The following is a 57,671-nucleotide window of genomic DNA, read 5'->3' as shown; positions in this document are numbered from 1 at the left end:
GAATTAATTCTTCGCATAAGTAAATGATTCCTTGTGCTAACGGACGAAAGGTTTGTAAGAAATATGCTTTTGCACTGCTATATGTTTGTCCTTGTAGAACAGTATCCAATGCAAAAGCGTCAATCGAATGAATGATTTGTTCCATACCTTGAATAGTAGCGGTACAGAAAGAGTTCATACTTTCTGTTTGAGCTTGTACTTCACCGAGATACATATTTAAAGACATGAACTTTCCCTCCTCTTACAAGAAAATAATACCAATTTAAGGGAGTTGTTGTAAATGGAATATTCTAATAATTTCACGATTAAAGAGGTACTTGTTCATTAAGTTTGTTAATCTCATTCAGATGCTCTGGTGATGAAGAGGTTTTTAAGGTTGAATGAAAATAGAAAAAGGGAAGATATAGATAAATACGTTGTAAAAATAATGTTAACAAAAGGAGAGTACAGCAAAGAAAAATGAGTTATGGGATAGAATGTAGTGTTTTTAAGTGTTAGAAGAAGGGGGGGATTAATGTGGATTGCTGGAATGTCGATTCCTAAATATTTCCCTTCGTTCTCATCGAAAACGGACCAATTTTCATCGTCTAGAAATTCAGGATCAGTACTTTCAAAGTCAAAAGTACTGTCTTCATCTACCATTTTACGGAAATATTCCTGAAATGGTTTACTATTATCATTTAAATGTATTGTTTCATACATCCAGGGTGTTTCTACAAAAACGTCTCTGATTTCACCTATTTCAGTATCTTTAAAGTATAATTTCATATTTGCGCCTTCGTATTCATGGATTTTGAAATAGTCTTTTGGTATCTCACCTTTTATCAAATACTCATTATCTCTTTTTATTCAGCTTCGAAGCGTAAGTGATTAAAACTCCTAATGTAAGTTCAGCAATTACAACTTATGTGCAAGCAATGTAAATATTACATTTTTGATGTCTAATTACATAGACCGATAAAAAAAGAAGAACGTTTACCCTCACTACAAGGCGTTCTTCTTGTTTCTTTTATTCTGCTACATTTCCCCTTCTTTGTGGGGGTTATGTATATATTGGAAACCATATCCAGCTTTCATAACTATTTCCTCAGTTTTTTCAAAAAACTCTTCACCATACTCAGTGCAACGATATTTTCCGTGTATACTAATAACAAATTGTCGTCCCTTAGCATCAGGATATATTTCATAAATCGTCCCACTTTCAATAAATCCCAAGTAAGCATAAATCTTTTCTATCAATAACGAGACGTGTTCTTCTTCGTCTGACCAATCCTCTTCGTCAGCAATAATAAGATGGACATATCCTGTTTCTTTTTCGATAGCTAATAAGTCTATTTGTTCTAATTCTTTTAAAGACATATGGTAGCCTCCTTTTTATTGTTTACGTATGACTTCTACTTTAGTAGGCGGTATTTCCGTACCACCATCAAACGGTGGTTTTCCTTTACCTTTTACGATAGCTCCAAACTCTTCAATTTCAGGAAAAGCCAACTTCTGATTTTTTGTTAAAGGTGCGCTTAAAGAAGCTTTTGCTTCGTATAGATTAATTTTACTGTTTTCTTTACCGAGTGCGACTAAATCAACTCTAGTTTTTATTCCGCTAGGCGTTTCCAGTGTTAATTGCTTAACTACTGTTTCAAACTCGCCAGTACTTTCTAAGCTAGTCTTCAATTCAGCTTCAAACTTATCTCCTGATGTTCGATTAATTGCAGCTTGTTTCTGTCTTCTAGCTTTCAATAATGCCGCGGCTTCCTGCATTTCCTTTTTAGCTGTATCAGCCTTATCTATGGCTTTTCCGACTTTACCAATTTTAGCAACTTTTCCGATTGGTGTAAGACCAGCTACAGCCATTCCTCCAGCGAAAAACCTTTCCAAAGTGGAAAGTTTTTCGCCAGTAGATGGATCAATACCATCCCAAGCACGTCGAATATCATATTCTCCACTTAGTTCACCAGCTATATCTCTTGCTAGTTTTTTACCATCAAAATCTTTTTCTTCTGATTCCGATGAAGGTCTATCCTCAATCGTTCCTTCTTCAATTGGACTATCATTTAAAAGATTGTCAGCCTGACGATTCCTAGCCTCTGTAATCGCTTGAATAGAAGTCACCCATTCCATATTCAACCCTTGTGTACTAAATGTACCACTTGCAGGACTAAAACCTTTTCCACTTTGGACTTCTGCAAGACCTGTTGCAATACTAGCAGCTAATTGAATTGCTGTACTGTAGTTATTGCTAGATGTTTGGTTGAACTGATACAAATGATCTAACTTTTCTTGAAGTTTGTGCCTCATGGCAATAAAAAGATTTGCCATAGCATCTAGACCTGGGATTGGCATAGCTTGACTGATAGCTTCCATACTTGCCTTCATTCGATCAATTTCTCGAATTTGTTCTAATATTTCTTGTTCGATTACATCTGTCGAAGCAACCTGTGATTGAAATTGATTTGGAAAGGCATCATTCTGACGAATTAGTTCTTCACACAAATAAATAATTCCTTGTGCTAAAGGACGAAAAGTTTCTGCAAAGAATGCCTTTGCACTGTCATATGTTTGTCCTTGTAGAATAGTATCACTGGTGAAAGCATCAATCGACTGAATAGCTTGTTCCATACCTTGAATAGTAGTGGTACAGAAAGCATTCATACTTTGTGTTTGAGCCTGTACTTCCCCTAAATACATATTTAAACTCAAAAATCTCCCTCCTTTAATAAGTAAATTATACCGATTTAAGGAGATAACTGTAAATGTTACATTGCAATGAGTTTATTAGAGATATTAATATACCTAAAAGCGAATTTATCCATATTCCAACTGAAAGGATGATTCGATGATAATTAGAGAAGGTATTGAGGTAACAAAGGTAAGTATAGATGGTTATGATTTTCCAATCCCGGAAGGGCTTTCTGAGTTCTTACTTAGAACTGGATATTGGAGGTATGGTGAAGAAGAATCGTCAAATGATGTCGAAATCCTAGTGAATTATGATAGAAAAACTTTTTTTGAAAGATGGAGTTTTGTTTAAAACATTCACTTACAAGGAAAATAAAAAGAAAAGATGTAAAAAATCATGAATGAAAGGGAGGATCTTATAGAAAGAAAAGAACGAACTATATTAGATAATCCACCAAGTGAGTAAACTGCATTGAAAATGGCAGAGTTTTTTATGAAAATATCAGTACCTCGTATATTGGCTGCTCGTAAAGCTGAAGAGGAAGTTAAAAAGAAAATAGGTGAATTGGATGGAGAAATGATTTACATCCAAGTATGAGCATTATGTTTAGAGGTAAAGAGTATGGCATAACTCGAATTTATGACTTTGAAGGTGATAAACAAGATTTAGTTATCTATGCTTATGTAATTAAATAGGAGGGAGGACTGTCCAAAGTTGGACTTACCTTTTTCAGTGGGGGTATGCTCAAAGTTGAGCTGTCCCCGTTTTTGGCTAAGTGGGTTTGAACCACCGGGTTATTAGTAATAGAACAAGAACAGTAATAAGAAAAAAAGGGCTATCTTCCTGGTGGGAAGTCGCCCTTTATTTAAAACACAACAATTGGCGTATTTTATCAAGAATCTACAGTTGTTTTTAATATTTCGAATTTCCCTTGTTCATCCACGGTAAACATGACATTATTATTACGACGATCATCCATTTCTTCCTCTGTTTCATTAGGGCTGGAATAGATGGTCTTAACTGCTATGTTATAAATACCCTCTGTTAACACGTGGCTCTTTTCGAAATCACCCATAATATTTTGAGCATTTTGAATAGTTTCGCTATTTTTGTAGGTATTGTAATAGTAACTAAAATTGATGACTCCTATATAATTGGCATGATCTCTAGGTGTACTATCTTTTAACGTTTTCATTATGTTGTCAGTGTTTATTTTTTGATCACGTTTGAAATTTTCAACTAATTCCTTTTCTTGTTGTTTATCTATATTTATATGTAAATAGTAATAGAAATTTTGTTTCCCTTTGCCATATTCGGTAGGAGATTCACTTAATAAGTTATACTTTTTTATCATCTTATCGGATTGTTTCAAAACATCAGGATGCTGTTCAACATAAGCCCCTTTGAATATTTCTAGAAAAACATCATCGCTTTCATTTTTAACTACTTCATAATGGGAGTCACTGTTTACAATAAAATAAGCAACAGTGTGGTATGGTTTTTTTATTTCCACGTAAGTGTTATGATCAGAAACTCCAAGCGCACTATCAGCAGAAAGAATTTTAAATTCCCCATTCTTTATCCCGTAGTTTTCGGACAAATAATCTCCTATTGGTTTTTCAAATAGTTTTGTGTCTGTAAAGCAACCATTTAATAGGAATAGTGGTATGCTCAGTAATAAGATAAAAACAGTTATTTTTAGTTTCCTCATTCTTCCCCCTCCTAAAACTACATTTTACCATTTTTTAAAACAATAGGTTGCACTAACATAAAGAAACAAGGAGCTCTCTATCTATTATGAGAGGTTTCTACTTATTTAAATCACAACAATTGTTGTGTTAACATCAAATGGATGCGGGTATGTGTTTGACAGCGATTTTAATATTTAAAAGTATAGGGGGAATTGCTCTTATGGAAAGAAAAGAATAAGCTGTGGTGGATAATTCATCAAGTAAAAAAGTGAACGCATAAGGAAAATATTCGTTCACTTTTATTTTACTCTTTATAAATGTAGCTCATAATTTCCGTCAGTACTATCGGGCTTTCTAAAAATTTCCTCGAATGGACCAACCTTTTTTGAGAAACCATTTTTTAATGCAAAGTTATAACCTTCTTCGGTTATAACTTCTTGTAATATTAATCGTTCGAATCCTTTTTCTTTAGCGAATGTTTTAAACCATTCAAGAACAATACTTCCCTTACCTTGATTACTTGGGGTAATGCTTATGGCAGTAATTACCAGGTGTGGATCTAGGAAAAACTCACTTCTAAGGTTAATGGTGACCTTATGTTCTTTAGAAGAAATATTTAAAGAATACTTAGAAAGACCTTCAATGAATATTACTTCATCTTGTACTAATTCTTCTAATAGCATTTTAAATTTTTGAAAGTCTTGTACATGAAGAGGGATCTCGTTGAATTTTTCTTTCAAAACAATTAACTCCTTTTATAATTTGTTTTTTGCACTTATCCATTTCTATACACACGCCAGCCTTTTTTATTTTTTGGTCCCAAACTAGCCCCACTTAGCCCCAAGTGCATTCGTTTTTATGCCTTATTTTGCCATTATCAATAACAAATAAAAAAAGCCCAGGCCCCTTGATAAACAAGGTTCCTAAGGCTTTTAATACTACTCTTTTTAGAGTACCGAGATTAACGAGAGTAGAACTCTACGATTAATGCTTCGTTGATTTCAGCTGCTAACTCAGAACGCTCAGCGTGACGAGTGTAAGTAGCTTCTAATTTATCAGCATCGAAAGTTAAGTATTCTGGTACGAAGTTGTTAACTTCGATCGCTTCTTTAACAACAACAAGGCTGTTAGATTTTTCGCGAACGCTGATTGTTTGACCAGGTTTTACACGGTAAGATGGGATATCTACGCGAGATCCATCAACTGTGATGTGACCGTGGTTTACTAATTGGCGAGCTGCACGACGAGTGCGAGCTAAGCCCATACGGTAAACTAAGTTGTCAAGACGAGCTTCAAGAAGGATCATGAAGTTTTCGCCGTGCTTACCAGGCATTTTACCTGCTTGGTCAAATGTGCGACGGAATTGACGCTCAGTCATGCCGTACATGTGACGAAGTTTTTGTTTCTCTTGTAATTGTAAACCGTATTCTGAAAGTTTCTTACGTTGGTTAGGACCGTGAGGACCTGGTGCGTAAGGGCGTTTTTCTAATTCTTTTCCTGTGCCGCTTAGAGAGATTCCAAGACGACGAGACAGTTTCCAAGCTGGACCTGTATAACGAGCCATAGTTGACTCCTCCTTTAAAAATGTTTTTATTTACGTAAAATAAAAACAGACGTAATCGATATTTACGGGCATTTTGTTTTCATGTACCTTCGCTCCAGCAGCAGGGAGTTACGAGATACACCTCCGTAGAGGAACAAAATACAAACGATAAACTCACATTACAAGGCTGCCTTTTTATTTTACACAAACGCTATTATATCTTTTACCCAGAGTTTCGTCAAGCGAGTACATTTTTGTTTTATGCATATAAATTTTGGAAATTAGCAAGAAGGAATTTAAAACGATATAAAAGAAGTGATAGAAACACAAATAAAACGCTTACATAAAATGAAGTAAAACGTTCATCAAATTTTTGTTGATGAATATGCGGGATAAAGTGAAACTTTAACCAGTGGTGGGGACGTCCCCCACCACTGGTTATTAGTTGAACGAATCGGGCTTTTATGGGCAGTTAATCCCCAAAACTAACTTTTTTGCTTTCGCTGAATTTTGATGTTGGGGTCTTACTGCCCGTTAAAGCGGGATAAAAACATAAAGGGGATGTTTTTATGAAAAAGAAACATATGGAGACAGCGTTAATTCATCACGGGTATACATCTGAGGAACATAAAGGAAGTTTAACACCACCGTTATTTCAAACGTCTACATTTACATTTGAGACTGCGCAGCAAGGAGAGGCGAGTTTTGCGGGAGTAGATCCGTCTTATATTTACTCAAGACTTGGAAATCCAACTGTAAAATTATTTGAAGAACGTATGGCGGTGTTAGAAGGAGGAGAAGAAGCACTTGCTTTCGGATCCGGTATGGCAGCTATTTCCGCAACTTTAATTGGTTTTTTAAAGGCTGGAGATCATATTATTTGTTCAAATGGATTATACGGATGCACGTACGGTTTTTTAGAAGTGTTAGAAGAAAAATTTATGATTACGCATTCGTTTTGTGATATGGAGACAGAGGATGATATTGAAAATGAAATCCGCCCAAATACAAAGCTTATTTTCGTTGAAACACCGATTAATCCGACAATGAAATTAATTGATTTAAAACAAGTGATTCGGGTTGCGAAGCGAAATGGCTTACTTGTTATTGTTGATAATACGTTTTGTTCACCTTATTTACAAAGACCACTTGAAATGGGCTGTGACGCGGTCGTTCATAGTGCGACAAAATATATTGGTGGTCACGGTGATGTTGTGGCAGGTGTAACGATTTGTAAAACGAAAGCGTTAGCAGAACAAATTCGCCCGATGCGAAAAGATATCGGCGGTATTATGGCGCCGTTTGATGCATGGTTATTGTTACGCGGATTAAAGACGTTAGCGGTAAGAATGGACCGCCATTGTGATAATGCCGAAAAAATTGTATCGTTCCTCAAAAATCATGATGCGGTAGAAGGTGTTTGGTATCCAGAAGGGGAGTTAGCATCTCGCCAAATGAAACGGGGCGGTGGTGTGATTTCTTTTTCAGTAAAAGGCGGAAAAGAAGAGACGCAAGCGTTTATCAATGACCTTCACTTTATTACAATTGCCGTAAGTTTAGGGGATACAGAAACGTTAATTCAGCATCCGGCAACGATGACGCACGCTGCGATTCCAGCTAAGCTAAGACAAGAAATGGGTATTTACGATAATTTAATACGTTTATCTGTCGGTTTAGAATCATGGGAGGATATCGTTTTTGATTTAGAACAGGCACTAAAGAAAATATCTACTGTTAGTAATCAATAAAAAAGAGTGAGCTATCGGTTTCGTACGTGATGTACGCAATCGATAACTCGCTCTTTTCTTTTTTAAATATGTTTTAGGAGTGTTTCCACAAACTTTTCTAAATAGCGCTGATCTACTTCATCAAAACGATTTTTTTCAGGGCTATCAATATCAAGTACTCCAACGACAGTTCCTTCTTTCACGATCGGTACAACGATTTCTGAATTCGAAGCACTGTCGCAAGCGATATGTCCTGGGAATTGGTGAACGTCTGCTACAAGCTGCGTTGTTTTTGTTTCAGCTGCAACGCCGCAAACGCCTCGTCCAAATGGAATGCGCACGCAAGCAGGCATTCCTTGGAAAGGTCCAAGAACAAGCTGATTTCCTTCTGTTACATAAAAGCCAACCCAATTCACACGATCTAAAAATTGATTTAATAATGCGGACGCATTTGATAAGTTTGCGACTACGTTCGGTTCGCCAGTTAATAATGCATCCAGTTGTTTAATTACTGTCTCGTATTGTTCTTCACGAGAACCTGCATAACTTTCTTTTGTAAACATGGAAACAACTCCCTTTTTATCGAGATGTGTAAAATATTAGCAAAATACGATGTATTTCACATGACTTTGTCGATAGAAAATTAAAGGAATTTGTCTTAAAAGTCAAGAAATTTAAATTATAGCTGTTCAGTGAGAGGAAGTGAGCGCATGAAACAGACGAAACAAAAAGTAATTGATGCGGCAATATCGTTGTTTAACACGAAAGGTTATGATGGAACGTCGGTGCGAGAAATTGCAAAGCGAGCGGATGTGAATGTAGCGAATATTTCATATTATTTTGCTGGAAAGCAAGGTTTATTAGAACAGCTTATTACTGACTTTTTAGAAGGATATATTCATGTGATTGAAATGTCGTTCGAACAGAGGGAGTATTTGTCGGCTAAAGATGTGATGGTACAAATGGTGCGCGGAATTTTACGATATCAATTTGAAAATAGGGAGCTGACACGTTTCTTCTACCGAGAGCTTTCACTTGATACGACATTAATTCGCGAAGTGATGACCATTTACTTTTCTAAAGAAAGATATTATATAGAGCAAATGATTAGACAGGGACAAATAAAGCAGGAATTTAAAAAGGTATCTTTTACAATGTTTATGACGCAATTAAAAGGCATGATGAATATGCCTTTTTTATATCCGCAATATATATCAGAAGTGCTGCATTCTTTTCCGTCTGAGACATTTTTCATAGAAATGTACACGAAAGAAATTGAGCAATGGATGGAGCAAACATTATGTATAACGAATATGTACTATGAATTGCCAAGAGCTGTTCATATGTGAAAAATCCCCACCTAACGAAATGAGGTGGGGATTTTTGTGCTTTCTTTCCTTTGCCATACATTGTTGCATAAGAGCGCGATAATTGTTAGTGAGGCTCCGGCAATTTCAATTTTGTCGACTGTATAACCTCGAAAGATGGAACCGATAAGTGCAAGTACAGGAACTAAATTCATAAATAATATGCCGTTAATAGATGAAATATAGCGATTTCCTGTGTTCCAGCAAAATACAGCGATAACACCTGCAACAATCGACATATACAAGAGTTCAAAACGAACGCTCATAATGGTACGAAGTGACGGCATAGTAACGATGTTTGTGTAAGTGAAGAAAGTGACGATAACGATGAGTGAAACTGAGCCGAATAAACAAGTTAACGTCGTATACCTGAGTGGTGACCAAGATTGAAAACGAGCACCACCGTTCGTATAAATGACCCAGCAAGTAACGCCGCATAGCATAAGTATATTTGTTGAGAGGTGACTGGCAGCTCCAAATAATAAGTGAATATTTCCTTTTGAAATGACAAGCATAACACCGAGCAATGCAACGAACATACAAAGGAATGTGTAGTTTTGTGGGCGTTTGTTTTTTGTTATCCACTGCAATAATAAAGCGATGAGCGGCATAAGAGATTGAATCATCGCAGCATGGATGGCCCCAGAAGGCCCGGCAAGTTGTTGACCGTAAAAAATGAGAAAACCATATCCAGCGAAACCGACTGTTCCGTAAAAGAATAACGAAAGTGTTCTTTTTTCTAAGTGGAGTGAAGTTTTTCCTTCAGTAATGAATAGCAAAATAAGAAAAATAATAGCTGCTGATCCGTATCGGATAGTTGTGAAGAAGAACGGATCGATAAACTGCAGAGCATTTGCCATGACAGGAAACATAAATCCCCAAGCCGTTACGGCAAGTAAGCATAGGAGGGATCCGAGTAGCATTTGTTTTTTGTCCAAGAGTATCTTTCCCCTTTACATTTCGTTATAGTAAGTTGATGAAATAAGTATAGAGAGTAATTGTTTATAGAAGGAAATATCGATTTTTTATAACAGTTATAACTTTTTGTTAGAGGTGTGTACGATGGATTTGGAGGCAGTACGATCGTTTATTGAAGTGAAGAATACGCGCAGTTTATCAAAGGCGAGTAAGCTTTTACATATTTCTCAACCGGCGCTTAGTAAGCAAATTCAAAGGTTAGAAGCGGATTTAGAGGTTACTTTACTCAAGCGTTCCGCGCAAGGAGTGGAATTAACAGAAGCTGGAGAGTTATTTATAACAAGGATGTTACCGATTTTGGAACACATATATGAAGTGAAAGCTGAAATGAAGACTTTTCAGGAGAAGCGGAAAATTTCTATAGGCATATTGCCAAGTTTAGCAGCTCATTACATATCAAAATGTAAAGATGTATTAGGTGAAGGATTCGAAGTAGAATGGAAAATTGAGCATACGAAAGTACTAATGGGACTCTTTAAAGAACGGAAGATTGAAGCGATGTTCGTCGATTCAATAGTAGAAGGCGCTACGTGTATAAAAGAAATGCGAGAAGAAAAAATTGTTTGTGTCGTTTCAAATGATCATCTTTATAAAGAGAAAACAGTGATCCGAATGGAAGATTTGCAAAATGAAAAGTTAATCGTATACCCAGAAATCTGTGATGTAAGGAAAATGATTACGAATATGTTTCAGGGGATAGGTGCGAAACCAATCATTGCATTTGAAACTTCTTATGCAGAACCGATGCTTGCGATGGTCGGAGCTGGACTTGGTATTACGTTACTTCCAGAAATGTCAGTAAAGCAAGCGGTAAAGCAAGGGAATGTGCATGCGATTTCTATTGAACCACCACTTGCACGCAAAATTCATTTCGTATCCCATATGGAAGAGAACCCGTTATTGCAATCATTTGATGATGGAAGCTAATCGAAACAGAAGATTGAGAAAGATTACAATTGCATTGAAAGAAACATGAAATTTTAAAAAAAACTAGGTCAAAAACAAACCATTACATGGTATGATTAGTACATTGTTAGTTGTTAAATATAGGGGAATTCCCTTTTTATACATAATGCCTTCCATTTCATAAACGGAACGGACAAAAAAAGAGATATAACTAGGAGGCTTTTTTGCATGGATTCTATCCTGACGATCGTTATCATTGTAGTAAGCTCTATTCTAGTGCTGCTCATGATAGAGCTTGTGATAAGAAATCGTTCATATAAAGATATTGAAGCACTGGAGCAGTGGAAACAAGAGATAAAAGATAAACCTGTGGCAGATGAACTAAAACGGGTGAAAGATTTAAATATGACGGGTCAAACAGAAGAACTGTTTGGTAAATGGCGTGAAGAATGGGATGAGATTGTATCAACAACCCTTCCGAAAGCAGACAAAGATTTAGCGCAAGCGCGAAAATTCGCCTCGCAATTCTCCTTCCGAAAAGCAAAGCATGCGATGAATGAATCCATAAGTGGTTTAGATGACGCTGATAATCGTATTACAGACATTTTAAATGAATTACAGCAATTGTTAGAAAGCCATGAAAAAAATAGCTCGGAAATTGAAGAGTTACGTGATACATATCGTAGTATGAAGAAGAGTGTTCTTGCTCATAGACATATGTATGGAGCAGCAGAGCAGAAAATTGAAGAGATGCTAGATGCTGAATCTAATAAGTTTAAAAGCTTTGAAGAGGCAACAGATAATGGCGACTATTTAAAAGCGAGAGAAATTGTTATTAGTTTAGAAGAAGGTTTGGCAAGCTTAGAAATCATTATTCACCAAATTCCAGATTTATTGGTAGAGTGTCAAGCGACGTTACCAGTTCAGCTGGAAGATTTATTACACGGACATAATGATATGGTAAGACAAGGTTATGTATTAGAGTATTTGGAAGTCCCTAAAGAAGTTCGTGATATGACGACACAACTACACACATGTTTAATGGATATACAGGAGCTTCATATAACAGAAGCTGCTGAAAAAGTAGAAAACTTAAAAACGCGTTTAGATGGCTTCTATGATCAACTGGAACAAGAAGTACATGCGAGACATTATGTGGAGCAAAAAACACTTTCTGTTTATGAAGACTTAGAAGAAATTCGCGCTGAAACGATTGAAACAAAAGTAGAAACACAGCTTGTGAAACAGAGTTATCAGTTACAAGATAAGGACATTGAGTCTCAGAAAGTAATTGAAAAGCAAATGCATATTTTAACGAAACGTTTTGAAATGCTGCAATTACGCGTTGCGGAACAAGATATTGCCTTCTCTATTATTCGTGAAGAACTAGAAGAGGTTTATGAGCAATGTGAAACGTTAAAAGTACTTCATGCAGAATATAAAGAAATGCTGCAAACGATGCGTAAAGAGGAATTTGAAGCGCGTGAGAAGTTGCAAGAAATGCGAAATATCATTTTTGAAACGAAACGTTTTATGCAAAAGTCGAATTTGCCAGGTCTTCCAGAAAGCATTATGGAAGATTTAAAAAGAGGACAAATGGCAATGCAAGCTGTATATGAACAGTTAGAAGTGAAGCCGTTAAATATGAACGCTGTAAATAGCAGTTTAGAAGAAGCATACACAACTGTTAATGGTGTAGCTGAAATGACAGAAGAGTTAATTGGACAAGCGTATTTAGTTGAAAAATTAATTCAATATGGTAATCGTTACCGCAGTCATGATGAGAACCTTGCAGAGAGCTTAAATTATGCGGAGAAATTATTCCGTGAATATCAATACGATGCAGCTTTAGAACAAGCGGCTTCTGTACTAGAGCAACTTGAACCTGGCGTTGTTCAAAAAATAGCTGAATATGTAGACAATGAACAAACCCTTTCATAAGGGTTTGTTTTTTTGTGTAATTTTGGGGACGATGTTGCTATAATGAATAGCGGAATACAGTAAGGTTATTCGTTTTAAAATATAGTGAAACTGTAGTCAGTAGGGTCATCCTAGCTAATTATCGGCCTTCACAATCGGGATAAAATGGAACCTTTGAGTAGTCTTAGCGTAATTACACGTATTTGTGATATGATTATATGATGTGATAGCGCTGAAAGGGGAAGAACGATGATCTATTTTGATAATAGTGCGACGACGAAGCCATATCCAGAAGCCCTTCAATCGTACGTAACGGTTGCTGGAAAATATTTTGGAAACCCTTCTTCTATTCATTCGCTTGGAGGAGAGGCAGAGCGTCTATTAACACAATCAAGAACGATTGCAGCGCAGCTTCTTCATGTTAAACCTTCTGAGATTATTTTCACATCAGGTGGAACCGAAGGGAATAACCTTGCGATTAAAGGAATAGCGATGAGGAATCGTTCGCGCGGTAAACATATCATTACAACAAATATTGAACACGCGTCTGTGTTTGAAGCATATAAACAATTAGAAGATCTCGGTTTTGATGTAACATATTTACCGGTTAATGAGCATGGTGTTGTATCGGTAGAGGATGTAAAACGAGCACTTCGTGAAGATACGATTCTTGTGTCAATTATTCATGTGAACAACGAGACTGGAGCAATTCAGCCTGTTGCTGAAATTGGAACGTTATTATCGAACTATCCGAAAATAAGATTCCATGTGGACCATGTACAAGGGATAGGAAAAGTACCGCTTGATTTATATGCTTCTCATATTGATCTTTGCTCAATATCTGGACATAAATTCCACAGTGTAAAGGGAACGGGTCTTCTTTATGTACGTGATGGCGTAAGGTTAGATCCAATTTTATCAGGTGGTCAACAAGAGCTTAAGTATCGCTCCGGTACAGAGAACTTACCTGGCATTGTAGCGATGGTGAAAGCACTTCGCATGACAATGGAACAAGTGAAAGAAAAGGTAGCTCATTTGCAAAATTTACAAACAGAGCTTGTCCGTTTCTTTAAAGAGATGGAAGATGTAACGATTAATACGTCGCTTGCATATGCAGCACCGCACATTTTAAATGTATCATTTGTTGGTTTAAAACCAGAAGTGGTCGTTCATGCTTTAGAAGAGCACGGTGTATATGTATCGACGAAGTCTGCTTGTTCTTCAAAAGCAAATGAAGTGAGCAGAGTGTTAGTGGCAATGGGAGTACCGCATGCCGCTGCTGCAAGTGCTATTCGCATTAGTTTGGCACCAGAAAACACGATGGAAGAAGTAAAACAATTTGAAGGTATTGTGAAAGAGACGATGCCAAAATTATATGAAGTGATGAGGTAAAGAAATATGATGACATATGAATATATTTTAGTTCGTTATGGAGAGATGACGACTAAAGGTAAGAACCGTTCTAAATTTGTAAGCACATTAAAAGATAACGTAAAGTTTAAACTGAAAAAGTTCCCAAATATTAAAATCGATGCAACACATGATCGTATGTACATCCAATTAAATGGCGAAGACCATGAAGCAATTTCTGAAAGATTGAAAGATGTATTTGGTATTCATAAATTTAACTTAGCGATGAAAGTACCATCAGAATTAGAAGATATTAAAAAAGGTGCATTGGCAGCTTTCTTGCAAGTAAAAGATGATGTGAAAACATTTAAAATTACAGTGCACCGTTCTGATAAGCGCTTCCCAATGAAGACGATGGAGTTACTTCCAGAAATCGGTGGGCACATTTTAGAAAATACAGAGGATATCACAGTAGATGTTCATAATCCAGATGTGAATGTACGTATAGAAATTCGCAGTGGTTACAGCTATATTATGTGTGGTGAGCATATGGGCGCTGGTGGTTTACCAGTTGGCGTTGGCGGAAAAGTAATGGTACTTCTTTCTGGTGGTATCGATAGCCCAGTAGCAGCGTACTTAACGATGAAACGCGGCGTGTCTGTGGAAGCAGTTCACTTCCATAGCCCACCTTTCACAAGTGAGCGTGCAAAACAAAAAGTAATCGATTTAGCACAAGAGTTAACGAAGTACTGTAAACGTGTAACGCTTCACCTTGTTCCATTTACAGAAGTGCAAAAAACGATTAATAAAGAAATTCCATCTAGCTATTCAATGACAGTTATGCGCCGTATGATGATGCATATTACAGAGCGTATCGCAGAGGAGCGTAATGCACTTGCAATCACGACTGGTGAAAGTCTTGGACAAGTAGCAAGCCAAACATTAGATAGTATGCATACGATCAACGAAGTAACAAACTATCCGGTTATTCGTCCACTTATTACGATGGATAAATTAGAAATTATTAAAATCGCTGAAGAAATTGGCACATATGATATTTCAATTCGTCCGTACGAAGATTGCTGTACAGTATTCACACCAGCAAGCCCAGCGACGAAGCCAAAGCGTGAAAAAGCGAATCGTTTTGAAGCAAAATACGATTTCGCACCATTAATTGACGAAGCTGTAGCGAATAAAGAAACAATGGTATTACAAACGGTAGAAGTAGTGGCGGAAGAAGAAAAATTCGAAGAACTTTTCTAAAACCATAAATTACCATATCTAAAATATGTATGAAGTCATGTTGTTTATCACACTCTATACTCACAAGGAGGTGATACAACATGGCAAGCAACAATAAATTAGCAGTATCTGGTGCTCAAGCAGCATTAGATCAAATGAAATACGAAATCGCTCAAGAGTTTGGTGTTCAACTTGGAGCTGATGCAACATCTCGCGCTAACGGTTCTGTTGGTGGCGAAATCACTAAACGTCTAGTTTCACTAGCTGAGCAACAATTAGGCGGTTTCCAAAAATAATCCCATATACGATGGCTTAGAAAGAGCGGGTTCTCCCGCTCTTTCTTTTTGTTGTTTGCATCGTTATACATTCATTTCGACATAGACATAAAAAATTTGTCAAAAGAAGAGGGTTCAAAATTAACTGAAAATTCTTTATTATATAAGGGAGGCATAGAAACGAAGGAGGATATTTTATGAAGAGAGAAGAATTGTTGGCGCCACCGTCTTATAATTTAGTTTCCGAAATAGAGAAATATACAGGTGATAAAGAGAAGCTTGCTTTAATTTGGCAAGATGATAAAGGGAATAGACGAGAAGTTACATACGCTGAGTTAATGCAAGGTGCGAATAGAATTGGAAACGCTTTTATAAAGAGTGGTCTGCAAAAAGGGGACAAGCTTCTTATCATGATGCCGCGTTTAATTGAAGCATACATGACGTATATCGCTGCGATTAAAGCAGGATTTGTCGTAATTCCGAGTTCGGAAATGTTGCGCAAAAAGGATATCGAATATCGCATTGGACACGGAGAAGTAAAAGCAATCGTAAGTTATGAGCCGTACATTGGGCAGTTTGATGATATAGAAGCGATGGAATCTCTTCAAAAATTCGTTCTGAGCGAGCAGTCAGTAGGTGGATGGATTAATTTAAAAACAGCGTTAGAAACAGAAAGTGACCTGTTAGAAATGGCGAAGACAGATAAAGAAGATATGGTCTTTTTATCTTACACGTCAGGGACGACAGGAAATCCAAAAGGTGTTGTTCATACGCATGCATGGGCATACGCTCATTTACGTACGAGCGCTCCAAATTGGCTCGGAATTGAAGAGAATGATGTTGTATGGGCGACAGCTAGTCCAGGCTGGCAAAAGTGGATTTGGAGTCCATTTTTAGCAACTCTAGGATCAGGGGCAACAGGATTTGTATACAACGGTAAATTTGAACCGAAAACATATTTAAATTTATTAGATGAGAATAAGGTGAATGTACTTTGTTGTACGCCGACTGAGTATAGATTAATGGCAAAAGTAGAAGACTTAAGTGAGTACAATTTAGAAGCTTTACATAGCGCTGTATCCGCAGGCGAGCCGTTAAATAGAGAAGTCATTGGAACGTTCCAAAAGCACTTTGATATTACAGTAAGAGACGGCTATGGGCAAACGGAAAATACATTACTTGTTGGTGTAATGAAAGGGATGGATATTAGACCAGGATCAATGGGAAAACCGACGCCAGGTAACCACGTTGATATTGTAGATGAGGAAGGTATTCCGGTAAAGATAGGAGAAGTTGGTGATATTGCAGTTCACATTGAAACACCAGCCCTCTTTAAACAGTATTATAAAGACGATGAGCGCACAGCGATGCAATTCCGCGGTGATTATTATATTACCGGTGATAAAGCGAAGAAAGATGAAGACGGCTATTTCTGGTTTGAAGGACGCGGAGATGATATTATTATTAGTTCTGGCTATACAATCGGACCGTTTGAAGTAGAAGATGCACTTGTAAAACATCCTTACGTAAGAGAGTGTGCGGTTGTCGCAAGCCCTGATGAAATTCGCGGAAGTGTCGTGAAGGCATTTATCGTATTAAGAGAGAATATAGAAAAGAACGAAGAAACATTAATTCCAATACTCCAACAACACGTCAAAGAACTTACTGCACCATATAAATACCCTCGCAAAATTGAATTTGTAGATGAACTACCAAAAACGATTTCTGGAAAAATTCGCCGTATTGAACTTAGAAAACAAGAGATGGAGATTCCTTCAAAATAATTTCGAAAATAGTTGAATGAACTACAAACCATATGATATTATAAAAACGAACACAAGTTCGATTTTATAAATTTAAAAAAGAGGTGTCCGTATGATTTTAGGTATTAATCCGTACTTAGTTTTAGATGGTAGTGGGCAAGAAGCTGTACAGTTTTATAAAGAGGCGTTAGATGCAAAAGTAGAAGTCATGCAAACTTTTGGTGACATGCCTGAAAATCCAGAATACCCGATTCCAGCTGAAGCAAAAGAGCGCGTTTTACACGCTACTTTAAAAGTTGGTAATACGGAACTTATGATTTCTGATACATTCCCAGGTCAAGGGCATGCAATCGGATCTCAAGTAACAATCGCAATTCAAATTAGTAACGCGGAAAAGGCGAAAGAAGTATTCGATAAGTTACAAGAAGGTGGAGAGGTTATCATGCCACTTCAAGAAACGTTCTGGAGCCCAGCATACGGACAAGTAAAAGATAAATTTAATATTGAATGGCAAGTTACAACGTCTACTACTGAACAAAAGTAATTTTTAGAAAAGCACCATGTTTTGAAATGGTGCTTTTTTTTATACAATAAAACAAAGGAGATGAGATATATGGGAGAAATTTGGTATGGCGGCACCATTTACACGATGAGAGAAGAAAACGAAAAAGTGGACGCTGTTTACGTTGAAAATGGCAGGATTGTGGATATCGGGACTAAAGAAGAGTTAGAAAACCGATATGTTGCGGTGAAGTTGTACGATTTAGAGGGGAAAACAATGATTCCAGGTCTCGTTGATAGTCATATGCATCTGATTGGGCATGGAGAGAGATTACTTCGTTTGGATCTATCAAATTGTACATCGTATAGCGAAGTGCTAACTCTCGTTCAGAAACGAGTAGAAGAAGCGCCAAAAGGTTCTTGGATTATTGGAGAAGGCTGGAATGAAAATAATTTTACAGATACAAAACAAGTTCACGTACGTGATTTAGATGAAATCTCTAAAGAACATCCGATTTTATTAAAACGTGTTTGTCGCCACGTTACATGGGTGAATTCATATATACTACAAGAAGCGAACATAACAGAAACGACGCAAGATCCGAAAGGTGGGAAAATTGGCCGTGATTCATCAAATATGTTAACAGGCCTTTTATATGAACAAGGGCAAGAGTTAATGAAACATGTTCAGCCTGAAATTGATGAAGCTTATTTACAAAGCGCTTTGCAAACAGCGATTAAAGACTGCTGGCAATATGGACTCGTTGGCGGGCATACGGAAGATTTAAATTATTACGGTGGTTTTAGAAAAACGCACAATGCGTTTTCTCATGTTATAAAGGAAATGCCATTTAAAGCACACTTGCTCGTACACCATGAAGTAGCACATGAACGAAAAGAATATGAAAATGAGCACTATATTGAATTGGGGGCGATGAAAATTTTTTCTGACGGCTCTTTTGGCGGAAGAACAGCTTTATTAAGTGAACCGTATGAAGATGCGCAGGAAACAAATGGGGTTGCAATTTTCTCACGTGAAGAGCTTGCGGAGTTAGTGAAAAAAGCACGAGATTTACATATGTCAGTTGCGATTCATACAATCGGTGATTTATCGCTCCAGTATGTGATTGATGCACTTGAATTATATCCACCAGCAGAAGGATTACGTGATCGGATTATTCATTGCCAGCTTGCTCGTGAAGAATTGATTGAGAGAATGAAAAACTTACAAGCCATTATTGATATTCAGCCCGTATTTGTGTCATCGGACTTCCCATCAGTCATTGAAAAACTAGGCGAGCATCGTCTTCGTTATGCGTATGCTTGGAAGACGTTACTGGAGGCAGGATTACACTGTAACGGTGGCTCGGATGCTCCAATTGAACAAGTAAATCCGTTTCTAGGTATATATAGCGCTGTTACACGCAGAAGTTTTATTGACGGTGTATGCTATATGCCGGAAGAAAGGCTAACGGCATATGAGGCTGTTTCTTTATTTACAACAGGAAGTGCCTATGCAATCGGAAAAGAAGCGAAGCGAGGGCAAATTACAAAAGGCTATGAAGCGGACTTTACGATATTAGACCGCAATATTTTTGAAATAGAGCCAGAAGAAATAAGAGAAGTACAAGCGGCGATGACCGTAATTGATGGGAAGATTGTGTATAGAAAAGGTGCGTGAAAATATATCAGCGATTTTCGGAATATATCGACTTACCGACAAAATATGACAAGAGTAGTGGCCGATAGCGAGAGAAATAAATAACCGCCGACTTATGGAATCCCATAAGTCGGCGGTTATTTTAATACTATAAAAACGTTCTCTGTACTTTTTCCCAGAAAGAATTGTTTTTTAATTTAACTGTTTTAATTTGTTTATCGCTTAAGCGTACAACAGCTTTTTCCACTTGTTTAATGCTAAGCGCTTCATTATCCAAACCGATAACAGGATAATCATTACCGTCTGGTCTTAGTTTTAAAGTTAATGTACGTTCGTGATTTAAAATGAACGGTGAACCGAGTGTACGGTATGTGTTGTTATTTAGTGATGCTAATTCACTTACTTGGAAGCAAGGGATAAGCGGATCAACAACTGCACCGTGCAATGATTTATTGTAAGCTGTACTTCCTGTTGGGGTAGAAACAACTAAACCGTCACCTCTAAATGTTTCGAAATATAAATCATCAACGTGAACATCTACAACGAATGTTTTAATAATGCTAGAACGTAATGAGAACTCATTTAAACAATGGAAAGATGTACCGTGATCTACATCTACCTGAATTGTTGGATATTTTCGCACTTCAATTTCATTTTTTGTAATTTCTTGAAGGGCTGTATCAATGTGATCAAGGTGGAAATCGCAGTAGAACGAAATTTCATCTTTCGTAGAAATCCCTGCGTATAAACAATCTTCTCTAAAACCAGTTTTACGAACGGCTTGTAAGAAAGTTGCATCATCTCCAACACTGACGATAGCGTTTGCATTTTTTGGATGATCTAATATGGTAAATCCATTCTCTTCTAAAATACGATAGATTGGTTTCATTTTTTCAACGAGCGTTGCTTTGTCATCACCATAAAAGAAAAATAAATTGCGACGATCTGCCATTATGTATCCCTCCACTGCAGTTAAATTTTCTGTTTTTCGTGCTACATATCATTAGAGTCCGTTCCCTGACGATATGTTCAAATAATATATTTCGATATAAAATGTCAAAATACCTTTTTATTTTTAGAAAAATTTTTATATTCAATCTTAAGGAGTTCTGTTTAATGATGAATAAACTTGTCGATAATGGGTACGGAGTGAAAGGATGATACGTATGAATTGGCTCGTAATTGGAATAATAATTCTTCTCCTTTTTATTTTGCTTATACTATTGTCGAAAATATCGCTTAAGGTGACATTTTTATATTCAGAAATGGAAAAGCAATGTTTGTTTCAAGTGAAAATCTGGATGATTCGATATACATTTGATGTGTTGGAAAGAATTGAAAAACAGCAGAAGAAAACAGGACAAAAAATTGAAAAAGCTGAAGAGGACGGCGGACTAGATAATAAAATTATAGCGCAACTTGATAGCATTGGTGAACTGATAAAAAAGCTGCAAGAAGTTCATACTATTGTTAAAGATTTTCTCAAACGAGTGAAAATCAATGGTTGGAAATGGCATACGCAAATTGGAGCAGGCGACGCAGCTAGTACTGGAATTGTCACTGGATATGCATGGGGGACAAAAGGAATGGCTGCTGGAGTTGTAGGACAATATATGCATATTGTCGACGTACCAGAATTTGAAATTACTCCTGTTTTTCAAGGGAAGGGATTTGCATCAAGATGTGAATTAACAGCATCTTTTCGTATATTCCGTACTGTAAAAACAGCGATAAAATTACTCATGTTTATGAGGAAGCAAAAATCTGGTATGACAGAAAAATCTGTTCAAGCATAGGGGGGATATAGAATGGACCATCCAATTCAAGGTTTAATGACAACGGCAATGCAGCATTTAAAACAAATGACTGATGTAAATACAATTGTTGGTGACCCAATTAAAGCGGCAGATGGAAGTGTAATTCTTACCGTTTCGAAAGTAAGTTTCGGATTTGCTGCTGGTGGAAGTGAATTTGGTAAAGTAGAACATTCAGGCCGTCATCCATTTGGCGGGGGAAGCGGTGGAGGAGTTTCTATTAATCCTGTTGCCTTTCTTGTTATAAATGGAGATGGTGTGAAAGTATTACATTTAGATAAGCAAACACACGTCATCGATAAAATAATTGAATTAGCACCACAAGCTGTTGATAAAGTGAAGGAAATGATGGATAAACGAAGAGAAGACGATCCTGAATTTCAAATTTAACGAATAAAGAAGCTGATCAATAGATTAGCTTCTTTAATTTTTTTGTAAATAAAGCGATTTTATTTGCATTATCGATAGGGACAAACTATCATTTACATTGTACATATTTTGTTTAAATAAGGGAGGATTTTCAAGTGGCAAACGTAACTTTTAAAGGTAATCCAATGACTTTAGTTGGAACAGAAGTTAAAGTTGGCGATCAAGCGCCAAACTTCCAAGTATTAGCAAACGACTTATCTCCAGTAAGTTTAGAAACATACAAAGGCGAAGTAAAATTAATTAGTGTTGTACCTTCAATCGACACAGGTGTATGTGATGCACAAACACGTCGTTTTAACCAAGATGCAGCAGGTATTGAAAACGCGAAAGTATTAACAATTAGCGCTGACTTACCATTCGCTCAAAAACGCTGGTGTGCAGCAAACGGTTTAGAAAATGTTGTTACACTTTCTGACCACCGCGACCTTTCATTCGGTGAAGCTTACGGCTTAGTAATGAAAGAACTTCGTTTACTTGCTCGTGCAGTATTCGTAGTAGATAGCAACGACAAAGTAGTTTACGTAGAATACGTAAGCGAAGGTACAAGTCATCCAAACTATGAAGCAGCATTAGAAGCAGCTAAATCTGCAAAGTAATGTGAAGAAAATGACCTCTTATAAAGAGGTCGTTTTTTCTCATATATTGCTGCGTAATGGTACCAATATATGAGAAAAAACGTTATATCATATATAACTTAAAGGGGAGCTCTTTGCAGGAGGTCGCTTTTTCTTTTTGGAAAAAAACACTTTGTGGTATGATATAAGTTATGTGTAAAAGAGAGAAGGAGGAATGTACGTGAGTCAGACAGTGGAAACATTATTTTCTATTTTTGATTCTTCTGCGGTAGTTTTACGTAAAGAATTAGATGTAACATATTTAGAGGCGCTTGTAGAAACAGGGGATAACTTGTTTGAAGGAGCGATTTTACAAGAAGAATTATCCGAATCAGCAATTGAAAGGTTGAATCGTGAATATAGTACGTTTAATGAAGAAACATATAAAGGTGAAGAAATTCGTAAAGCGTTTCAGTTAGCCATCTTAAAAGGGATGAAAGAAGGCGTACAAGCGAATCACGAAATGACGCCTGATGCAGTTGGCATGTTCATGAGTTATTTATTCCATAAATTTATGCAAGGTAAAGCAGAAATTACTGTTTTAGACCCTGCAATTGGAACGGGTAACTTAATGACTACCGTATTTAATAGCGCCAAAGAAGAACTAGTAATGAGTGGATTTGGTGTAGAAGTGGATGAAGTGCTAATTAAACTTGCTTTAGTAAATGCGAATTTACAAAAGCATGCAATCGAATTCTTCCATCAAGATGGACTAGCGCCACTTTATATCGATCCAGTTGATGCAGTTATTTCAGACTTACCGATTGGTTACTATCCAAATGAGATCGGTGCAAGTGAATATAAGTTAAAAGCAGATGAAGGAATGTCATATGCTCACCACTTATTTATTGAACAAAGTGTGAAACATACGAAAGAAGGCGGGTACTTATTCTTCTTAGTGCCAAACTTCATTTTTGAAAGTGATCAAGCACCTAAATTACATGCATTTATTAAAGAAACATGTTTTATTCAAGGACTATTGCAACTACCTGTTTCCATGTTTAAAAACGAGAAAAATGCAAAAAGTATATTTGTTCTCCAAAAGAAAGGTCCTAGTGTAACAATGCCAAAACAGGCGTTATTAGTGGAGTTACCTAAATTCTCCAACATGAAGGCGATGGAGAACATTATGGATCAATTAAATACTTGGTTTGCAACACATAAATAAGGGTAGGTATATGTAACAGAGTTAGTAATTCATGTAGTACAGTTTTATATGATATGTCATATTTTTAAATATATACTAGATTTAACTGAATTTTTTTGAAATCTGTAATATATATTTTTTCTTGGTGTTATAATTTTTTCACTTGAAATATATGTCGGACGATGTTTAAATTAAAATCGTGAGTATAAAATTTGCTAATGATGAAACGTTTTCATATGTAGTAAATTTAATTAGATAAAATCGAGCGGTTTGTGGAAACATCCACACAACTACCAAGAGAAAAAGGGGCGAAAGACTAGATGTCAAAAATCATCGCGATTAACGCAGGAAGCTCTTCCTTAAAATTCCAATTATTTGAAATGCCAAGTGAAACAGTATTAACAAAAGGTTTAGTAGAACGTATCGGTTTAGAAGATAGTATCTTCACTATTACTGTAGATGGCGAAAAACAAAAAGAAATTACAAACATTCCAGATCACGCAGTAGCAGTTAATATGCTTCTTAAAAAATTAACTGAAAACGGAATCGTTAAATCTCTAGAGGAGATTGGCGGTATCGGTCACCGTGTTGTTCACGGCGGCGAAAAATTTGCTGACTCTGTTTTAATTACTGATGAAGTATTAGCTGATATCGAAGAATTAAGCGATTTAGCACCACTTCATAACCCAGCAAACGTTGTTGGTATTAAAGCATTCCAAGAAGTATTACCAAACGTACCAGCAGTAGCAGTATTCGATACAGCATTCCACCAAACAATGCCGGAATCTGCATTCCTATACAGCTTACCATATGAGTACTATGAAAAATTCGGCATCCGTAAATACGGTTTCCACGGAACTTCTCATAAATACGTAACTGAGCGTGCGGCTGAACTATTAGGTCGTCCACTTGAAAGCTTAAGCTTACTTTCTTGTCACTTAGGTAACGGTGCAAGTATCGCAGCAGTAGAAGGCGGTAAATCTATCGATACTTCTATGGGCTTCACTCCACTTGCTGGTGTAACAATGGGTACACGTTCTGGTAACCTTGACCCTGCGTTAATTCCATACATCATGGAAAAAACAGGCCAAACAGTAGAAGAAGTAGTTAACGTATTAAACAAGAAGAGTGGTATGTTAGGTCTTACTGGTTACTCTAGTGACCTACGTGACATCATTGCGAAAGAAGAAGAAGGCGATCACCGTGCGAAAGTAGCACTTGATGTATTCGTAAGCCGTATCCACAAATACATCGGTTCTTACACTGCTCGTATGAAAGGTGTAGACGCAATCATCTTCACAGCTGGTGTAGGTGAAAACAGTGCAATTATTCGTGAGCGCGTATTAGAAGGCCTTGAGTACATGGGCGTATACTTCGACGTAAAACGTAATAACGTATTTGGTGAAGAAGCATTCATCAGCTTCCCACACTCTCCAGTAAAAATTATCGTAATTCCAACTGACGAAGAAGTTATGATCGCTCGTGACGTACTACGTCTTGGAGATATTGGTTAATATACTATATGAAAAGAAAGACGAGATCCTATAGGATCTCGTCTTTCTTTTGTTGGAGATATTTCAAAATTCCATCTGGATATAGTGCTTTCTCTTTTTGAATGAATGCTGTCACGGGAATCCATCTCGCATACAATACTGTTTGCTCATCTTGTATATTCATTTTTTCCATTTCATATAGTGATGTGTCTAATAAGCGCAAAGAGTATAGTTGAATGATTTCATGACCAATTTCTTTACCTAGATGAAAGATGTTTTCTAAACAACCTAAATAATTGATAATTTCCACTTCTGTATGAAGCTCTTCTTTACATTCACGAATAACGGTATCTGCTGATTTCTCACCAAGTTCAATTGAGCCGCCAAGAGGTCGGTAATACGTTTCATCGCCTGTATGATATTCTTGTACGAGAAGGCGACCGTGATGTGTGGCAAGACCGAATGCTTTGGCACGTGGATACATATAGAATCACTCCTTATTTATTTTGTATAAAGATGATTATAATGTAGCTAAGTAGAAATTGATAACATGTATTCGGATAGATTGTTTCGAATACTAATGTAAATAAAAAGCATGCGATGTACAAGCATATTTGCAAATATGTTACAATAGAAAAAAATCGAACGAGGTGGTTGTTACGATGCGATCGAAGCGAGAACAAGCCATTTTAGACAATATAAAAGAATGGGAATCGCAATTATTTGAGCAAGAAGCGACTGATTTTCAAAAAATGTTTGATAAATGGGTACATACTACAATTGCGAAATTGCCTGAGAAAAAACGAAAAGATTTCTTTACGAAAGCAGATGGATGGCTCTTTCATTTGCATGCATTAATTCAAAGTTCACAATCACAGTTAGATGCGCGTAATCGTATTTTAGGAACGTCGAGATTATTTGATGAATCGATTGAGCAACTAGAGGATTTGAAAGCATTATCTATTGATCAATTAACATACATAGCAGAGCAGCAAACAGCACGCCATCGTCTATATTCATTCGTGCAAGGCGGAGCAACCGGTGCCGGAGGTTTATTATTATTAACGGCTGATTTTCCGGTTATGATTGCGTTAAATGTGAAGGCTGTCCAACTTATTGCGACATCATTTGGGCATGATGTGAACAAGCCTTATGAAATGATGCTTGCATTAAAGGTATTTCATGCGTCATTACTACCAGGAAGACTTCAGCAATACGCATGGTACAATTTATTGCAAGAGCTAGAGCAAGAAGATTCATTCTTCTATGAAGGAGATGAAGCGGTGTTACAACCAGCTTCTACTGAGGTTATATTAAAACAAATTTTGAAAACATTTTCGATTTATGCTCTTCGTCGTAAATTATTCCAAGGTATTCCAGTAATTGGAATGGCGATTGGATCTACAGTGAATTATCGTTTAACAAGAAACGTTACTGAATTTGCCAATAGATTTTATCAAGTGCGCCATATAGTCGAGAAAGAAAAAAGAGCATAAAAAAAGCGAGAGGCCGAGGCCTTTCGCTTTTTTAATTTGTTGCATGTTTTTTTGGCATTGAAACAGATACTGGTTGCTTTTCTGCTGTTTTTTCTGTTTTTGGATAATAAATTAAATCCAATGTTTTTGCCTGTACGGCAATCGAAAGAATAGTGAAAGCAATTTCTGTCCAATTTAAATAATATAATGAAAGCGCAAGAACAATCGCGTCAAAGACGAAGAAAATTTGCCCAATTGTAAAGCGAGTTCGTTTACTTAATACAATTGTTAAAATATCGTCTCCACCGGTTGCACCGCCAAATCGCAATATAAAACCGAGTCCAATACCAGCTAACGCACCGCCAACTACTGCAGCTACAAATAAATTATTTGATAAATCTACCGTAAATGGAGAATAATTTTCCATAAGAGAATAAAATACTCCGAATGAGATTGAACCTAAGAATGAATAGCCAACCATTTTTCTACCTAAAAATGAAGCACACAGTAGAATAATTGGGATATCCATAATTACAGTTGAAATAGATGGTGAAATATCATAAAAATTTTGGATGAATAGTGCAATACCTACAAAGCCACCTTCTGTTAAGTGGTTTTGAAAGTGAATGTGATATAGCGCTGCTGCTAAAATAAATGAACCGATTAAAACCATAAAAACTTCTTTAATAATTTGTCGACTTTGGATGTTCCTCATCGTTATTCCTTCTTTCCGTAGTTAGTAGTCCTTTTTGTGTTGTAAACTAACTACGAGCTCACATGTAGCTTTCAGTTAGTTTACGAAAAAACTAACTACGCTATATGTCGCTGAAGAAATAACGAATAATCCTCTCGTCCATCAATTCTCCCTACCTTCGTTTTAGTTTAAGTCTTAAAACGACTAAACAAAACGTGGAGTAGGATTCTTCATTTAGCAATCCTGCTCTTCTTTGTTTTGTTTAGCTAGTAACAATTAAGTCCTAAACAAAACGCTATGTGTAAGAAGAGTCTTTTTTTTGCCAAATTATCCTTCGGGCAATCATAATTTCCCCACTCTCGTATTTTTTTCGCTAGACTAAAGTATCTAAGCTGGAAAATACGCTACGTGTATGATTCGTCAATACGATGCCACATGCTCCTTCGAGCGATCATGATATCAAAATCCCTTCCTTCAAGATTTATATTATTATATCATACTTTCAAAAAATGTATGCGGATGGAAACCGACAATAAACGGAGGGAATCTACAAAAATTGTTATGTTTAAATATTTTTGTAGAAAAGCCTAAGTTATTTTGCAGAATTGGACAGTTTGTAACGGTTTGTCCAATAAGTAGGAAAAAATGTGTTTTATTCAGTTGTATCCTTTTCATCACTTTTATCTTTAAAAAACGCATCCCAGCTAATCACACTTAAAAAAGTTAAAGCGATAATAATGAAAGCGCGCATAAGCTTTAGACCTCCTTTTGTACATAGTATATGAATGATTCAATTCGGAATGTGTCATTTTTTTACAAGTCTTAACTATTATGAGAGCATATTAATATAGATAGATGAAAGGGAGAATGAAGATATGCTAAAAGACATATTCAAAAGAAAAGAATTAACATGCGTTTCATGTCAAAAAAAGATTCAGTATGAAGAAGAGTTAGTTGCTTTTGTAAAGTTGCCGAAAGAAAGAAGTATATGAGTTGGCCCGTTTGATGTGTGTTTGGCGAAAACAGCACAAGAGATATATTGTAAATCGTGTTACGACAAAAAAGCATGACCCAAAGTAATTGAGGGGCATGCTTTTTTCATTGGTGTGCTTTTCCCTCAGATACATTTTGAGTGAGTCGATACCAAAGCCAAAGGTCATTAATGATGGAAGCGAGATCGGCAATTTCTGAATTAAGTTTGCAAGAAATTTCGAAGTCTTCTTCGTGATTTAAATGATGTTGTTTTGCATTTATATAGTGTTCCAGTTCTTTTATACGATCAGGGATTCTCCCGCGAACTTGCTCCCATTTTAATAAAATAGCATGCTGCATTTTTTCGGGGATACTTTCCCAGTCTTCTTGTAAATGCGGAATTTCAATTCCTAGATGTTCATCGTATAAGAAATACTTTTCCATAAGTTCACCCCCCGTTTTCCTGCGTTTATTGTACATGAAAACAGAAAGAAGTTCGACGAAATTGTTTGAAAAAATTTGAAAATGACTCTTGATACATTTTGTAAAAGGTGTTAAAGTGTGTATTATTATAAAAGAAAATGAATATTTATTCTTTAGGGGGATGCAAAATGGAGAAGAAAAAAGTGGTATTAGCATATTCCGGAGGTCTTGATACTTCCGTTGCAATTAAATGGTTACAAGAGAAGAATTATGATATTATCGCGCTTTGTTTAGACTTAGGGGAAGGTAAAGACTTAGCATTCGTAAAAGAAAAGGCACTTTCAGTAGGTGCAATTAAATCATATATGATTGATGTTCAAGAGGAATTTGCAAATGAATATGCATTGATGGCGATGCAAGCACACACGTTATACGAAGGGAAATACCCTCTTGTTTCTGCATTATCTCGTCCACTTATCGCTAAGAAATTAGTAGAAATTGCAGAACAAGAAGGGGCGACTGCAGTTGCACATGGATGTACAGGGAAAGGGAATGATCAAGTTCGTTTTGAAGTTTCTATTCAAGCATTAAATCCTTACTTAGAAGTGATTGCGCCTGTACGTGAATGGAAATGGTCACGTGAAGAAGAAATTGCATATGCAAAAGAAAATAATGTACCAATTCCAATTAATTTAGATAGCCCATTTTCAATCGATCAAAATTTATGGGGACGCAGCAACGAATGTGGCATTTTAGAAGATCCATGGGCAGCACCGTCAGAAGATGCATATGAGATGACATTGGCATTAGAAGATACACCGAATAAACCAGAATTTGTAGAAATTGGCTTTGAAGCAGGCGTACCGACTACTTTAAATGGCACTGCATATCCACTTTCAGAATTAATTAAAACGTTAAATGCGCTTGCTGGAAAACATGGCGTTGGACGTATCGATCATGTAGAAAATCGTCTTGTTGGTATTAAATCGCGTGAAGTATACGAATGTCCAGCAGCAATGACATTAATTACGGCGCATAAGGAACTTGAAGATTTAACACTCGTAAAAGAAGTAGCGCATTTTAAACCGATGATTGAGCAGAAAATAACAGAACTGATTTATAACGGTTTATGGTTCTCACCTTTAAAACAAGCACTTCATGCATTCTTACAAGAAACGCAAAAGAATGTAACAGGTACAGTGCGTGTGAAATTATTTAAAGGTCATGCAATTGTAGAAGGACGTAAATCTGAGTACTCTTTATACGATGAGAAATTAGCAACATATACTGCTCAGGATGAATTTAATCACGATGCAGCAGTTGGATTCATTTCATTATTCGGTTTACCGACGAAAGTATACAGCCAAGTGAATCAAAAGAAGGTGGAAGCGTGAGCAAACTTTGGGGCGGACGTTTTACCGAAGAAGCGGAAGCGTGGGTTGAGGAGTTTGGAGCATCCATCTCCTTCGATCAACAATTAGTAAATCAGGATATAAACGGGAGTATTGCACACGTAACGATGCTAGCAAAGCAAGGCATCGTTACGAAAGAAGAAGCAGAGAAAATCAAGGTAGGTCTTCAATATTTATTAGAAGAAGCGAAACAAAATAAATTGCATTTTTCGGTCGAAGCGGAAGACATTCATTTAAATATCGAAAAGATGTTAATTGAAAAAATCGGTGAAGTAGGAGGGAAACTTCACACTGGCCGAAGCCGTAATGATCAAGTAGCGACAGATATGCACTTATATTTAAAAGAAAAAGTAGAACATATTATTAAGGCTACAAAACAATTGCAAACGGTTCTTGTTCATCAAGCAGAAAATAACATTGAAACCATTATGCCTGGCTATACGCATTTGCAGCGTGCCCAGCCAATTTCATTTGCACATCATATTCTTGCTTACTTTTGGATGTTAGAGCGTGATGTGAATCGTTATGAAGATTCATTAAAGCGTATTAACATTTCGCCATTAGGAGCAGGAGCGTTAGCTGGAACAACATTCCCGATTGATCGAGAATATAGTGCGGAGCTTCTTGGATTTAATGGAATCTATGAAAATAGTTTAGATGCAGTAAGTGATCGTGATTTCATACTGGAGTTCCTAAGTAATTCATCTATGCTCATGATGCATTTATCACGCTTTTGTGAAGAACTTATTTTATGGAGTAGCCAAGAGTTTCAATTTATTGAAATGAGCGATCAATACGCAACGGGAAGCAGCATTATGCCGCAAAAGAAAAATCCAGATATGGCGGAACTTATTCGTGGTAAAACAGGCAGAGTATACGGTAATTTATTTAGTTTACTTACAGTCATGAAAGGACTACCACTCGCTTATAATAAAGATTTGCAAGAAGATAAAGAAGGAATGTTTGATACAGTAAAAACAGTAGAAGGCTGCCTTCATATTATGGCAGGCATGTTAGAAACGATGACTGTCAACAAAGAAAAAATGGGGCAAGCTGTAACCCAAGATTTTTCAAACGCAACCGAAATTGCTGATTACTTAGCAAGCAAAGGACTACCATTCCGTCAAGCTCATGAAATTGTTGGGAAGCTAGTTCTACATTGCACACAAAAAGGAATTTATTTAGTAGATGTACCACTTGAAATGTATAAAGAAATGAGTTCTTTATTTGAAGAAGATTTGTATGAAGTTCTTTCACCATATGCGGCTGTAAAGCGTCGTAATAGTGCTGGTGGGACTGGGTTTGAGCAAATCCAAAACGCTTTGGAGAAGGCGAAAGGATTTGTTGGAGAGTTTGTAGGAATTAAATGATGTATGAAAGAGAAGGTAAGGTGCTTTTTTAGAAAGCACCTTACTTTTTTGTATTTAGATTTTTAGGGGGGTATCTATCATTTCATAATTATTTTTCATAATCATAAAATGATGTTTCTCATGTATCGCTAATAGTTGGATAGATTGAATCAGGTTAGGATAGTGAGCAATTGGATCTAAAAATACGATATGCCCGGCGATATTTTCTTCTATATTTTGAACAAGTTTTTTTATTTCATCTGTTTCACGGGAAAGTAATTCTTCTAATTCTTGTCCATTCATAGAATGATAGACCTTTTTTGAAGGGACTAAAATCCAAGGTGCTTTCATTCCTTTACCATGCTTTTCTTTATATTCGGCATAAATGTCGTGTATTTCAGTTTCAAATGGGGTATTTTTTCTTAGCTTTGCATAAGGGATAAGAGTGAGAGAGAATTTAATCGCTACTTTGAGCATCCTTGTAATTAAATATAAGTGATAAAAGTGTTCACCAGTAGACCATTTTTTGTCCTCTTTCCTATACCATAGTTGTTCTTGTGATAATGAATGGAGATGAGGAAGGAACTCGTTCCTTTGTACATGTAATGTGTGAAAATGTTTTGAGATATTTTCAGATTTCATAGTAGAGCATCCTCCATACTTGTTTTTTCCTAATTATAACATTTTTCGTGAGGAGGTAAGTAAGCCTAGAGCATTTTGCTCTAGGCTTAAAGTTTCATCGATTAATCATACTTATGTCGATCTTCCGTAATTCGAATATACTCAATATCCATCAAATCTCTAAGTAATGCACCATTACTTAGTTCCACGCCATGCTTATCTTTAAAATGAGTACGAATCGTATCTAGCATTTCAATTTCTTTCCCATTCACATCTAAAATAATGCGTTCGGAATCACCCATGCAGCATCCTCCTTTTTTAAACACATATATTTTGTCCATCTATTTCTAAAAAATGTATGTTAACCTAAAGTTAGAAAATAAGAAAGGAATGGAAAATGAGGCGTATTTATTTTATAGGGTTAATTTTGTACACGCTAATTGTATTACACGTTGCATTCCCAAATATCTTTTCATTTAAGGATGTAGAAACAGTACACGTTGGGATATTTATCTTTATTCTATTTGTAGTAGAATGCTGTATTTCAATATGGCTTTCGAAAAGAAAACATGTACAAGATAAAAAAGAAATCGAACGGAAAAAGAGAAAACGTTCATTTTGGATGATGACGTACTGTTTGTCTTTAGTACTTACTGCTGTTTTCTTTAGTGAGCATATTCCATTAGAAAGATTAAATATTGGATTTGGAGCGTTCGTATTTGCATACTATTTTTTCGTGCACTTTCTTCCTTATATGAAAGAAAAGCGAGGAGAAGAGGAAGATCCGTTTGTAGAAGAAGCGAGAGAACAAGAGCATAAGAGAATAGAAGAAGATATAAAGAAACTCGGAGAACAAAAATGGTATTTAAAATCTAAAGTCATATATGTTCTGTGCTTCATTACGCCGCCAATCGGTTATTTGTATGTGTTCTTGCTTCGTAAAAAAATGACAGAAGATGCAAAGCAAACGTATTTAACGATTGCGACGATTATGATGGCACTGTGGTCTTTGAAGTTCTTACCGCCATATGTGTTGGCAGTAGTTGTTGTAGTGATTGTTTGTTTTGTGTTTATAGTGAAGTATATGAAATAAGTTGTAGTTATATAGGCTACAGCTCTATAATTATAATTGTAATAATTTTATATAATGATTTATTGAGAAAAAGGGGATGCGGTATGGGTTTAATAAAATCAGTAACTGGAGCAGTGTCTAAAGCTGCAGCTGAAGTATTGGGTGGTGCGATAGAAGCGGTAGGAGAAGTTACGAATAGTAATTTCATAAAAGATGTTGGAAAAGGCGTTAATAAAGCTACTGTGAAAACTGGGGAAATTGTTGGGAATCTTGCTGATGGTACATATGATGCTATAGGTGGGCTTATTACAGACGATAAACAGCAAGCGAAGCGAGGGTACGAAGAAATACTTGGAACGGTTCAAGATACGGCAACGACAATTGGAAAAGGTATTGTACATGTTTCAGAAAAGGGAGTTGAAACGGTGCAAGCGATACGAGAGGGAGATACTGATAAAGCGATAGAGGCAGGAAAAGAATTAGCAAAGGTTGCGGCTGTAGGTGTTTTCTCGGTTGGAGTTATAGATATAGTTGATGGTGTAGATGGAATTGCTGAGGGAGTAGGAAGTGATAGCATAGCACAAGCGGTACATCCAGATGCAACTGATGTAGAATATACGACGGAGGAAAATCCAAATGCTCATCATGTAACACCCCATGAAAGAGTTTTACCTGACGGGAGAACAATATGGGTAGATGGTGATGGCGATACGAGTGTAGATACACAAGGTGGCTGGCAACAACATAATCCGGATTACAGAATTCCTAAAGTATAAATGAAAATAGGGTAGATAAGAGAAAGCCTCTTATCTACCCTATTTATTTTTATGAATTAAAGATCACCTTGCTCCTCATCACCACGAACAACAAGGACATCGCATTTCGCATAGCGAATAATATGTTCAGAGACGCTACCAATTAGGAAACGCTCAACAGCATTTAAACCAGTTGCACCACACATAATTAAATCTACTTTATGGTTTGGAGCGATTTCTTTTGAAATTTTAGATTTAGGATTACCGAACTCTAATACAGTCTCAATTTTTTCAAGGCCAGCTTCAAGCGCAGTTTTTTTGTAGTCTTCTAATAAGTCTTCTGCAAATAGATTTGCACGTTCAGCAATTGCGCGGCTATAAGCCTCTACTGCTGAGTATGCTTTTACATCAACGATATGTGCAATTGTTAATGTTGCATTGTTTCGTTTTGCGACTTGAATTGCTTTTTTAAAGGCTTTTTCTGCTTCTTTAGAACCATCCACCGCGATTAAAATATTTGTATATGTATTATTCATAGTAAATTCCTCCCAATCATTTTTATTACCGTTTACAACTTTATTATAAAACAAATTTTGGTAATGTGCTTGTCGGAAACGTTACAGAATTTTGAAAACTCTGTTTCAATTCATTTTAGTTGTAATTGGTGCGAGAACTTGTTACATATGAAGTATAGCAATTTAAAAGGAGGCATGTTTGTGAGACACGCGCTCATTACGGCCGGTACGAAAGGTTTAGGAAAGCAAGTAACAGAAAAGTTATTGGCTAAAGGATATTCAGTAACAGTAACATATCATAGCGATATCACGGCTATGGAAAAGATGAAAGAAACATATAAAAATATGGAAGAGCGTCTACAATTCGTGCAAGCGGATGTCACGAAAAAGGAAGATTTACATAAAATAGTAGAAGAAGCGATAAGCCGTTTTGGCAAAATTGACTTTTTAATTAATAATGCTGGTCCATATGTGTTTGAACGAAAAAAATTAGTCGATTATGAAGAAGACGAATGGAATGAAATGATTCAGGGTAATTTAACGGCGGTGTTTCATTTGTTGAAACTTGTCGTTCCAGTTATGAGAAAACAAAAATTTGGCCGTATTATTAATTACGGATTCCAAGGGGCAGATAGCGCACCGGGATGGATTTATCGTTCAGCATTTGCAGCAGCGAAAGTAGGACTTGTTTCATTAACGAAAACAGTTGCTTACGAAGAAGCAGAATATGGTATTACTGCAAACATGGTATGTCCTGGTGATATTATTGGTGAAATGAAAGAAGCGACAATTCAAGAAGCACGTCAGTTGAAAGAACGTAAGACACCAATTGGTAGATCTGGAACAGGCGAAGATATCGCAAGAACGATTTCGTTTTTATGTGAAGACGATTCCGATATGATTACCGGTACAATTATTGAAGTAACTGGTGCAGTAGATGTTATTCATAGACATCGATAGAGCGAAATAAAGTGAAGTTTCGAATAATAGGACAGTTTATCTTTTATGCTGAGAGGCGCGGATAATACTGTCTTTTCATGTAAGATTAAATCTATCGGAAAACTTGTATTATTTTTTGTCAAATATTGAGATATTATGTTAAAATATAAGAGCGTAGAAAGCGCTTTAAAAAATGATTCAGGGGTCATTTCATAACTCAAGGGGGAACTAATAATGCGTATCGGTATTCCAACAGAAATTAAGAACAATGAAAACCGCGTGGCAATGACGCCAGCGGGAGCTGTACATTTAGTACAAAATGGTCATGAAGTTTTTGTTCAAAAAGGAGCAGGTATAGGATCAGGCTTTACAGATGAAGAATACGTACAAGCTGGTGCGAAACTTGTTGAAACTGCTGAAGAAGCATGGAATCAAGATATGGTTATGAAGGTAAAAGAGCCAGTTGCAAGTGAATACGGCTATTTCCGTGAAGGTTTAATTTTATTCACATACTTACACTTAGCTCCAGAACCAGAATTAACGAAAGCATTAATTGATAACAAAGTTGTATCAATTGCATACGAAACAGTACAATTAGACAATCGTTCTTTACCATTACTTGCACCTATGAGTGAAGTAGCTGGTCGTATGTCTGCACAAATCGGTGCACAATTCCTTGAGAAAAACAAAGGTGGTAAAGGTATTTTACTTGCAGGCGTTCCAGGGGTAAAACGCGGCAAAGTAACAATTATCGGCGGTGGTCAAGCTGGTACAAACGCAGCGAAGATTGCAGTAGGTTTAGGTGCAGATGTAACAATCATCGACTTAAGCGCAGAACGTCTTCGTCAACTAGATGACATTTTCGGTAACCAAGTAAAAACGTTAATGTCTAATCCATACAACATTGCAGAAGCTGTAAAAGAATCTGACCTTGTTATTGGAGCAGTATTAATTCCAGGTGCAAAAGCGCCAAAACTTGTAACAGAAGAAATGATTCAATCAATGGAACCAGGTTCTGTCGTTGTAGATATCGCGATTGACCAAGGTGGTATTTTCGAAACAACTGACCGTATTACAACTCACGACAACCCAACTTACGAAAAACATGGCGTTGTTCATTATGCAGTTGCTAATATGCCAGGAGCAGTTCCACGTACATCAACTCTTGCATTAACAAACGTAACAGTACCATATGCAGTACAAATTGCGAACAAAGGCTACAAAGATGCTTGCTTAGGCAACACTGCATTACTAAAAGGTATTAACACATTAGATGGCTATGTAACATTCGAAGCAGTTGCAGAAGCTCACGGCTTACAATACGCTGATGCGAAAGAGCTTCTTGAAAAAGCTCCTGCTTTATCATAATAGAGACAAATTCGAGACCTTCCTTTATGAGGAGGGTCTTTTTTTATAAGGTAATAAATTGTAAAAATTGTTGTGTATTACTGTTAATAAGTAGGGAATGTGATAATTTAGAATTATATAAAATTTGGGAGGGGGATTAGATTGGGAAGAAAAAGTAAGCGGAGGAAGCATAAAAAACAAAGAGGAGTAATAAGGAGTAAACATGAGTTAGTAGTTACGAAAAAGAGACCTAGGTCTAAAATTGAAAGTGGTTTAATAGATGCGGCGAATGTTATGTATTTTATTGTCATGTGTATTATTTTTATTAACTTAATTAAGTTACCAGTTTCAAATTTATCTTTACATGTATTTGTACTTATTATTTTTTTAATGGTAGCTATTTTAGTACATGTTTTAGTGTTTGGAACATTACTATCAACTAATAAGAATGGTGGAGAAAAAAGGCAAAAAAAGAAAAGAAATTCGTCTTATTATTCAAGCTCATCAAGTGGATTCGGTGATTACAGTAGCAACGATTGTAGCAGCTCAAGTGATGGTGGAGGAGATTGCGGAGGTGGTGGAGACTAAATTAGTTTTTCAAAAGAACGACTAATGAAAGGATGGGATGAAAGATGGAAACTGTGAATTTAATAGAATTAACGAAGGACATTCAAGATCAACATAAAAACTTCGTCGTTTCAAATGTAAATAGTCATTGCTTACGAATCGCTGTATTTACTGGTGAATATGATTGGCACTATCATTCTAACTCGGATGAATTATTTATTGTGTTAGAGGGAGAATTACTTATCGATTTTGAAGATGGAGAAACGGCGGTTTTAAAGCCAAATGATTCTATTTTAATTCCGGCATGTACGATTCATAGAACGAGAGCATTAAAGAGAACGGTAAATCTTTGTTTTGAAAATATAGAGGTTGATACGATCAAAGTGGAGCAATTATGAAAAAATTATCTGTAGCCGAGTATAGAAAAATCCTTCCGATTTTAGAAAGTCTTACAAGAACGACGACGTTTGCTTATGCGGTATGTGACCAAATGATAGATGGTGAGATTTTTGCCAACGAGAAGTTAACAGCAGGACTAATTCGTACAGCTAACGGTATCTATTATTTATTTGGTGATACGGATGATCAAAATTATAACGAATATTTATTTGCGCATTTAAAAATGGCTATTGAAAAAACAGAGAAGAGATTTACGTTGTTCACTTCGAGTGACGAGTGGGAAATGATGTTAGAAGAGCGTTTTAGTAATACACTTCGGAACATCCCGCGAATGAAATTTCAACGAGAAATTTTTGAAGAGAGAAAACGAGATTGTAACAAAAATACATATGAAGTGAAGCGTATTAATAAAAGTGATATAGAACGAAGCAATGAATTTACAGAGGAGTATTATAAAGAATATTGGGGATCAAAAGAGCTATTTTTGAACGGTGGTTTCGGATTTTGTATAGAACAAGATGGGATAATTGTAGCTGAATGTGTTTCGATATTTAATGGGAATGGATTTGCTGAAATTGATATTGTGACGCATAAAGCATATCAAGGGAAAGGATTAGCCCAAGCTATTGCAACACGGTTCATTGAACATTGCATGCAAAATGATATTATACCGTGCTGGGATTGTTATGTAGACAATATTCCTTCGCAAAAATTAGCTAGTAAATTAAGTTTTCATAATCCAATAGAATATAGATTGTTTGTACGTAAGAGAACGGGGGAATAAAAATGAATGTGGAATTATCGAGATTTAAAGTGAAGCCTGGTAAAAGTCACCGAGTAGATGAATGGATGCAGCTTCTGAATGACAATATGAAAGAAGTGCTTTTGACATTAAACGACGAAAAGATGTATGTAGAGACAATTTTCCGGGAAATAAGAGATGGAGAAGAGTACTTATATTGGTATTCTGTGCAAGGAGAAGGCGGGGCTCTTGTCGAAAATTCTCATCATGAAATTGATAAAAAGCATTTGGAATTTTGGTGTGAATGTATCGATGAGGAAGTACCGTCTGTTGATATGAAAACAGAAGTCGTTATGATTCAAGATGTTGTGAAGAACGCGATGAAATAATAGATTGGTATTTTATAGCCGTAACATGGTCATCTTTTTGGTTGGAATATAAATTATTGGAGATGCTGTAGGATGAGAATTAGTAATAAATATATCACTCTCGATGAAATAGAGATAATAAGAGAATCCTTAGATAAATTACATGAATATCATAACGGTAAATCAAAATATTTTTCTGGTGATTATCCAAGAATGACATTTGAGGAACGTATTGAAGAGTATAAAAAAAATTCACAGTACGGGGAATATAGAATTGAATTATTAGTTGAATCAGAAACAGACGATATATTAGGATTTTGTATAGCATATAGTAAAAGGGCAAGCGGAAAGATTGAAGTTTTATTTGTCGATGAAAAATACCGAAGAAACGGATTTGGTTTGAAGTTACTGAATAGTGCAGTAGAATGGTTTAAAGAAAAGAAGATAGATAAAATTGAATTAACAGTAGTGTACGGAAATGAAGCTGTATCATTTTATGAAAAGCAGGGGTTTTACCCGCGTTCAATTATTATGACAACTAAGTCATAACGATATTATGGAGAGAGGCGTGGGAGTTTTTGTTTCAAAAAAATGATTCATATGTTACTAAAGTATATGTGAAGAGCACATCAAAATAGATGTGCTTTTTATTATGATAAAAATTTAGAAAAGCTGTATTTGGATATCTTTAAGTGAAAATAAAAGGGGATAGCAAGAATCTTTTAGGACAAACTATAAAGAAATAAAAAACATCAAACCGAAAGAATTACGAATATACGGTGTAGTTGTAACAGGAAAAACAGAGGATTTACAAAGTTTACAAGGAGCACCATATATTAAGGCTGCTGTTAGAGGTGTAACAGTTGAGAAATATTGATTACAAGCTATTAATGTGAATAATCAGAAAATTTATGTTATAATATGGGAAAAGGAGGTTTATATGAGGCAAATACATGGAGCAATTTATATTTACATAACAATGTTTTTCGTGGCGATATCCTATGGATTAGGGCACGTGTATTCGCATCCTATACTAACTTTTTTAAGCGGAGCATGTATGGCGTTTGCGATTCTTGTCCACCTTTTCTCAGTTTGGATCGTGAAATTTCAATTAAATATTAGTGAAATAGAAGAAGGCACTTTCTAAGTGGCCTTCTTTTTTTAATAATATTTTGGAAGTTCTCGTAGCAATTTTTCAATTTTGCATTCGGTTTCTTCACATATAGACAGTGTGCGTAGTCGGAAAAACAAACTACGTAAGAAAGATTTAATATTTCCGTATAGAAACTCGTATGATTTAATAGGTAATGTTTGTTTTTGGACGGGTAATTGGGCTACTAAGTCATGAAGGGCTACTATGAGTACTTCTTCCTTTAGACCATTTTGCAGCATTGCGATAATTGGATAAACGATACGCTCGTCTTCTTCATATTTGTAGTAAATAGAATGGACACAAACTTTGTTTAATAAAGTTTGTAATATTTCTTCGTAATATAAAGTTTCCAGTTTAGGACTACGAACAAGCGCTTCAAATGTATCAGAAGCATGAGCGATACTGTGTGCCCAGCCGTGGTCTTGCACATATCCACGGAAATCATGCTCGTTGTTCATATATAGCACTAATCGATCTTTTACATGTAAAAGATCAGCCTGTGATAAGAAATTATGATTTGTATCGGCATCAATAATGAGCGCAATTAATAATGTTGTAAATGCGCGGGTAAATACCGCATCTTCGTCATCTGAATGAATCTTATACAATAAATATTTGTCACTGATGCTTTCTAATAATAGTTTCTGTAAGTGTGTGTGTGAAATATAGTCCTTTTTGATGAGATGATAAAAAGTAGAGTAGATAAGTTTATCCCTTAAATAGCCATCAGTATCCCCAATATGCTCAAGCATAATGGAACTTAAAGAATCGATATTGAGGGCATCATTGATTACGTAATTATTATTACGAATTTCTTCTAACTGTTGTTGTAACATATAAACCTCCTTTTTTAGAGAATTCTGTATTTTAATAATATAATAAGAGGAAGAAATAGACAATACAGTGAAACTTTAATCAGTGGGGGTTCATCCCTCGCTGATTATTAGTTGAACCAATCGGACTTTTAAGGACAGTTGATCCCCCACCTAACTTCTTTGCTTTCACCGAATTTTGAGGTGGGGGTCTTACTACCCGTTCATGCGGGATACATAAGTGCTTTTGAATGGAGGGACATTGTGAAGAGAGCATTATTCTTTTTTATTAGTATTTTCTTTTTAGGAAGTTGTTCGATTTCGTATGTTACTTTTTCTAGCGAGAGCAAAAGTTGGACAGGACAATATAAAGGGCATATTCAGGATGACAGTGAAGATGGAGTGTTTACATTTCAGTATAAGGGCGGCGATGGGAATATAGAATTTAAGAATTTAGAGATTGCTATTAATGGAGCCTTTAGTACAATGACACAAACGTCAGAAGTTCATAAAGGAGCAAGGATTGAAATGAAGTCTTCTTGTGTAAGTTGTGCGCCTCCTCTATCTAAAGATGAACCGGTAGAGGTTGTGATTAAATGGGATGATAAGTATGAAGAGAAGATGGTTTTAAAGCGGAAATAGTGTAGAGTGAGGGGTTAAAAATGAATAGGAATATGAGAGTTTCTATGTATATATTTTTTAGTGTATTTCTAATCATATTATCAGCGTGCGCTACAAAGCCAGTAGAGCGAGTAGCGGTCAAAAAAGTACTTAAAGAGGGATATGTCATATTAAGAAATGATACGGTATTTTTTGTCAGTGATAAAACGTTTGAAACGAAAGTAGAGTTACAAAATTATATAGAGCAACAAATGAAGAAAGAACATCCATCAGATATAGTGTTGAGATTTAAGGATAAAGACGCATATAATCAATTAAAAACAGGGGATAAAATAAAAGTATGGTCTTCTAAAACACTTGAAAGTTATCCAGCGAAAATGATAGTAGAGAAATAAAAAAAGGCAGCATTCACGCTGCCTTTTTTTATTATTTTACAAATTGTAATTCTTTCGGGAATTTCGTTAAAATTTCTGATCCGTCTTTTGTGATATAAATATCATCTTCAATACGAACGCCACCTACGTTTGGTACGTAAATACCTGGCTCGATTGTGAAGACCATACCTTCTTTTAGTGGAGACTCGTTACCAGCTTTTACATCTGGATATTCGTGTACGCTAATTCCAAGTCCATGACCAAGGCGGTGCGGGAAGAAGTCGCCGTAACCTGCATCTGCGATAACAGAACGTGCTGCGTTATCAATTGCGCCAAGTGTAACACCTGGTTTACATGCTTCAACTGCTTGTAGTTGTCCAGCAAGTACAGTGTTGTAAATACGAGTTTGTTCTTCAGAAAGGTCACCGAATGCTACTGTACGTGTAATGTCAGAGCAATAACCTTCAATGATTACGCCTAAATCAAATAGTACGAAATCGCCGCGTTTCATTTTGTTTGCACCTGGAATACCGTGTGGAAGAGCAGAGTTTGCACCTGCTAATACCATCGTATCAAATGACATTTTATGTATGCCTTTTGTTTTTAATTCGTGTTCAATAATTGCTAATACTTCTAGCTCGCTACGATTTTCTTTAATTGCATTTACACCAACTTCAACAGCATAGTCTGCCATTTTAGCTGCTTCGCGTAAAATAGAAAGTTCTTTTTCATCTTTAATTAAACGAAGTTCGCGAACTTTCTCTTCAGCTGATTTGAAAGCTGCATTTGGGAATAATTTTGTTAATTCTTCGTAGCGCTCTACGTTTAAATGTTCTTTTTCAATTGCAACTGCGTTTGCATTGATACCGCGGTCTTTAATTGCTTTTGCAATCATATCCCATGGTCTGTCTGTATCAGTGAATCCGATAATTTCATGTGCCCAGCCAGCGTTACGTGCTTGGCCTTCTTCCATTTTAGGGCAAATTAAAATAGGTTCTTTTTCTTGGAATACAAACATACCAAGAAGTCTTTCGTGTGGTTCACAGTGGAAGTTTGTCATGTAGAAGACGTTTGGTGTAGAAGTTAAGAACGCAGCTTCTACGTTTTTTTCTTTTAGCCATTGCATTAAATTTTCTAATCTAGCATTCATCGATTGGCACCCCCGAGATATTTAATTACAAATATAACTTTACATCGGAGGAAAGCGTTATGACAAGTAAATAGATGTTAGAAAAGACAGGGAATTGAAAAATCATGTAGAATAAAAAGTGAGAATGTGAATAGGGGGAGGAATGTAATAATGAAAGTATCTTATCATGGGCATTCAGTTGTAAAAATTGAAACGAATGGAAAAGTGATTTTAATTGATCCATTTTTAACGGGAAATCCGACAACAGATTTAAAGGCTGAAGATGTAAAAGTAGATGCGATTCTTTTATCGCATGGACATGGTGATCATGTTGGCGATACAGTAGAGCTTGCGAAGAAAAATAATGCAGTTGTTGTAGCACCATTTGAACTAGCGACATTTTTAAGCTGGCAAGGTGTAAATACACACCCGATGCATATCGGTGGTTCGCATGAATTTGATTTCGGAAAAGTGAAGTTTACACAAGCATTCCACGGCTCTAGTTATATTGATGAAGAAAATAAGACGATTACATATACAGGTATGCCAGCGGGTATTTTATTTACAGCAGAAGAGAAAACTGTGTATCATGCAGGAGATACTGCTCTATTCTCTGATATGAAATTAATTGGGGAACTAAATAACATTGATGTAGCATTTTTACCAATTGGTGATAATTTCACAATGGGACCAGAAGATGCTGTGTTAGCAGCAAAATGGGTTCAGGCGAAAACTGTTGTACCGATGCATTACAATACGTTCCCGGTTATTGAACAAGATCCATATCAATTTGTAGAAAAGCTACAAAATTGTACAGGAAAAGTATTAGAAGCTGGAGAAAGTATTACACTATAGAAAAGAAACCCTTCATTTGAAAAGACAAGTGAAGGGTTTTTTACGTGTGTAGGACAGCTTGTAAAGGTTGTACTTGTTTTGACGATTCTTTTCTTTTTGGAAGTGGCTGTTCAGGTGTTCCATTCAATTCCATTGCAACTTTTTTTCCGTCTACGAAAGCTAAAAATACAGCACCTACAACCTCTAATAATTTTTTCATCATGTATCCGCTCCTTTGTTTCATTTCTTGTCTTCATTGTATATGGAAGCGGCTGGACAAACTATCGAACGAGATGACAATACCATTACATTGTTGTAATAGAAGAAGTAGTGTCATGTAAGGCGTATTTTGTTATAAAAAAAATAGTACAGATATATAAAGAGAGAGTGTAACAGTTTTGAAAATATAGTATACTGAAAATACAACACATGAAGAATTTAGGGAAAAGAAAGTATGGTGAAACCATTTGGCTACCAAGCATAACCAAATTTTAGAACATATTAATAGCCTGCCAGTAGGGCATAAAATTTCTGTAAGGCAAATTGCAAAAGATTTGAGTGTAAGTGAAGGGACAGCTTACCGTGCAATTAAAGATGCAGAAAATAAAGGGTATGTTAGTACGATTGAACGTGTCGGAACCATTCGAATTGAACAAAAGAAGAAAGAAAATATTGAAAAGTTGACATATGCAGAAGTTGTTAACATTGTTGATGGCCAAGTACTTGGAGGCAGAGAAGGACTACATAAAACGTTAAATAAATTCGTAATCGGGGCAATGAAATTAGAAGCTATGATGCGCTATACAGAAGCTGGAAACTTACTTATTGTCGGTAACCGTACGAACGCGCATCAATTAGCGTTAGAAACTGGAGCCGCTGTATTAATTACGGGCGGATTTGATACGGAAGATCATGTGAAGAAATTAGCAGATGAATTAAAACTGCCGATTATTTCAAGTAGTTACGATACATTTACAGTTGCAACGTTAATTAACCGTGCGATTTACGATCAGCTGATTAAGAAAGAAATTGTACTCGTTGAAGATATTTTAACGCCAATTGAAGAAACGTTATATTTAAAACCAAATGATACAGTGCAGCAATGGCATGCGTATAACGAAGAGACGATGCACGGAAGATATCCGATTGTTGATGAAAATAAAAAGGTATTAGGTATTGTGACTTCTAAGGATATGATTGGTGTTGTAAAAGAAACACCAATTGATAAAGTGATGACAAAGCATCCAATTACGGTAAATGGAAAAATGTCTGTCGCGGCTGCCGCACGTATGATGGTGTGGGAAGGTATTGAATTACTTCCCGTTGTTGATGAAGGAAATAAATTGCAAGGTATTATTAGCCGTCAAGATGTACTTCAGGCACTGCAAATGATTCAGCGTCAACCACAAGTTGGTGAAACGATCGATGATATTGTAACGAATCAATTTATGACGCCGAAAGAAGCGAAAAATGAACATCTATATCAATTTTCAGTGACGCCGCAAATGACGAATTCAATCGGAACGTTATCTTACGGTGTATTCGCAACGATTGTGACGGAAGCAACGAATCGTGTTATTCGTGCGCAAAAGAAGAGCGATTTAATTGTTGAGAACTTAACAATTTATTTCGTAAAACCAGTTCAAATTGATAATGTTGTATCAGTTCATCCAAAAGTATTAGAAATTGGACGTAAATTTGGTAAGGTTGATGTAGAAGTACATCATGAAGGTAATGTTGTCGGGAAAGCATTACTTATGGTGCAGTTGATCGATAAATAAAAAGATGGAGCAGGCCGCTTTGGTTTGTTCCATTTTTTTTAGAACGCTATATTAGAAAAAATTAAAATTTAGTTATCAACTGAATCTATTATGTATTGCATTGCAAAAGAGAAAGTTAAATCACGTTCTGTTTCATATTTATAAGTAGGGCACGCAATCATTTGAAGGTGCTTGAACAATAATTGTGGGGGTGTCGAATGGGAGTAATATTTTTCTTTTTAGGTTTACTATTTGCAATAACTGTTCATGTGTTAACACATAGAAGAATGGATTCAAATAAAAAGAAATTGTATGTAATAAGTTTGATTTTCGCTATTATTTGTTCCTTTATTCCTACAACTGGAGAAAATTATAGCGATTTTATTTACTTTGGTATACCAGCAGAAAATTTCATTTATTATGGCGGATGGGAAATTTCGTTTAATCCATTAGGCTTTTTCTTTAACTTTATTTTGTTTTATTTGATTTTGAAGTTATTACTTAAGCTCGGTAAGAGTTCGGGTAGCGAAGTGAAAAAATAGCAGGATATGTATCAGTATAGATAGAAAATTGGTTGTTAGTGGATAAGAAAGCTTACGCTACTAATCATGAAGAGATAACAATAATGTAATTGGATAGGGAGACTATGCTTCACTATACGAACTAGGGGGAGAAGAATGGATTTTCACATTAAAGAGCAGTTATGTAAGCAATATAATTTAAATAGTCTTATGAAAGTCTCATTATTGCATGGAGGAGAAAATCAAACATATATATTCGAATCGGACAAAAATAAATTTGTAGTTAGGCAGTATCGAGAAGGACGTTATACAGCCGAGCAAATAGAAGCTGAAATACATTGGTTAATAGCGATACAAAAACAAATGTTAGTACCAGAAGTAGTTGTAAATAAAAATGGTGACTGGATCACATCTGTTATGAAAGGCGAGGGAAGTATCCGGTATTTTGTTGTCTTTAGGTTTATAAGCGGAAGTGAAATTTTAGAACCAAAGGATAAAGATTATGAAAAGCTTGGATCATTAATGCGAATGTTTCATGAAAAAACAAATGGAGTGCTCAAAAGAGTGCCACAAACTTGGGGAGGTTATGAAAGGCCTATATATAGCGAGAAAAAGACAATTCACGAGCCTTTACAACGTTTATTAAATACTTCGTTTTTATCTTATGAGGATAAGCATAAATGCATGAGAATTGCAGAAAGAATACAAGAGCTTACAAATTCAACTCAACTAGGAGAAAAACAATTTGTTCATGGTGATATGCATTTTGGCAATGTTCTTGTAGACAAAGAGGATTGGTATTTGCTCGATTTTGATGAATGTGGATTTGGGTATAAAGAGTTTGATATTGGTGTTCCGAGATTGCATTTAATTGCTTCGGGACAGTTAGAAGAAGTATGGGGGAACTTCATAATGGGATATGGGGAAAATATTTCGGAAGCAGCCATTCGACTGGGGACCGCTTCAAGAATCTTTTATATGGCCGGAAAAATACCATTAAGACTTGATATTGAACCGATTAAAAAGAATCCCGGAAATTTTATTAGGCGATATATTCAGTATGCTGAAGAGGAATTATGCGGTGAGACAATTGTATAAACAAAAAACAGAATATTAATTCAATTAGAGTTTATACTATGTTATAATTACATTGTAAGAAAATGGATTTCGGGAAGGTGGTATGTATTATGTCATCAGAAGTGCTCTTTTTTGGTGGGATCGCACTATTTTACTTTCTTGTGATGATACCGCTTCAATATTTATATTTACAAGGATTGCATGAAAAAAAGAAACGAACAGGATTATCTCAGCGGGAACTATATGAAAAAATGTCTTTTGAAGAAGAACAATTACATTTTCACGTACAAGGCAACCCCTTTAATATACCTTCTGCTTTTGTTGCATATATGATTTTAAAAGTTAAGGGACGTAAAAAAGCATCACAATATTGATGCTTTTTTATGTTGCTTCAGACAGATTCAGCTTCTTCAACTGCTAATGGTAAGAAATGTTTATATTGGCGAAATCCATTAAATACACTTGCACTACCAAATAGAACAAATAAAACACCAACGATAATACGAGCGGTTGAAAGTTCTAAAAAGAATTGGTTTATCCCGAAGAATAAGACGAATGAACCGAGTGCCATTGCAGATTTTCCAGAGAGCCAACCTTTCTCCATTGGGCGGCTTGTACGAAAGTATTTTGTTTTGTAGAAGAGGTACAACATAAATGAGACGATAATACAGAAGACTAATACTGGCATAATACACACTCCTATCGCTTTGTGAAAAATAATAGTGGAGAAAAAAGAAATATCTAAACTTTCTAACTTTTATTATAAAGCAATTGTTCGCATGTATGAAATACTTTCCGTTATAATGAAGGATAAAGTGAAACTTTAATTAGTGCGGGGGTGTTTCTGCGCGCTAATGATTAGCCTGCACCGGTTGGGCTTTTACTGCACGTTAAAGTGGAGAAGTTGAGTAAAAAGGAGATTATACATATGCATGAGCAAATTTTAGGAGCAATTAAAGAGTTTGATACAATTATTATTCACCGTCATGTGCGTCCAGATCCAGATGCATTAGGTTCTCAGTGCGGTCTTGGTACAATTCTACAAGAATCGTTTCCAAAGAAAAATATTTATATGGTTGGGTACAATGAACCGTCGTTATCATTTTTACGAGTAATGGATGATATTGAAGATAGTGTATATGAAAATGCACTTGTTATCGTTTGTGATACTGCGAATCAAGAACGTGTTGACGATCAACGCTATACAAAAGGGAAGATGTTAATCAAGATTGATCATCATCCAAATGAAGATCCGTACGGAGACATTACGTGGGTAGATACGACATCAAGTTCTACAAGTGAAATGATTTATGAGTTTTACAGTTATGGAAAAGATAAAGGATTAAAGATAACAAAAGAAGCAGCGCGCCTTATTTTAGGGGGTATTGTTGGGGATACAGGTCGTTTCTTATTCCCGAATACAACAGCGAAAACACTTCGTTATGTAAGTGAGCTTGTTGATATGGATGTGAAATTCACAGATTTATACAATGAAATGTATAAGACGCAAGAAAAGATTGCTCGTTTAAACGGCTATATTTTACAAAACTTTACGATGGTAGAAGAAGGAGCAGCTTACATTAAATTAACGAAAGAAGTATTAGAAAAGTTTGATGTACTTCCTTCTGAGGCATCCGGTGTTGTTGGAGCACTTGGTAATATTGATGGATTAAAGTCGTGGGTTCTATTTTTAGAGGAAGACGATGTGATTCGTGTTCGTCTTCGCTCAAAGGGACCAGTTATAAATAAATTAGCAATGCAATATAATGGCGGAGGGCATCCGATGGCTTCTGGTGCAAAAGCATCTTCTTGGGAAGAAGCGGATCGTCTTTTTGCTGATTTATGTGAGCTATGTAAATAAGAGATTATATATGAAAACGAAAAGAAGGAGCGGCGCTAAAGCCCTCCTTCTTTATTTTTCTTTCTCTATAGCAATGCTGATTTCAAGCACGGTATCAAAAGATATTGTATCGACTTTAAAGCGGTATAGACGATCGTAATGTTTATACGTTTTATTTTCGATTGCTTTTTTGAGTAGGTCTTTATTTTTTGCTATACTTTGAATGTTTTTCGTTAAAAGATGCTGGAGGTCATTATGGATAGAAGTGGTCATATTTTCGAGTGTAAGATTGTCTAAATCGTATTTTTCTCGATTTATAATTTTTATTTTAATCTCTTGAATGGTTAAGAGTCGTTTATTTTCAGTGTTCAATTTTTCTTGATCTTCGAGAAGGACGTGGAGCTTTGCTTCTTGTTTTTCTATAATTTCTCGTTGCTCTGCTATTTTACTAGCTTGTTCTTCTTGAAAAACACCGTATATGTACAAAAAAACAAACCAGCTCAATACGCCTCCAACAGCAGCGCCAGCTAAAACTAAATACCATCTTTTGGCTGTATTGGCACTTGGCACTCTCATACATGTTCCTGCGTTAGCCATTTAATAATAGTAAGACCTGTTTGCATACCACCAGTTGCGAAAAAAATAAGGAGAATTTGTTTTACGATATCTTTCATATCTCCGCCAAAGAAACTTCTTTCAAAGCTATAAAAAGTATCAAATGTTCCACCAATTGCTGCAACGAGTGCCCAAATCTTTAAATTTTGGGCGAATTGATTAATGTAAGTGAGAGTTGGTTTTCCGATAAGAAATGCACCAAATCCGCCAATTAATGAACCGCCAAGTATAACCCCAAAGGCAATAAAATAACTAATAATGAGCAGAGAGAAAAAAGTATGTTCTCTTACATCCATCGTCATTCCCCTTTCTTCTTCATATATATGGACAAAGTATAAGAAGTATGTTTTGATTTCCGCTTTCCTCATCACCTATAATAAAAGTAGTCAGATTGGTAAAGAGAGGGTACAACAGTGAAGTTTGTGCATTTACAATGTCAAACCGTTTTTAGTTTATTAAAAAGTGCTTGTAAAATTGATGAGCTTGTAGTCAGGGCGAAAGAACTTGGTTTTTCATCGCTGGCTATTACGGATGAAAATGTTATGTATGGCGTTATTCCGTTTTATAAAGCATGTAAGAAACATGGTATACAGCCTATTATCGGCTTAACAGCTTCTATTTTTAGTGAAGAAGAAGAAAGGGCTTATCCGCTTGTTTTACTTGCTGAAAATGAAATAGGCTATCAAAATTTATTAAAGATTTCTAGTAGCATTATGACAAAGTCCAAAGAAGGTATTCCGAAAAAGTGGCTTGCCCATTATGCAAAAGGATTAATTGCCATTTCACCAGGTAAAGATGGGGAAATTGAACAATTATTATTAGAAGACAAAGAGAGTCAAGCTGAAGAAGTAGCTCGCATGTATCAAAGTATGTTCGGCAATTTTTATATGAGTTTGCAGCATCATGCGATTCAAGATGAACTGCTTTTACAAGAAAAGCTACCTGAATTTATTAATAAGGTAAATGTTCCGGTCGTTGCAACAAACGATGTACGCTACATCAATCAAAGTGACGCACTTGTTCATGAATGCTTATTATCTGTTGAAAGTGGAACGAAAATGACGGATCCAGATAGGCCGAGAATGAAAACGGATCAGTATTATTTAAAGTCAATGGATGAAATGGAAGCACTATTTTCGCATGCTGAGGAAGCGATTCAAAATACAATAAAAATCGCAGAACGTTGCCAAGTAGAAATTCCTTTCCATGTAAATCAATTACCGAAATTTCCAGTTCCATCTAACGAGACGAATGATACGTATTTACGCCGCGTTTGTGAAGAAGGGTTGCACAAACGATATGGTACGCCGAAAGAAGTACATATACAGCGTTTGAATCATGAATTAAACGTTATTTCTAGTATGGGATTTAGTGATTATTTCCTCATCGTATGGGACTTTATGAAATACGCACATGAAAATCATATTTTAACAGGACCAGGACGTGGATCGGCAGCTGGATCGCTCGTTTCTTACGTATTAGAAATTACAGATATTGATCCAATTGAATACGATCTATTATTTGAAAGATTTTTAAACCCTGAACGTGTGACACTTCCGGATATTGATATCGATTTTCCAGATATAAGACGTGATGAAATGATTCGATATGTGAAAGATAAATATGGTCAGATTCGTGTTGCGCAAATTGTAACGTTCGGGACGCTTGCAGCGAAAGCGGCAATTAGAGATATCGCCCGTGTAATGGGGCTTCCGCCGCGAGATATTGACATATTCTCAAAACTTATCCCATCAAAGCTTGGTATAACGTTAAAAGATGCATATGAGGAATCGCAATCACTCCGTGAGTTTATACAAGGGAATCTTTTGCATGAGCGTGTATTTGAAATTGCAAAACGTGTAGAAGGCTTACCACGTCATACGTCTATTCATGCAGCTGGCGTTATTATGAGCCAAGAGCCGTTAACAGGAAGTGTTGCAATTCAAGAAGGGCATAACGATGTGTATGTTACGCAATACCCAGCTGATGCATTAGAAGAACTTGGGTTGCTCAAGATGGACTTTTTAGGATTACGTAATTTAACGTTACTTGAAAATATTATAAAGTTTATCGTGAAAAAAACGGGGACACAAATCGATATAAGAAATTTACCACTTCAAGATGAAAAGACGTTCCAATTGTTAGGGAGAGGGGATACAACAGGTGTATTCCAGCTTGAATCAGGTGGTATGCGAAATGTACTTCGCGGGTTAAAACCGAATGAATTTGAAGATATTGTCGCTGTTAACTCGTTATATAGACCAGGACCGATGGAACAAATTCCGACCTTTATTGAATCAAAGCACGGAAAAAGACAAATTGAATATTTACATCCGGATTTAAAGCCGATTTTAGAAAGAACATACGGTGTAATTGTATACCAAGAACAAATTATGCAAATTGCGTCGAAGTTGGCGGGATTCTCGCTCGGAGAAGCAGATTTATTACGCCGTGCAGTGAGTAAAAAAAATCGTGATATTTTAGATCAGGAACGTAAGCATTTTGTGCAAGGTTGTTTACAAAATGGTTATGATGAGACATCCGCGGAGAAAATTTATGATTTGATTGTAAGATTTGCGAATTACGGTTTTAACCGAAGTCACGCTGTAGCCTACAGTATGATTGGATATCAGCTTGCCTACTTAAAAGCGAATTATACGTTGGAATTCATGACGGCACTATTATCAAGTGCAATTGGAAATGAAGATAAGATTGTGCAATATATACGAGAAACGAAGCGAAAAGGTTTTCATGTTTTGCCGCCGTCTCTTCAGAGAAGTGGTTACAATTTCCAAATAGAAGGCAATGCGATACGTTACAGCTTACTTTCCATTCGAAACATCGGAATGGCTACAGTGACAGCGTTACTCGAAGAACGAGAGGAAAAAATGTTTGAAGATTTATTTGAATTTTGCCTTCGCATGCCATCAAAGTTTGTAACAGAACGGAATTTAGAGGCGTTCGTCTGGTCTGGGTGTTTTGACGATTTTGGTGTTTCGAGAACGAATTTATGGAAGAGCCTTAAAGGAGCGTTAGAGTACGCAAATCTTGCACGTGATTTAGGAGATGCTGTTCCAAAATCAAAATACGTGCAAGGAGAAGAGCTCTCTTTTATTGAACAGTTAAATAAAGAGAAGGAAGCACTAGGTTTTTATTTATCAAGCTATCCGACAGCACAGTATGTGAAGTTAGCGAAAGAATTAGAAATTCCATCTCTCGCTCAGGCAATGCGACATAAGAAAAAAGTACAAAGGGCTATCGTGTATATAACAAGCGTGAGAGTGATTCGTACGAAAAAGTTGCAAAAGATGGCGTTTATTACATTTTGTGATCAAAATGATGAAATGGAAGCAGTTCTTTTCCCAGAAACGTATATACATTTCTCAGATAAGTTACAAGAAGGGGCAATTGTTTTAGTTGACGGTATGATTGAGCTAAGAAATCATAAGTTACAATGGATTGTAAATGGGCTATATCCATTAGAAGAAATGGATGTGTATGAAGAAAAGAAAGACGCATCTGTTTACGTGAAATTGCCGTCTCAGTATGAGAAAAAGCTGTTAAATCAGGTTACTAAAATATTGTTTGACTATTCAGGTTTTGCGAAAGTACTAATTTATTATGAAAAGGAACATAAAATGGTACAATTATCTCGGAGTTTATCGATTCATCCAAGTGAAGAATGTTTAGGGGCACTTCGTGAAATTGTCGGGGAAGAAAATGTGGTTGTGAAAATATAATGGACAATTTCCCTACACTTCGATTATTATAGTAGTAGTGTTCGTGGTCAGACCACTTGGAGAAATTGATATCAGCTAGAATAATTTGAGGAGAGTGGATAGTTTGTCAACACTTCGTGAAGAAGCACTTCACATGCATAAAGTGCATCAAGGAAAATTAGAAACTGTATCAAAAGTAAAAGTAGAAAATGCAAAAGATTTAAGTCTTGCATATTCTCCAGGGGTTGCAGAACCTTGTAAAGAAATTTATGACGATAAAAGTAAGGTATATGAATATACGATGAAGGGAAATATGGTAGCAGTTGTGACAGATGGAACGGCTGTACTTGGTCTTGGTAACATTGGACCTGAAGCATCTCTTCCAGTAATGGAAGGTAAAGCTGTATTATTCAAGAGCTTTGCTGGTGTAGATGCATTCCCAATTGCCTTAAATACAAACGATGTAGATAAAATTGTTGAAACTGTAAAATTAATGGAGCCAACTTTTGGCGGCGTTAACTTAGAAGATATCGCAGCACCAAACTGCTTCATTATTGAAGAACGTTTGAAAAAAGAAACAAATATTCCTATCTTCCATGATGATCAACACGGAACAGCTATCGTAACAGTAGCAGGTCTTGTAAACGCGCTAAAATTAGTTGGAAAGAAAATGTCTGACATTAAAGTTGTCGCAAATGGCGCAGGTGCAGCAGGTATTGCAATTATTAAACTTTTATATCGCTATGGCGTACGCGACATTATTATGTGTGACCGTAAAGGCGCGATCTATGAGGGTCGTCCTACAGGTATGAATCCGGTGAAGGATGAAGTTGCAAAATATACAAATAAGAATCGTATCGAAGGTTCTTTAGCTGATGTTGTACAAGGTGCGGACGTATTCATTGGTGTATCTGCAGAAGGTGCATTAACAGAAGAGATGGTTCGTACAATGAATGACGATGCAATTATTTTTGCAATGGCGAATCCAGTTCCAGAAATTATGCCAGAATTGGCAAAAGCAGCGGGCGCAGCTGTTGTTGGAACAGGTCGTTCTGACTTTGCGAACCAAGTAAATAATGTACTAGCGTTCCCTGGTATTTTCCGCGGTGCACTTGACGTACATGCGACACAAATTAACGAAGAAATGAAGATGGCAGCTGTACAGGCTATTGCTGAGCTTGTAGCAGAAGATGAGTTAAATGCAGACTATATCATTCCAGCACCGTTTGACGCGCGTGTGGCGCCTCAAGTGGCAGCTTACGTTGCGAAAGCAGCAATGGAAACAGGAGTAGCTCGCCGTCAAGTAGATCCAAATGAGGTTGCTGAGAAAACAAAACAATTAGCGCTGATTGGTAAAGAATAAGCGAGGAATTTCCATTGACATCATCAAATACAAAAGTATATCTCGAAATTGTAAAAAAAATCCGTTCCATTATGGAAGAGGATGGATTGGTAGCAGGGGATCGTTTACCGTCTGAGCGTGAGTTAAGTTCACGTTTAAACGTAGGACGTTCTTCTGTAAGAGAAGCGTTGCGTGCTTTAGAACTGGTAGGATTGATTGAAACGAGACGTGGTGAAGGGACGTTTATTCGAAACTTTTATGATAACGGTCTTGTACAATTGATTGCTCCGTTTTTGCTGCAAGATGAGAAAACAATTCGTGATTTATTACAAACAAAACGATTGCTTGAGAAAGATATGATTCGAATTGTATGTAATTTACCGAAAGAAACGTTTTCTAAAGTGCTAAGTAAATTACATCAAGTGCTTGAAGAAAATGAAAACTCAATTCCGACGCTTCATCAAACGTTCTTTAAAACACTTATTGAACAAGTCGATAATTATTTACTATATCGCATTTGGATGATCGTAAATGATTACGTATCAACTCTTTCTTGTAAAGTTTCAGGAGATTCTATTGATATGTATAGAAAGCTTTATGCTACCTTGGAAGAAAAACAAGAAAATGATGCACTAAAAATTTACGATGAATTAGTAGAGAATATACAGTTTCACTCGTAATGTATAAAATTTGTCGAAATGACCATGACACGTTATGACAAACATTCTATCGCGTAGCGGTTAAAGTTAAACGTAAAGAGTGAGGTTATTAGACAGATTGAGAAGATAAGGCTAACATCAAACTTTGGTGTTAGCCCAATTTTCTTCTTGCGCTAACCTTAGCTCTCAACGAAGGGGGTCAAATTGTGCTAAGAGATTTATTCGTGAAAAAGAAAAAGTACGCTGCAATACCTTCAGAACAAGTACGAAAAGATGTACCAGATGGCGTTATGACAAAATGTCCGAAATGTAAAAAAATCATGTATACGAAAGAGCTTCTAAAAAATTTAAAAGTATGTGTGAATTGTGGATATCATCATTCTATGAATGCATGGGAACGTCTTGATAGTATATTGGACGAAGGGTCATTCCGTGAGTATGACAAAGAAATGGTTTCATTAAATCCACTCGAGTTTCCAGCATATGAAGAGAAACTAGAGAGCGATCGTAAGAAGACTGAATTGAACGAAGCGGTTGTAACTGGTGAAGGAACAATTGATGACATGCTTGTTGTTGTTGCAGTAATGGATTCTCGTTTTCGAATGGGCAGCATGGGCTCCGTTGTAGGAGAGAAAATTGCCCGTGCAGTTGAAAAAGCATACGACTTACAAGTTCCATTTATTATCTTTACTGCGTCGGGTGGTGCCCGTATGCAAGAAGGGATATTAAGTTTAATGCAAATGGCAAAAACAAGCGTAGCTTTGAAAAAGCATAGTAATGCAGGAGGGTTATTTATTTCTGTTATGACTCACCCAACGACGGGCGGGGTTTCAGCGAGTTTCGCTTCACTTGGTGATTACAATCTTGCAGAGCCAGGTGCACTTATCGGATTTGCTGGTAGACGTGTAATTGAACAAACAGTGCGTGAGAAGCTACCGGAAGATTTCCAAACGGCAGAATTTTTACTAGAGCACGGTCAATTAGATGCGGTGGTGCATCGTGATGATATGAGAGAATCGCTCCGTAAGATTTTAGAAGTTCATCAAGGAGGGGAAATGGCTGTATGGCAGAGCTAGAATTTGAAAAACCAGTTGTTGAGCTAAGAAATAAGATTCGTGAACTGAAAGACTATACGAAAAACAGCCAGATGGACTTCAGTGAGGAGATTCGTATTTTGGAAGACAAGCTAGAAAAATTAGAGGAAGATATATACGGCAATATGAAAGTATGGGACCGTGTTCAAATTGCTCGTCATGCAGAACGACCGACAACGCTCGATTATATTGAGCACTTATTTACTAATTTTTTTGAATGTCATGGAGATCGCCTATTTGGCGACGATGCAGCGATTGTCGGCGGCATTGCGAAATATAAAGGGATGCCTGTAACTGTAATTGGGCACCAACGCGGAAAAGATACGAAAGAAAATATTCGTCGTAATTTTGGGATGCCTCATCCAGAAGGATATCGAAAAGCACTGCGTCTAATGAAACAAGCGGAAAAGTTTAATCGTCCTATTATTTGTTTCATCGATACGAAGGGAGCTTATCCTGGTAAAGCAGCTGAAGAACGTGGACAAAGTGAGGCAATTGCCCGTAATTTATTTGAAATGGCGGGTTTAACTGTACCTGTTATTTGTATTGTTATCGGTGAAGGTGGTAGTGGTGGTGCGTTAGGTCTTGGAGTAGGAGATTACATTCATATGCTGGAAAATTCTACGTATTCTGTTATTACACCAGAGGGTGCGGCGGCAATTCTTTGGAAAGACGCTGGTAAAGCAAAAGAAGCTGCAGAAGCGATGAAAATTACAGCATCAGATTTGAAAGAATTAGGTGTAATTGACGAAATTATTCCAGAGGCAAAAGGCGGAGCGCATCGTAATGTTTTAAAACAATCAGAAAATATAGATTTAATGCTTAAGAAAACTTTTGAACAATTAAGCGGAATTTCGAAAGATGAATTAATCGAAAAACGTTATGAAAAATATATGAAAATTGGGCAAGTTTCGTTTTCAAACGCTTCCATTGGGATAAAATAAGAAAAGCGTGCGTTCCTCTTCGCGAATGCACGTTTTTATTATGAAAAGACACATCTTCTCCATTGTGTTTTTATATTTTTTCGTGTTATTTTATTATAAGGCAAATAATCTTTATGAGGTGAGTACAAATGAAACGTATTGGTGTATTAACAAGTGGTGGAGATTCACCTGGTATGAATGCTGCCATTCGTGCAGTTGTTCGTAAAGCGATTTTCCATGATATTGAAGTATATGGTATTTACCATGGATACGCTGGTTTAATTTCTGGTCATATTGAAAAATTAGAACTTGGTTCTGTTGGCGATATTATCCACCGTGGTGGTACAAAATTATATACAGCAAGATGTCCTGAGTTTAAAGATCCAGAAGTACGACTAAAGGGTATCGAGCAATTAAAGAAACACGGTATTGAAGGACTTGTTGTTATTGG

At 36.3% G+C, this 57,671-nt stretch carries 62 protein-coding genes and 5 pseudogenes (2 of these 67 cut by a window edge); 45 read left to right on the top strand and 22 right to left on the bottom strand.

Annotation, left to right across the window (positions count from 1 at the left end; genetic code table 11):
• The 4 genes and pseudogenes from ACXY7N_RS21155 to ACXY7N_RS21140 all read right to left on the bottom strand — a co-directional run.
• Positions 1–226: pseudogene (locus ACXY7N_RS21155) on the bottom strand (T7SS effector LXG polymorphic toxin) (its annotated part extends 95 nt beyond the left edge of the window); the annotation flags it as partial.
• 287 nt (positions 227–513) lie between these two features.
• Positions 514–768, bottom strand: a pseudogene (locus tag ACXY7N_RS21150) (hypothetical protein); the annotation flags it as partial.
• A gap of 249 nt (positions 769–1,017) precedes the next feature.
• Positions 1,018–1,359 (bottom strand): DUF6572 domain-containing protein, encoded by a 342-nt coding sequence (locus ACXY7N_RS21145; protein ID WP_098705125.1) that lies wholly within the window; start codon positions 1,357–1,359, stop codon positions 1,018–1,020.
• A 15-nt stretch (positions 1,360–1,374) separates the two neighbouring features.
• On the bottom strand, positions 1,375–2,697 hold the full coding sequence (locus tag ACXY7N_RS21140; protein ID WP_189655083.1) for a pre-toxin TG domain-containing protein: 1,323 nt from the start codon (positions 2,695–2,697) through the stop codon (positions 1,375–1,377).
• A gap of 136 nt (positions 2,698–2,833) precedes the next feature.
• Here ACXY7N_RS21140 and ACXY7N_RS21135 point away from each other — a divergent pair.
• Positions 2,834–3,077, top strand: a pseudogene (locus ACXY7N_RS21135) (hypothetical protein).
• A 492-nt stretch (positions 3,078–3,569) separates the two neighbouring features.
• Here the strand turns inward: ACXY7N_RS21135 and ACXY7N_RS21130 are convergent.
• The 3 genes from ACXY7N_RS21130 to rpsD all read right to left on the bottom strand — a co-directional run bounded on the left by ACXY7N_RS21130 (position 3,570) and on the right by rpsD (position 5,932).
• Positions 3,570–4,388, bottom strand: coding sequence for a hypothetical protein (locus ACXY7N_RS21130; protein ID WP_116363352.1), 819 nt, complete (start codon positions 4,386–4,388; stop codon positions 3,570–3,572).
• 291 nt (positions 4,389–4,679) lie between these two features.
• Positions 4,680–5,108 carry a GNAT family N-acetyltransferase gene (locus ACXY7N_RS21125; RefSeq protein ID WP_098705127.1) on the bottom strand — a complete coding sequence of 143 codons (429 nt, stop codon included), beginning with the start codon at positions 5,106–5,108 and terminating at the stop codon, positions 4,680–4,682.
• Positions 5,109–5,329: 221 nt separating this feature from the next.
• Entirely contained in the window at positions 5,330–5,932 is a 603-nt protein-coding gene (gene rpsD, locus ACXY7N_RS21120) for a 30S ribosomal protein S4 (protein ID WP_000135322.1), read from the bottom strand.
• Between the two features lie 548 nt (positions 5,933–6,480).
• On the opposite strand from rpsD, the gene megL reads away from it, so the two are divergent.
• Positions 6,481–7,659 carry a methionine gamma-lyase gene (gene megL / locus ACXY7N_RS21115; RefSeq protein ID WP_353811010.1) on the top strand — a complete coding sequence of 393 codons (1,179 nt, stop codon included), beginning with the start codon at positions 6,481–6,483 and terminating at the stop codon, positions 7,657–7,659.
• Between the two features lie 62 nt (positions 7,660–7,721).
• On the opposite strand, the gene ACXY7N_RS21110 is transcribed toward megL, so the two are convergent.
• Positions 7,722–8,201 (bottom strand): GAF domain-containing protein, encoded by a 480-nt coding sequence (locus ACXY7N_RS21110; RefSeq protein ID WP_061673030.1) that lies wholly within the window; start codon positions 8,199–8,201, stop codon positions 7,722–7,724.
• Between the two features lie 147 nt (positions 8,202–8,348).
• On the opposite strand from ACXY7N_RS21110, the gene refZ reads away from it, so the two are divergent.
• Entirely contained in the window at positions 8,349–8,987 is a 639-nt protein-coding gene (gene refZ, locus ACXY7N_RS21105) for a forespore capture DNA-binding protein RefZ (protein WP_000814937.1), read from the top strand.
• Between the two features lie 11 nt (positions 8,988–8,998).
• Here the strand turns inward: refZ and ACXY7N_RS21100 are convergent, their stop codons facing one another.
• Positions 8,999–9,943, bottom strand: coding sequence for a DMT family transporter (locus ACXY7N_RS21100; RefSeq protein ID WP_000358806.1), 945 nt, complete (start codon positions 9,941–9,943; stop codon positions 8,999–9,001).
• Positions 9,944–10,067: 124 nt separating this feature from the next.
• Here ACXY7N_RS21100 and ACXY7N_RS21095 point away from each other — a divergent pair, with 124 nt between their 5' ends.
• The 8 genes from ACXY7N_RS21095 to ACXY7N_RS21060 all read left to right on the top strand — a co-directional run bounded on the left by ACXY7N_RS21095 (position 10,068) and on the right by ACXY7N_RS21060 (position 19,621).
• Positions 10,068–10,910 carry a LysR family transcriptional regulator gene (locus tag ACXY7N_RS21095; protein ID WP_353811011.1) on the top strand — a complete coding sequence of 281 codons (843 nt, stop codon included), beginning with the start codon at positions 10,068–10,070 and terminating at the stop codon, positions 10,908–10,910.
• 207 nt (positions 10,911–11,117) lie between these two features.
• Positions 11,118–12,830 (top strand): septation ring formation regulator EzrA, encoded by a 1,713-nt coding sequence (ezrA, locus tag ACXY7N_RS21090; protein ID WP_016135455.1) that lies wholly within the window; start codon positions 11,118–11,120, stop codon positions 12,828–12,830.
• A gap of 228 nt (positions 12,831–13,058) precedes the next feature.
• A complete protein-coding gene (locus ACXY7N_RS21085) occupies positions 13,059–14,201 on the top strand; it encodes a cysteine desulfurase family protein (protein WP_016085953.1) in 1,143 nt (380 codons plus the stop codon).
• Between the two features lie 6 nt (positions 14,202–14,207).
• Complete coding sequence (gene thiI / locus ACXY7N_RS21080; RefSeq protein ID WP_353811013.1) at positions 14,208–15,422, top strand: tRNA uracil 4-sulfurtransferase ThiI; 1,215 nt, start codon at positions 14,208–14,210, stop codon at positions 15,420–15,422.
• An 80-nt stretch (positions 15,423–15,502) separates the two neighbouring features.
• The gene (locus ACXY7N_RS21075; protein WP_000157912.1) at positions 15,503–15,697 is read left to right on the top strand and encodes an alpha/beta-type small acid-soluble spore protein; all 195 of its coding nucleotides are present in this window, start codon (positions 15,503–15,505) and stop codon (positions 15,695–15,697) included.
• Between the two features lie 176 nt (positions 15,698–15,873).
• On the top strand, positions 15,874–17,460 hold the full coding sequence (gene mbcS / locus ACXY7N_RS21070) for an acyl-CoA synthetase MbcS (protein WP_016085955.1): 1,587 nt from the start codon (positions 15,874–15,876) through the stop codon (positions 17,458–17,460).
• A gap of 91 nt (positions 17,461–17,551) precedes the next feature.
• Entirely contained in the window at positions 17,552–17,983 is a 432-nt protein-coding gene (locus tag ACXY7N_RS21065; RefSeq protein ID WP_016085956.1) for a VOC family protein, read from the top strand.
• Between the two features lie 69 nt (positions 17,984–18,052).
• Positions 18,053–19,621 carry an amidohydrolase gene (locus ACXY7N_RS21060; RefSeq protein WP_016085957.1) on the top strand — a complete coding sequence of 523 codons (1,569 nt, stop codon included), beginning with the start codon at positions 18,053–18,055 and terminating at the stop codon, positions 19,619–19,621.
• Positions 19,622–19,748: 127 nt separating this feature from the next.
• On the opposite strand, the gene ACXY7N_RS21055 is transcribed toward ACXY7N_RS21060, so the two are convergent.
• Positions 19,749–20,552, bottom strand: a complete 804-nt coding sequence (locus ACXY7N_RS21055) for an NAD kinase (RefSeq protein WP_016085958.1) — start codon at positions 20,550–20,552, stop codon at positions 19,749–19,751.
• Positions 20,553–20,757: 205 nt separating this feature from the next.
• On the opposite strand from ACXY7N_RS21055, the gene ACXY7N_RS21050 reads away from it, so the two are divergent.
• From ACXY7N_RS21050 to ackA, 5 genes are all read left to right on the top strand, one after another.
• A complete protein-coding gene (locus tag ACXY7N_RS21050; protein WP_016085959.1) occupies positions 20,758–21,396 on the top strand; it encodes a DUF2953 domain-containing protein in 639 nt (212 codons plus the stop codon).
• 12 nt (positions 21,397–21,408) lie between these two features.
• Entirely contained in the window at positions 21,409–21,804 is a 396-nt protein-coding gene (ytfJ, locus tag ACXY7N_RS21045; protein ID WP_016085960.1) for a GerW family sporulation protein, read from the top strand.
• Between the two features lie 134 nt (positions 21,805–21,938).
• A complete protein-coding gene (gene tpx, locus ACXY7N_RS21040) occupies positions 21,939–22,439 on the top strand; it encodes a thiol peroxidase (RefSeq protein WP_000024529.1) in 501 nt (166 codons plus the stop codon).
• 199 nt (positions 22,440–22,638) lie between these two features.
• A complete protein-coding gene (locus ACXY7N_RS21035) occupies positions 22,639–23,625 on the top strand; it encodes a class I SAM-dependent methyltransferase (RefSeq protein ID WP_016085962.1) in 987 nt (328 codons plus the stop codon).
• Positions 23,626–23,924: 299 nt separating this feature from the next.
• Complete coding sequence (ackA, locus tag ACXY7N_RS21030) at positions 23,925–25,118, top strand: acetate kinase (protein WP_016085963.1); 1,194 nt, start codon at positions 23,925–23,927, stop codon at positions 25,116–25,118.
• A 28-nt stretch (positions 25,119–25,146) separates the two neighbouring features.
• Here the strand turns inward: ackA and ACXY7N_RS21025 are convergent, their stop codons facing one another.
• Positions 25,147–25,581, bottom strand: a complete 435-nt coding sequence (locus ACXY7N_RS21025) for an NUDIX hydrolase (RefSeq protein ID WP_016136843.1) — start codon at positions 25,579–25,581, stop codon at positions 25,147–25,149.
• 178 nt (positions 25,582–25,759) lie between these two features.
• Here ACXY7N_RS21025 and ACXY7N_RS21020 point away from each other — a divergent pair, with 178 nt between their 5' ends.
• A complete protein-coding gene (locus ACXY7N_RS21020) occupies positions 25,760–26,593 on the top strand; it encodes an EcsC family protein (RefSeq protein WP_016085965.1) in 834 nt (277 codons plus the stop codon).
• A gap of 31 nt (positions 26,594–26,624) precedes the next feature.
• On the opposite strand, the gene ACXY7N_RS21015 is transcribed toward ACXY7N_RS21020, so the two are convergent.
• Positions 26,625–27,287, bottom strand: a complete 663-nt coding sequence (locus tag ACXY7N_RS21015; RefSeq protein WP_016085966.1) for a YitT family protein — start codon at positions 27,285–27,287, stop codon at positions 26,625–26,627.
• Between the two features lie 854 nt (positions 27,288–28,141).
• Here ACXY7N_RS21015 and ACXY7N_RS21010 point away from each other — a divergent pair.
• Positions 28,142–28,336: pseudogene (locus ACXY7N_RS21010) on the top strand (hypothetical protein).
• A gap of 28 nt (positions 28,337–28,364) precedes the next feature.
• Here ACXY7N_RS21010 and ACXY7N_RS21005 read toward each other — a convergent pair.
• Positions 28,365–28,682: a hypothetical protein gene (locus tag ACXY7N_RS21005; RefSeq protein ID WP_016085969.1), complete on the bottom strand. Its 318-nt coding sequence runs from the start codon at positions 28,680–28,682 to the stop codon at positions 28,365–28,367.
• A 167-nt stretch (positions 28,683–28,849) separates the two neighbouring features.
• Here ACXY7N_RS21005 and ACXY7N_RS21000 point away from each other — a divergent pair, with 167 nt between their 5' ends.
• Both ACXY7N_RS21000 and argH read left to right on the top strand, forming a co-directional pair.
• Positions 28,850–30,055, top strand: a complete 1,206-nt coding sequence (locus ACXY7N_RS21000; protein ID WP_488592595.1) for an argininosuccinate synthase — start codon at positions 28,850–28,852, stop codon at positions 30,053–30,055.
• Positions 30,052–31,443 (top strand): argininosuccinate lyase, encoded by a 1,392-nt coding sequence (gene argH / locus ACXY7N_RS20995; RefSeq protein ID WP_016135450.1) that lies wholly within the window; start codon positions 30,052–30,054, stop codon positions 31,441–31,443. Before ACXY7N_RS21000 ends, argH begins: the two co-directional genes overlap by 4 nt.
• A 54-nt stretch (positions 31,444–31,497) precedes the next feature.
• Here argH and ACXY7N_RS20990 read toward each other — a convergent pair whose 3' ends face one another.
• On the bottom strand, positions 31,498–32,064 hold the full coding sequence (locus ACXY7N_RS20990) for a DinB family protein (protein ID WP_098486243.1): 567 nt from the start codon (positions 32,062–32,064) through the stop codon (positions 31,498–31,500).
• A 101-nt stretch (positions 32,065–32,165) separates the two neighbouring features.
• On the bottom strand, positions 32,166–32,345 hold the full coding sequence (locus ACXY7N_RS20985; RefSeq protein WP_000502807.1) for a hypothetical protein: 180 nt from the start codon (positions 32,343–32,345) through the stop codon (positions 32,166–32,168).
• Positions 32,346–32,440: 95 nt separating this feature from the next.
• Between ACXY7N_RS20985 and ACXY7N_RS20980 the strand changes: the two genes are divergently transcribed.
• The gene (locus ACXY7N_RS20980) at positions 32,441–33,136 is read left to right on the top strand and encodes a hypothetical protein (protein WP_016135448.1); all 696 of its coding nucleotides are present in this window, start codon (positions 32,441–32,443) and stop codon (positions 33,134–33,136) included.
• Between the two features lie 83 nt (positions 33,137–33,219).
• Entirely contained in the window at positions 33,220–33,891 is a 672-nt protein-coding gene (locus ACXY7N_RS20975; protein WP_016085974.1) for a hypothetical protein, read from the top strand.
• A gap of 56 nt (positions 33,892–33,947) precedes the next feature.
• On the opposite strand, the gene ACXY7N_RS20970 is transcribed toward ACXY7N_RS20975, so the two are convergent.
• Complete coding sequence (locus tag ACXY7N_RS20970; RefSeq protein WP_001066672.1) at positions 33,948–34,406, bottom strand: universal stress protein; 459 nt, start codon at positions 34,404–34,406, stop codon at positions 33,948–33,950.
• A 147-nt stretch (positions 34,407–34,553) separates the two neighbouring features.
• On the opposite strand from ACXY7N_RS20970, the gene ACXY7N_RS20965 reads away from it, so the two are divergent.
• The 9 genes and pseudogenes from ACXY7N_RS20965 (at position 34,554) to ACXY7N_RS20925 (ending at position 39,894) form a co-directional block, all read left to right on the top strand.
• A complete protein-coding gene (locus ACXY7N_RS20965) occupies positions 34,554–35,345 on the top strand; it encodes an SDR family oxidoreductase (RefSeq protein ID WP_033659895.1) in 792 nt (263 codons plus the stop codon).
• A 213-nt stretch (positions 35,346–35,558) separates the two neighbouring features.
• The gene (gene ald, locus ACXY7N_RS20960) at positions 35,559–36,692 is read left to right on the top strand and encodes an alanine dehydrogenase (protein ID WP_001219390.1); all 1,134 of its coding nucleotides are present in this window, start codon (positions 35,559–35,561) and stop codon (positions 36,690–36,692) included.
• Between the two features lie 141 nt (positions 36,693–36,833).
• On the top strand, positions 36,834–37,259 hold the full coding sequence (locus ACXY7N_RS20955) for a hypothetical protein (protein ID WP_016135447.1): 426 nt from the start codon (positions 36,834–36,836) through the stop codon (positions 37,257–37,259).
• Between the two features lie 44 nt (positions 37,260–37,303).
• The gene (locus ACXY7N_RS20950; protein ID WP_016085977.1) at positions 37,304–37,636 is read left to right on the top strand and encodes a cupin domain-containing protein; all 333 of its coding nucleotides are present in this window, start codon (positions 37,304–37,306) and stop codon (positions 37,634–37,636) included.
• Positions 37,633–38,421 carry a GNAT family N-acetyltransferase gene (locus tag ACXY7N_RS20945; protein ID WP_488592594.1) on the top strand — a complete coding sequence of 263 codons (789 nt, stop codon included), beginning with the start codon at positions 37,633–37,635 and terminating at the stop codon, positions 38,419–38,421. Before ACXY7N_RS20950 ends, ACXY7N_RS20945 begins: the two co-directional genes overlap by 4 nt.
• A gap of 2 nt (positions 38,422–38,423) precedes the next feature.
• Positions 38,424–38,768, top strand: coding sequence for a DUF6176 family protein (locus tag ACXY7N_RS20940; protein WP_016085979.1), 345 nt, complete (start codon positions 38,424–38,426; stop codon positions 38,766–38,768).
• A gap of 72 nt (positions 38,769–38,840) precedes the next feature.
• Complete coding sequence (locus tag ACXY7N_RS20935) at positions 38,841–39,296, top strand: GNAT family N-acetyltransferase (RefSeq protein WP_016085980.1); 456 nt, start codon at positions 38,841–38,843, stop codon at positions 39,294–39,296.
• A gap of 136 nt (positions 39,297–39,432) precedes the next feature.
• Positions 39,433–39,624 (top strand): annotated as a pseudogene (locus ACXY7N_RS20930) (anti sigma factor C-terminal domain-containing protein); the annotation flags it as partial.
• 63 nt (positions 39,625–39,687) lie between these two features.
• The gene (locus tag ACXY7N_RS20925) at positions 39,688–39,894 is read left to right on the top strand and encodes a hypothetical protein (RefSeq protein WP_001248904.1); all 207 of its coding nucleotides are present in this window, start codon (positions 39,688–39,690) and stop codon (positions 39,892–39,894) included.
• 14 nt (positions 39,895–39,908) lie between these two features.
• Here the strand turns inward: ACXY7N_RS20925 and ACXY7N_RS20920 are convergent, their stop codons facing one another.
• On the bottom strand, positions 39,909–40,736 hold the full coding sequence (locus ACXY7N_RS20920) for a DUF2785 domain-containing protein (protein WP_016085981.1): 828 nt from the start codon (positions 40,734–40,736) through the stop codon (positions 39,909–39,911).
• Between the two features lie 237 nt (positions 40,737–40,973).
• Between ACXY7N_RS20920 and ACXY7N_RS20915 the strand changes: the two genes are divergently transcribed.
• Positions 40,974–41,354, top strand: a complete 381-nt coding sequence (locus ACXY7N_RS20915) for a hypothetical protein (RefSeq protein WP_488592603.1) — start codon at positions 40,974–40,976, stop codon at positions 41,352–41,354.
• A 20-nt stretch (positions 41,355–41,374) separates the two neighbouring features.
• Positions 41,375–41,728 (top strand): DUF3221 domain-containing protein, encoded by a 354-nt coding sequence (locus ACXY7N_RS20910; RefSeq protein ID WP_016135442.1) that lies wholly within the window; start codon positions 41,375–41,377, stop codon positions 41,726–41,728.
• A 31-nt stretch (positions 41,729–41,759) separates the two neighbouring features.
• Here ACXY7N_RS20910 and pepQ read toward each other — a convergent pair whose 3' ends face one another.
• Positions 41,760–42,857: a Xaa-Pro dipeptidase gene (gene pepQ / locus ACXY7N_RS20905; RefSeq protein ID WP_016085984.1), complete on the bottom strand. Its 1,098-nt coding sequence runs from the start codon at positions 42,855–42,857 to the stop codon at positions 41,760–41,762.
• Positions 42,858–43,007: 150 nt separating this feature from the next.
• On the opposite strand from pepQ, the gene ACXY7N_RS20900 reads away from it, so the two are divergent.
• The gene (locus ACXY7N_RS20900; RefSeq protein WP_016085985.1) at positions 43,008–43,691 is read left to right on the top strand and encodes a metal-dependent hydrolase; all 684 of its coding nucleotides are present in this window, start codon (positions 43,008–43,010) and stop codon (positions 43,689–43,691) included.
• A 40-nt stretch (positions 43,692–43,731) separates the two neighbouring features.
• Here the strand turns inward: ACXY7N_RS20900 and ACXY7N_RS20895 are convergent, their stop codons facing one another.
• The gene (locus ACXY7N_RS20895) at positions 43,732–43,893 is read right to left on the bottom strand and encodes a hypothetical protein (RefSeq protein WP_016135441.1); all 162 of its coding nucleotides are present in this window, start codon (positions 43,891–43,893) and stop codon (positions 43,732–43,734) included.
• A gap of 244 nt (positions 43,894–44,137) precedes the next feature.
• Here ACXY7N_RS20895 and ACXY7N_RS20890 point away from each other — a divergent pair, with 244 nt between their 5' ends.
• The 4 genes from ACXY7N_RS20890 (at position 44,138) to ACXY7N_RS20875 (ending at position 47,402) form a co-directional block, all read left to right on the top strand.
• Entirely contained in the window at positions 44,138–45,451 is a 1,314-nt protein-coding gene (locus ACXY7N_RS20890; RefSeq protein WP_000201589.1) for a CBS domain-containing protein, read from the top strand.
• Between the two features lie 197 nt (positions 45,452–45,648).
• Positions 45,649–45,972 carry a hypothetical protein gene (locus tag ACXY7N_RS20885; RefSeq protein WP_016135440.1) on the top strand — a complete coding sequence of 108 codons (324 nt, stop codon included), beginning with the start codon at positions 45,649–45,651 and terminating at the stop codon, positions 45,970–45,972.
• A gap of 135 nt (positions 45,973–46,107) precedes the next feature.
• On the top strand, positions 46,108–47,049 hold the full coding sequence (locus ACXY7N_RS20880; protein WP_016135439.1) for a phosphotransferase enzyme family protein: 942 nt from the start codon (positions 46,108–46,110) through the stop codon (positions 47,047–47,049).
• An 89-nt stretch (positions 47,050–47,138) separates the two neighbouring features.
• Positions 47,139–47,402 carry a DUF3949 domain-containing protein gene (locus tag ACXY7N_RS20875; protein ID WP_016135438.1) on the top strand — a complete coding sequence of 88 codons (264 nt, stop codon included), beginning with the start codon at positions 47,139–47,141 and terminating at the stop codon, positions 47,400–47,402.
• A 17-nt stretch (positions 47,403–47,419) separates the two neighbouring features.
• Here the strand turns inward: ACXY7N_RS20875 and ACXY7N_RS20870 are convergent, their stop codons facing one another.
• Positions 47,420–47,716 (bottom strand): YtpI family protein, encoded by a 297-nt coding sequence (locus ACXY7N_RS20870; RefSeq protein ID WP_001144784.1) that lies wholly within the window; start codon positions 47,714–47,716, stop codon positions 47,420–47,422.
• Positions 47,717–47,956: 240 nt separating this feature from the next.
• Here ACXY7N_RS20870 and ACXY7N_RS20865 point away from each other — a divergent pair, with 240 nt between their 5' ends.
• A complete protein-coding gene (locus ACXY7N_RS20865; protein WP_016135437.1) occupies positions 47,957–48,889 on the top strand; it encodes a DHH family phosphoesterase in 933 nt (310 codons plus the stop codon).
• Between the two features lie 51 nt (positions 48,890–48,940).
• Here ACXY7N_RS20865 and ytrI read toward each other — a convergent pair whose 3' ends face one another.
• A complete protein-coding gene (gene ytrI / locus ACXY7N_RS20860) occupies positions 48,941–49,444 on the bottom strand; it encodes a sporulation membrane protein YtrI (RefSeq protein ID WP_016085992.1) in 504 nt (167 codons plus the stop codon).
• On the bottom strand, positions 49,441–49,854 hold the full coding sequence (gene ytrH, locus ACXY7N_RS20855; protein ID WP_116329186.1) for a sporulation membrane protein YtrH: 414 nt from the start codon (positions 49,852–49,854) through the stop codon (positions 49,441–49,443). The genes ytrI and ytrH overlap by 4 nt, the downstream gene beginning before the upstream one ends.
• 42 nt (positions 49,855–49,896) lie before the next feature.
• On the opposite strand from ytrH, the gene dnaE reads away from it, so the two are divergent.
• The 6 genes from dnaE to pfkA all read left to right on the top strand — a co-directional run.
• Positions 49,897–53,223: a DNA polymerase III subunit alpha gene (gene dnaE / locus ACXY7N_RS20850; protein ID WP_016135436.1), complete on the top strand. Its 3,327-nt coding sequence runs from the start codon at positions 49,897–49,899 to the stop codon at positions 53,221–53,223.
• A 133-nt stretch (positions 53,224–53,356) separates the two neighbouring features.
• Positions 53,357–54,565: an NADP-dependent malic enzyme gene (ystJ, locus tag ACXY7N_RS20845; protein ID WP_011199012.1), complete on the top strand. Its 1,209-nt coding sequence runs from the start codon at positions 53,357–53,359 to the stop codon at positions 54,563–54,565.
• A 14-nt stretch (positions 54,566–54,579) separates the two neighbouring features.
• Positions 54,580–55,224 (top strand): FadR/GntR family transcriptional regulator, encoded by a 645-nt coding sequence (locus ACXY7N_RS20840; RefSeq protein ID WP_016085994.1) that lies wholly within the window; start codon positions 54,580–54,582, stop codon positions 55,222–55,224.
• Between the two features lie 185 nt (positions 55,225–55,409).
• Positions 55,410–56,279, top strand: a complete 870-nt coding sequence (gene accD, locus ACXY7N_RS20835; RefSeq protein ID WP_016085995.1) for an acetyl-CoA carboxylase, carboxyltransferase subunit beta — start codon at positions 55,410–55,412, stop codon at positions 56,277–56,279.
• The gene (gene accA, locus ACXY7N_RS20830; protein ID WP_016085996.1) at positions 56,267–57,241 is read left to right on the top strand and encodes an acetyl-CoA carboxylase carboxyl transferase subunit alpha; all 975 of its coding nucleotides are present in this window, start codon (positions 56,267–56,269) and stop codon (positions 57,239–57,241) included. Before accD ends, accA begins: the two co-directional genes overlap by 13 nt.
• Before the next feature lie 128 nt (positions 57,242–57,369).
• Positions 57,370–57,671, top strand: partial view of a 6-phosphofructokinase gene (gene pfkA, locus ACXY7N_RS20825; protein WP_000821161.1) — the 5' portion only. The gene runs 658 nt beyond the window's last position; 302 of the gene's 960 nt are visible here — the first part of the coding sequence; the start codon lies at positions 57,370–57,372; the stop codon falls past the right edge of the window.

This window comes from Bacillus sp. 5w2 (genome assembly GCF_054353775.1).
The sequence above is the reverse complement of the archived record's forward strand: the minus strand, read 5'-3'. Positions and strand labels throughout refer to the sequence as shown.

Coding starts and splice junctions, on each gene's coding strand:
- ACXY7N_RS21065 (WP_016085956.1), top strand. CDS start 17,552: ATGATTTTAGGTATTAATCCGTACTTAGTTTTAGATGGTAGTGGGCAA.
- mbcS (WP_016085955.1), top strand. CDS start 15,874: ATGAAGAGAGAAGAATTGTTGGCGCCACCGTCTTATAATTTAGTTTCC.
- ACXY7N_RS21145 (WP_098705125.1), bottom strand. CDS start 1,359: ATGTCTTTAAAAGAATTAGAACAAATAGACTTATTAGCTATCGAAAAA.
- megL (WP_353811010.1), top strand. CDS start 6,481: ATGAAAAAGAAACATATGGAGACAGCGTTAATTCATCACGGGTATACA.
- ACXY7N_RS21025 (WP_016136843.1), bottom strand. CDS start 25,581: ATGTATCCACGTGCCAAAGCATTCGGTCTTGCCACACATCACGGTCGC.
- ackA (WP_016085963.1), top strand. CDS start 23,925: ATGTCAAAAATCATCGCGATTAACGCAGGAAGCTCTTCCTTAAAATTC.
- rpsD (WP_000135322.1), bottom strand. CDS start 5,932: ATGGCTCGTTATACAGGTCCAGCTTGGAAACTGTCTCGTCGTCTTGGA.
- ACXY7N_RS20865 (WP_016135437.1), top strand. CDS start 47,957: ATGCATGAGCAAATTTTAGGAGCAATTAAAGAGTTTGATACAATTATT.
- ACXY7N_RS21055 (WP_016085958.1), bottom strand. CDS start 20,552: ATGGCAGATCGTCGCAATTTATTTTTCTTTTATGGTGATGACAAAGCA.
- ACXY7N_RS21075 (WP_000157912.1), top strand. CDS start 15,503: ATGGCAAGCAACAATAAATTAGCAGTATCTGGTGCTCAAGCAGCATTA.
- ACXY7N_RS20935 (WP_016085980.1), top strand. CDS start 38,841: ATGAGAATTAGTAATAAATATATCACTCTCGATGAAATAGAGATAATA.
- ystJ (WP_011199012.1), top strand. CDS start 53,357: ATGCATAAAGTGCATCAAGGAAAATTAGAAACTGTATCAAAAGTAAAA.
- ACXY7N_RS20990 (WP_098486243.1), bottom strand. CDS start 32,064: ATGAAATCTGAAAATATCTCAAAACATTTTCACACATTACATGTACAA.
- ACXY7N_RS20910 (WP_016135442.1), top strand. CDS start 41,375: ATGAATAGGAATATGAGAGTTTCTATGTATATATTTTTTAGTGTATTT.
- ACXY7N_RS21095 (WP_353811011.1), top strand. CDS start 10,068: ATGGATTTGGAGGCAGTACGATCGTTTATTGAAGTGAAGAATACGCGC.
- ACXY7N_RS20950 (WP_016085977.1), top strand. CDS start 37,304: ATGGAAACTGTGAATTTAATAGAATTAACGAAGGACATTCAAGATCAA.
- ACXY7N_RS20880 (WP_016135439.1), top strand. CDS start 46,108: ATGGATTTTCACATTAAAGAGCAGTTATGTAAGCAATATAATTTAAAT.
- ACXY7N_RS20970 (WP_001066672.1), bottom strand. CDS start 34,406: ATGAATAATACATATACAAATATTTTAATCGCGGTGGATGGTTCTAAA.
- ACXY7N_RS20900 (WP_016085985.1), top strand. CDS start 43,008: ATGAAAGTATCTTATCATGGGCATTCAGTTGTAAAAATTGAAACGAAT.
- ACXY7N_RS20895 (WP_016135441.1), bottom strand. CDS start 43,893: ATGATGAAAAAATTATTAGAGGTTGTAGGTGCTGTATTTTTAGCTTTC.
- ACXY7N_RS20945 (WP_488592594.1), top strand. CDS start 37,633: ATGAAAAAATTATCTGTAGCCGAGTATAGAAAAATCCTTCCGATTTTA.
- ald (WP_001219390.1), top strand. CDS start 35,559: ATGCGTATCGGTATTCCAACAGAAATTAAGAACAATGAAAACCGCGTG.
- ACXY7N_RS20940 (WP_016085979.1), top strand. CDS start 38,424: ATGAATGTGGAATTATCGAGATTTAAAGTGAAGCCTGGTAAAAGTCAC.
- ytrI (WP_016085992.1), bottom strand. CDS start 49,444: ATGAGAGTGCCAAGTGCCAATACAGCCAAAAGATGGTATTTAGTTTTA.
- ACXY7N_RS20870 (WP_001144784.1), bottom strand. CDS start 47,716: ATGCCAGTATTAGTCTTCTGTATTATCGTCTCATTTATGTTGTACCTC.
- ACXY7N_RS20885 (WP_016135440.1), top strand. CDS start 45,649: ATGGGAGTAATATTTTTCTTTTTAGGTTTACTATTTGCAATAACTGTT.
- ACXY7N_RS20980 (WP_016135448.1), top strand. CDS start 32,441: ATGAGGCGTATTTATTTTATAGGGTTAATTTTGTACACGCTAATTGTA.
- thiI (WP_353811013.1), top strand. CDS start 14,208: ATGATGACATATGAATATATTTTAGTTCGTTATGGAGAGATGACGACT.
- ACXY7N_RS20985 (WP_000502807.1), bottom strand. CDS start 32,345: ATGGGTGATTCCGAACGCATTATTTTAGATGTGAATGGGAAAGAAATT.
- ACXY7N_RS20965 (WP_033659895.1), top strand. CDS start 34,554: ATGAAGTATAGCAATTTAAAAGGAGGCATGTTTGTGAGACACGCGCTC.
- ACXY7N_RS21060 (WP_016085957.1), top strand. CDS start 18,053: ATGGGAGAAATTTGGTATGGCGGCACCATTTACACGATGAGAGAAGAA.
- ACXY7N_RS21050 (WP_016085959.1), top strand. CDS start 20,758: ATGATACGTATGAATTGGCTCGTAATTGGAATAATAATTCTTCTCCTT.
- ezrA (WP_016135455.1), top strand. CDS start 11,118: ATGGATTCTATCCTGACGATCGTTATCATTGTAGTAAGCTCTATTCTA.
- accA (WP_016085996.1), top strand. CDS start 56,267: ATGGCAGAGCTAGAATTTGAAAAACCAGTTGTTGAGCTAAGAAATAAG.
- ACXY7N_RS21020 (WP_016085965.1), top strand. CDS start 25,760: ATGCGATCGAAGCGAGAACAAGCCATTTTAGACAATATAAAAGAATGG.
- refZ (WP_000814937.1), top strand. CDS start 8,349: ATGAAACAGACGAAACAAAAAGTAATTGATGCGGCAATATCGTTGTTT.
- ACXY7N_RS21110 (WP_061673030.1), bottom strand. CDS start 8,201: ATGTTTACAAAAGAAAGTTATGCAGGTTCTCGTGAAGAACAATACGAG.
- ACXY7N_RS21015 (WP_016085966.1), bottom strand. CDS start 27,287: ATGAGGAACATCCAAAGTCGACAAATTATTAAAGAAGTTTTTATGGTT.
- ACXY7N_RS20875 (WP_016135438.1), top strand. CDS start 47,139: ATGTCATCAGAAGTGCTCTTTTTTGGTGGGATCGCACTATTTTACTTT.
- ACXY7N_RS20925 (WP_001248904.1), top strand. CDS start 39,688: ATGAGGCAAATACATGGAGCAATTTATATTTACATAACAATGTTTTTC.
- ytfJ (WP_016085960.1), top strand. CDS start 21,409: ATGGACCATCCAATTCAAGGTTTAATGACAACGGCAATGCAGCATTTA.
- ACXY7N_RS20920 (WP_016085981.1), bottom strand. CDS start 40,736: ATGTTACAACAACAGTTAGAAGAAATTCGTAATAATAATTACGTAATC.
- ACXY7N_RS21005 (WP_016085969.1), bottom strand. CDS start 28,682: ATGGAAAAGTATTTCTTATACGATGAACATCTAGGAATTGAAATTCCG.
- pepQ (WP_016085984.1), bottom strand. CDS start 42,857: ATGAATGCTAGATTAGAAAATTTAATGCAATGGCTAAAAGAAAAAAAC.
- ACXY7N_RS21000 (WP_488592595.1), top strand. CDS start 28,850: ATGGAGAAGAAAAAAGTGGTATTAGCATATTCCGGAGGTCTTGATACT.
- ACXY7N_RS21085 (WP_016085953.1), top strand. CDS start 13,059: ATGATCTATTTTGATAATAGTGCGACGACGAAGCCATATCCAGAAGCC.
- ACXY7N_RS21130 (WP_116363352.1), bottom strand. CDS start 4,388: ATGAGGAAACTAAAAATAACTGTTTTTATCTTATTACTGAGCATACCA.
- ACXY7N_RS20975 (WP_016085974.1), top strand. CDS start 33,220: ATGGGTTTAATAAAATCAGTAACTGGAGCAGTGTCTAAAGCTGCAGCT.